The sequence below is a fragment of the Candidatus Gracilibacteria bacterium genome (assembly GCA_041660965.1).
Lineage (GTDB): Bacteria > Patescibacteriota > Gracilibacteria > BD1-5 > JAGOOR01 > JAGOOR01.
Genome location: JBAZVH010000001.1, coordinates 230685 through 288355, shown reverse-complemented (window position 1 = coordinate 288355; position 57671 = coordinate 230685). Strand labels below are relative to the sequence as shown.

At 39.6% G+C, this 57671-nt stretch carries 50 protein-coding genes and 1 pseudogene (1 of these 51 only partly in view); 32 read left to right on the top strand and 19 right to left on the bottom strand.

Annotated features, from left to right (window positions below):
- Window positions 1-226: 226 nt before the first annotated feature.
- Window positions 227-316 (bottom strand): annotated as a pseudogene (locus WC753_01465) (prepilin-type N-terminal cleavage/methylation domain-containing protein).
- A gap of 164 nt (window positions 317-480) precedes the next feature.
- Window positions 481-1359 (bottom strand): DsbA family protein, encoded by an 879-nt coding sequence (locus WC753_01460; protein ID MFA6080131.1) that lies wholly within the window; start codon window positions 1357-1359, stop codon window positions 481-483.
- A gap of 151 nt (window positions 1360-1510) precedes the next feature.
- Between WC753_01460 and WC753_01455 the strand changes: the two genes are divergently transcribed.
- The 17 genes from WC753_01455 (at window position 1511) to WC753_01375 (ending at window position 23580) form a co-directional block, all read left to right on the top strand.
- Entirely contained in the window at window positions 1511-1936 is a 426-nt protein-coding gene (locus WC753_01455; protein ID MFA6080130.1) for a MazG nucleotide pyrophosphohydrolase domain-containing protein, read from the top strand.
- 18 nt (window positions 1937-1954) lie between these two features.
- Window positions 1955-2308 carry a hypothetical protein gene (locus tag WC753_01450; protein ID MFA6080129.1) on the top strand — a complete coding sequence of 118 codons (354 nt, stop codon included), beginning with the start codon at window positions 1955-1957 and terminating at the stop codon, window positions 2306-2308.
- 94 nt (window positions 2309-2402) lie between these two features.
- Window positions 2403-2954 carry a YgjP-like metallopeptidase domain-containing protein gene (locus WC753_01445; protein MFA6080128.1) on the top strand — a complete coding sequence of 184 codons (552 nt, stop codon included), beginning with the start codon at window positions 2403-2405 and terminating at the stop codon, window positions 2952-2954.
- A gap of 452 nt (window positions 2955-3406) precedes the next feature.
- The gene (locus WC753_01440; protein ID MFA6080127.1) at window positions 3407-4321 is read left to right on the top strand and encodes a DUF5655 domain-containing protein; all 915 of its coding nucleotides are present in this window, start codon (window positions 3407-3409) and stop codon (window positions 4319-4321) included.
- Between the two features lie 44 nt (window positions 4322-4365).
- Window positions 4366-9870, top strand: a complete 5505-nt coding sequence (locus tag WC753_01435) for a class I tRNA ligase family protein (protein ID MFA6080126.1) — start codon at window positions 4366-4368, stop codon at window positions 9868-9870.
- Between the two features lie 107 nt (window positions 9871-9977).
- On the top strand, window positions 9978-10694 hold the full coding sequence (locus tag WC753_01430; GenBank protein ID MFA6080125.1) for a hypothetical protein: 717 nt from the start codon (window positions 9978-9980) through the stop codon (window positions 10692-10694).
- 18 nt (window positions 10695-10712) lie between these two features.
- A complete protein-coding gene (locus tag WC753_01425; protein ID MFA6080124.1) occupies window positions 10713-12518 on the top strand; it encodes an efflux RND transporter periplasmic adaptor subunit in 1806 nt (601 codons plus the stop codon).
- Between the two features lie 3 nt (window positions 12519-12521).
- Window positions 12522-13220: an ABC transporter ATP-binding protein gene (locus WC753_01420; GenBank protein ID MFA6080123.1), complete on the top strand. Its 699-nt coding sequence runs from the start codon at window positions 12522-12524 to the stop codon at window positions 13218-13220.
- A gap of 3 nt (window positions 13221-13223) precedes the next feature.
- A complete protein-coding gene (locus tag WC753_01415; GenBank protein ID MFA6080122.1) occupies window positions 13224-14408 on the top strand; it encodes an ABC transporter permease in 1185 nt (394 codons plus the stop codon).
- A 198-nt stretch (window positions 14409-14606) separates the two neighbouring features.
- Window positions 14607-15878: a ribonucleotide-diphosphate reductase subunit beta gene (locus WC753_01410; protein ID MFA6080121.1), complete on the top strand. Its 1272-nt coding sequence runs from the start codon at window positions 14607-14609 to the stop codon at window positions 15876-15878.
- Window positions 15879-15981: 103 nt separating this feature from the next.
- Window positions 15982-17652, top strand: a complete 1671-nt coding sequence (locus WC753_01405; GenBank protein MFA6080120.1) for a ribonucleoside-diphosphate reductase subunit alpha — start codon at window positions 15982-15984, stop codon at window positions 17650-17652.
- 58 nt (window positions 17653-17710) lie between these two features.
- Complete coding sequence (locus tag WC753_01400; protein ID MFA6080119.1) at window positions 17711-18748, top strand: hypothetical protein; 1038 nt, start codon at window positions 17711-17713, stop codon at window positions 18746-18748.
- A gap of 81 nt (window positions 18749-18829) precedes the next feature.
- Entirely contained in the window at window positions 18830-19429 is a 600-nt protein-coding gene (locus tag WC753_01395; protein ID MFA6080118.1) for a hypothetical protein, read from the top strand.
- The gene (locus WC753_01390) at window positions 19420-20328 is read left to right on the top strand and encodes a methyltransferase domain-containing protein (GenBank protein ID MFA6080117.1); all 909 of its coding nucleotides are present in this window, start codon (window positions 19420-19422) and stop codon (window positions 20326-20328) included. Before WC753_01395 ends, WC753_01390 begins: the two co-directional genes overlap by 10 nt.
- A 5-nt stretch (window positions 20329-20333) precedes the next feature.
- Entirely contained in the window at window positions 20334-20756 is a 423-nt protein-coding gene (locus WC753_01385) for an NUDIX domain-containing protein (protein ID MFA6080116.1), read from the top strand.
- 352 nt (window positions 20757-21108) lie between these two features.
- Window positions 21109-22287, top strand: a complete 1179-nt coding sequence (locus tag WC753_01380; protein ID MFA6080115.1) for a hypothetical protein — start codon at window positions 21109-21111, stop codon at window positions 22285-22287.
- A 246-nt stretch (window positions 22288-22533) separates the two neighbouring features.
- On the top strand, window positions 22534-23580 hold the full coding sequence (locus WC753_01375; GenBank protein MFA6080114.1) for a hypothetical protein: 1047 nt from the start codon (window positions 22534-22536) through the stop codon (window positions 23578-23580).
- A gap of 93 nt (window positions 23581-23673) precedes the next feature.
- Here WC753_01375 and WC753_01370 read toward each other — a convergent pair whose 3' ends face one another.
- Complete coding sequence (locus WC753_01370) at window positions 23674-24093, bottom strand: hypothetical protein (GenBank protein ID MFA6080113.1); 420 nt, start codon at window positions 24091-24093, stop codon at window positions 23674-23676.
- Window positions 24094-24340: 247 nt separating this feature from the next.
- Between WC753_01370 and WC753_01365 the strand changes: the two genes are divergently transcribed.
- Window positions 24341-24943 (top strand): hypothetical protein, encoded by a 603-nt coding sequence (locus WC753_01365; GenBank protein ID MFA6080112.1) that lies wholly within the window; start codon window positions 24341-24343, stop codon window positions 24941-24943.
- 70 nt (window positions 24944-25013) lie between these two features.
- Window positions 25014-25499 (top strand): Gmad2 immunoglobulin-like domain-containing protein, encoded by a 486-nt coding sequence (locus tag WC753_01360; GenBank protein ID MFA6080111.1) that lies wholly within the window; start codon window positions 25014-25016, stop codon window positions 25497-25499.
- 45 nt (window positions 25500-25544) lie between these two features.
- On the opposite strand, the gene WC753_01355 is transcribed toward WC753_01360, so the two are convergent.
- From WC753_01355 to WC753_01345, 3 genes are read right to left on the bottom strand one after another with little or no spacing between them, the layout of a single operon-like run.
- Complete coding sequence (locus WC753_01355; protein ID MFA6080110.1) at window positions 25545-26009, bottom strand: hypothetical protein; 465 nt, start codon at window positions 26007-26009, stop codon at window positions 25545-25547.
- Between the two features lie 4 nt (window positions 26010-26013).
- Window positions 26014-26364 carry a hypothetical protein gene (locus WC753_01350; GenBank protein ID MFA6080109.1) on the bottom strand — a complete coding sequence of 117 codons (351 nt, stop codon included), beginning with the start codon at window positions 26362-26364 and terminating at the stop codon, window positions 26014-26016.
- On the bottom strand, window positions 26355-27059 hold the full coding sequence (locus WC753_01345; GenBank protein ID MFA6080108.1) for a hypothetical protein: 705 nt from the start codon (window positions 27057-27059) through the stop codon (window positions 26355-26357). The genes WC753_01350 and WC753_01345 overlap by 10 nt, the downstream gene beginning before the upstream one ends.
- An 80-nt stretch (window positions 27060-27139) precedes the next feature.
- Between WC753_01345 and WC753_01340 the strand changes: the two genes are divergently transcribed.
- The 4 genes from WC753_01340 (at window position 27140) to WC753_01325 (ending at window position 30174) form a co-directional block, all read left to right on the top strand.
- Complete coding sequence (locus tag WC753_01340) at window positions 27140-28024, top strand: hypothetical protein (protein ID MFA6080107.1); 885 nt, start codon at window positions 27140-27142, stop codon at window positions 28022-28024.
- A gap of 132 nt (window positions 28025-28156) precedes the next feature.
- A complete protein-coding gene (gene nusA / locus WC753_01335; GenBank protein ID MFA6080106.1) occupies window positions 28157-29227 on the top strand; it encodes a transcription termination factor NusA in 1071 nt (356 codons plus the stop codon).
- 148 nt (window positions 29228-29375) lie between these two features.
- A complete protein-coding gene (locus WC753_01330) occupies window positions 29376-29873 on the top strand; it encodes a hypothetical protein (GenBank protein MFA6080105.1) in 498 nt (165 codons plus the stop codon).
- A 28-nt stretch (window positions 29874-29901) separates the two neighbouring features.
- Complete coding sequence (locus WC753_01325; GenBank protein MFA6080104.1) at window positions 29902-30174, top strand: hypothetical protein; 273 nt, start codon at window positions 29902-29904, stop codon at window positions 30172-30174.
- Between the two features lie 309 nt (window positions 30175-30483).
- On the opposite strand, the gene WC753_01320 is transcribed toward WC753_01325, so the two are convergent.
- From WC753_01320 to WC753_01300, 5 genes are all read right to left on the bottom strand, one after another.
- Window positions 30484-31155 (bottom strand): RlmE family RNA methyltransferase, encoded by a 672-nt coding sequence (locus tag WC753_01320; GenBank protein ID MFA6080103.1) that lies wholly within the window; start codon window positions 31153-31155, stop codon window positions 30484-30486.
- A 2-nt stretch (window positions 31156-31157) separates the two neighbouring features.
- Window positions 31158-31808 carry a 16S rRNA (cytidine(1402)-2'-O)-methyltransferase gene (gene rsmI / locus WC753_01315; GenBank protein MFA6080102.1) on the bottom strand — a complete coding sequence of 217 codons (651 nt, stop codon included), beginning with the start codon at window positions 31806-31808 and terminating at the stop codon, window positions 31158-31160.
- Window positions 31809-31875: 67 nt separating this feature from the next.
- Window positions 31876-32136: a DUF1653 domain-containing protein gene (locus WC753_01310; protein MFA6080101.1), complete on the bottom strand. Its 261-nt coding sequence runs from the start codon at window positions 32134-32136 to the stop codon at window positions 31876-31878.
- 185 nt (window positions 32137-32321) lie between these two features.
- Window positions 32322-35825 carry an alpha/beta fold hydrolase gene (locus WC753_01305; protein MFA6080100.1) on the bottom strand — a complete coding sequence of 1168 codons (3504 nt, stop codon included), beginning with the start codon at window positions 35823-35825 and terminating at the stop codon, window positions 32322-32324.
- A 108-nt stretch (window positions 35826-35933) separates the two neighbouring features.
- Complete coding sequence (locus WC753_01300) at window positions 35934-36278, bottom strand: hypothetical protein (GenBank protein ID MFA6080099.1); 345 nt, start codon at window positions 36276-36278, stop codon at window positions 35934-35936.
- Between the two features lie 110 nt (window positions 36279-36388).
- Here WC753_01300 and WC753_01295 point away from each other — a divergent pair, with 110 nt between their 5' ends.
- Window positions 36389-37033 (top strand): hypothetical protein, encoded by a 645-nt coding sequence (locus WC753_01295; GenBank protein MFA6080098.1) that lies wholly within the window; start codon window positions 36389-36391, stop codon window positions 37031-37033.
- Here the strand turns inward: WC753_01295 and WC753_01290 are convergent, their stop codons facing one another.
- The gene (locus tag WC753_01290; GenBank protein MFA6080097.1) at window positions 37034-37780 is read right to left on the bottom strand and encodes a ZIP family metal transporter; all 747 of its coding nucleotides are present in this window, start codon (window positions 37778-37780) and stop codon (window positions 37034-37036) included.
- Between the two features lie 92 nt (window positions 37781-37872).
- Between WC753_01290 and WC753_01285 the strand changes: the two genes are divergently transcribed.
- Window positions 37873-38241 (top strand): hypothetical protein, encoded by a 369-nt coding sequence (locus tag WC753_01285; GenBank protein MFA6080096.1) that lies wholly within the window; start codon window positions 37873-37875, stop codon window positions 38239-38241.
- A 68-nt stretch (window positions 38242-38309) separates the two neighbouring features.
- Here WC753_01285 and WC753_01280 read toward each other — a convergent pair whose 3' ends face one another.
- Window positions 38310-39506 (bottom strand): glycosyltransferase, encoded by a 1197-nt coding sequence (locus WC753_01280; GenBank protein MFA6080095.1) that lies wholly within the window; start codon window positions 39504-39506, stop codon window positions 38310-38312.
- A gap of 121 nt (window positions 39507-39627) precedes the next feature.
- On the opposite strand from WC753_01280, the gene WC753_01275 reads away from it, so the two are divergent.
- Genes WC753_01275 through WC753_01265 form a run of 3 tightly spaced genes read left to right on the top strand, consistent with a single transcriptional unit; the run spans window position 39628 to window position 41510 of the window.
- On the top strand, window positions 39628-40053 hold the full coding sequence (locus tag WC753_01275) for a PrgI family protein (protein ID MFA6080094.1): 426 nt from the start codon (window positions 39628-39630) through the stop codon (window positions 40051-40053).
- Window positions 40054-40062: 9 nt separating this feature from the next.
- Window positions 40063-40887 (top strand): hypothetical protein, encoded by an 825-nt coding sequence (locus WC753_01270; protein MFA6080093.1) that lies wholly within the window; start codon window positions 40063-40065, stop codon window positions 40885-40887.
- Between the two features lie 5 nt (window positions 40888-40892).
- Window positions 40893-41510, top strand: coding sequence for a tRNA-dependent cyclodipeptide synthase (locus WC753_01265; protein ID MFA6080092.1), 618 nt, complete (start codon window positions 40893-40895; stop codon window positions 41508-41510).
- Here the strand turns inward: WC753_01265 and WC753_01260 are convergent.
- The 4 genes from WC753_01260 to WC753_01245 all read right to left on the bottom strand — a co-directional run bounded on the left by WC753_01260 (window position 41507) and on the right by WC753_01245 (window position 47928).
- Complete coding sequence (locus tag WC753_01260; GenBank protein MFA6080091.1) at window positions 41507-43237, bottom strand: hypothetical protein; 1731 nt, start codon at window positions 43235-43237, stop codon at window positions 41507-41509. The two genes, WC753_01265 and WC753_01260, sit on opposite strands and share 4 nt — an antisense overlap.
- A 116-nt stretch (window positions 43238-43353) precedes the next feature.
- A complete protein-coding gene (locus WC753_01255) occupies window positions 43354-45072 on the bottom strand; it encodes a hypothetical protein (protein MFA6080090.1) in 1719 nt (572 codons plus the stop codon).
- Between the two features lie 86 nt (window positions 45073-45158).
- Window positions 45159-46907, bottom strand: coding sequence for a hypothetical protein (locus WC753_01250; protein MFA6080089.1), 1749 nt, complete (start codon window positions 46905-46907; stop codon window positions 45159-45161).
- 19 nt (window positions 46908-46926) lie between these two features.
- Window positions 46927-47928 (bottom strand): hypothetical protein, encoded by a 1002-nt coding sequence (locus WC753_01245; protein ID MFA6080088.1) that lies wholly within the window; start codon window positions 47926-47928, stop codon window positions 46927-46929.
- Between the two features lie 273 nt (window positions 47929-48201).
- Between WC753_01245 and WC753_01240 the strand changes: the two genes are divergently transcribed.
- Window positions 48202-48951, top strand: coding sequence for a helix-turn-helix domain-containing protein (locus WC753_01240; GenBank protein ID MFA6080087.1), 750 nt, complete (start codon window positions 48202-48204; stop codon window positions 48949-48951).
- 221 nt (window positions 48952-49172) lie between these two features.
- On the opposite strand, the gene WC753_01235 is transcribed toward WC753_01240, so the two are convergent.
- Window positions 49173-52565: a thrombospondin type-1 domain-containing protein gene (locus WC753_01235; protein MFA6080086.1), complete on the bottom strand. Its 3393-nt coding sequence runs from the start codon at window positions 52563-52565 to the stop codon at window positions 49173-49175.
- Window positions 52566-52720: 155 nt separating this feature from the next.
- On the opposite strand from WC753_01235, the gene WC753_01230 reads away from it, so the two are divergent.
- Window positions 52721-54169, top strand: coding sequence for an MgtC/SapB family protein (locus tag WC753_01230; protein ID MFA6080085.1), 1449 nt, complete (start codon window positions 52721-52723; stop codon window positions 54167-54169).
- Between the two features lie 99 nt (window positions 54170-54268).
- On the opposite strand, the gene aspS is transcribed toward WC753_01230, so the two are convergent.
- Window positions 54269-56038: an aspartate--tRNA ligase gene (aspS, locus tag WC753_01225; GenBank protein ID MFA6080084.1), complete on the bottom strand. Its 1770-nt coding sequence runs from the start codon at window positions 56036-56038 to the stop codon at window positions 54269-54271.
- A 169-nt stretch (window positions 56039-56207) separates the two neighbouring features.
- On the opposite strand from aspS, the gene WC753_01220 reads away from it, so the two are divergent.
- Both WC753_01220 and WC753_01215 read left to right on the top strand, forming a co-directional pair.
- The gene (locus WC753_01220; protein ID MFA6080083.1) at window positions 56208-57026 is read left to right on the top strand and encodes a hypothetical protein; all 819 of its coding nucleotides are present in this window, start codon (window positions 56208-56210) and stop codon (window positions 57024-57026) included.
- A gap of 3 nt (window positions 57027-57029) precedes the next feature.
- Window positions 57030-57671, top strand: partial view of a hypothetical protein gene (locus WC753_01215; GenBank protein MFA6080082.1) — the 5' portion only. 1737 nt of this gene lie beyond the right edge of the window; the window shows 642 of its 2379 coding nt (coding positions 1-642); the start codon lies at window positions 57030-57032; its stop codon lies off the right edge, out of view.

The following is a 57671-nucleotide window of genomic DNA, read 5'->3' as shown; positions in this document are numbered from 1 at the left end:
AAGCACGTGGTATTCAGAGGAGGTTACTGGCGATATTAGGCAATTGAACAAGAGCTTTTTCTGAAGGAGTGGACACATTCCATGCAAAGCCTTCTGCATTTAGAAATGCTTCCAATTGTTCTGGGGTAGGAGCGCCAGTGATCGTGGAGAGCTGTTCTACCTTGATACCAATTTGTTTTGCTATGACTATACGCGCAGAATCACGAGCATTTTTGAGATATCCAGTATACGCCGAGAGACCTGCAGTCGCGAGGATAGCGATGATAGCCATCACGACCATCAGCTCGATAAGTGTAAAACCTGATTGTTTTTTCATAGTGAAAAAAAAGAAAGTAGAGCGTCAAAAGACGCAATAGATATATACTAGGAATCTTTTTGCGAAACAAAAATATTCTCTAGTGACTTTTTGGATTTTACAGTCTTTATTTATTTTTTAAAAAACCTCCCGATTTCTCGAGAGGTTTTTTGTGAGGAAATTCCTTATTGCAAGAGCCCTTCGATAGCGGCTTGGAAATTTGCTTCTGGTTGAGCACCTGAAACGACAGTATATTTACCAGTTTTGGTATTGATGATGACATTTCCTGGAGTACCATTGACGCCAAATTTGCTCGAACCTTCTGTCTGATCAGCAGTAATCTTCGCAGCGAATTTTTTGCTGTCAGCACAGGTTTTGATCTTCGTAGCATCGAGACCGATTTCTTTGACGACACTATCGATGATATCTTGAGATGGAGTTCCTTTTGAGAAGATGCCCTCTATGAAAGCAAAATATTTCGTCCCACCACCTGCTTCGCCGACACATTCTGCAGATTCAGCAGCCGGGAGGGCTGTTGGATGAAATGGGAGGGGATAATGCTTGAACATGAGAGCGAGTTTACTTCCATATTTCTTTTCCATATTTTGGATAGCTCATGAGTCATGAAGGCGCTTACAGAATGGGCACTCAAGGTCAGAATATTCTATCCAGAGAATATCTGCAGAGGTGTTACCTTTGATATACGCATTTTTTGTGAGCGCTGTTACTTCATCTTTTGTGAGAGTACCAGATGCTTTTGCTTCTGCTGCTGGTTGAGCAGCTTTTGGAGTATCTGAAGGAGCTGTATCACCAGCAGTTCCTTCCATCTGAGCGATCTGTGCATCGAGATTCCCTTTGATATTTTCACCGTATTTAGGATTTTTTATCATTTTTTGATACAGTTTATAGTTACCACGTCCACCGACTTGTTCGATCTGTTGGTTTTGTACGATGAGGTAGGTGCCGAGGAGTGAGATGATGAGGGCTCCTACGATAGCTCCGTACACACCAATATGCCCTGGATGTGTGTGGCCAGTCTCTGGAGTGTGAGTATGTTTGTCCATAAAAAGATATTTAAGAAATAGAGGACGTCGCGTAGTATATGATATTCATATTTCGTCGCAAGGGATGATACCTTCACCATCGCATTTTTTGTCGTATACTATTTTATACTGTCCGCATTGTAAAAAAACTCTTTATCATATACTATTCTGTATGCAGTGACTCACTGGACTTCTCTGGCTCCAAGAACGCAATCGTCAGTTTAACGGATGATTTTTGCAAAGAGATGTCACCTATTATCTCGATGGAGCCCAGGATGAAATCGCGGAAATTCGTCAGAGCTTGGCAACAAAAAATCACAATGAGCTTGAACTGGAAATAGGAGATCTCCTGTGGGATGTCCTGACTTTGATACACAAATTTGATCACGAATGACTCATCGATCGTAATCGTGTGTGTCCTCGAGCAGTTGCAAAGTTTGCAGAGAGGATGCCCTATAATGTCCTTGGGTATTTTGAGTGAGAACAAGCCACGAGGGATAGAGACTGGGATTTGGCAAAAGAACTTCAGAAGATACGTGGCGTCGACGAATCACACGAGCTGGTGAAAAAAGTTTGGCAATCAGTAAAAAAATCATAGGATTATCGAAAGACCTCTATGCTCTTTAAACACCATTTTAAAAAACATATTATGCATCATGGATTTCTCCTCTTGTTGATAGCGGGTATACTCTTGACTATTGGCGACCTCATACTGAACGCTTGGGTAGATGCTGGAAATTCTTGGAAACTCTATACTGCCGGGATATTTTTTTATTTTATAGCTCTGAATTTTCTCGCTCGAAGTTATCGATTTGAAAATATTGCTGTTGCTTCTGTTATTATGGAAGTGTTTAACCTGGTAACATATCTTACAGTGAGTTATTGGAAATTTTGAGAAACTATTACTCGACTAGAAGTTTTTGGCATTATATTTGGTATTGCAGCGATTGCTTGTTTTGAACTCGCATAACTTTTTGTTTTCTCGTTCAAAAATTCGCTTCCTCAATCTGTTTGTTTTTGTGCCTTCCCTCAGCTCCGGGTCTCCTTAATTCATATAAAATACTATGCAGAAAACCAATAATTTTTCTGTGGTTGTCATCCGCGTACCTCGTCTCCGACGGATGAACATGCGTGTAAATTTGTGAAATGAAGTCGTTATCCGTGCACCAAAACGTACGACAGATTCAGCGGTTCAAAAATTTATCACCGAGAAAAATAACTGGATACAAAAGCAAATATCGACTATGAATTCTCTAGTTCCACTTTCTCGAGAGAGACTTTTGGAACTCAAAAAACTCGCACATATCTTTCTCCCTGATCGTGTCCATATGCTTGCGAAGAAGCATAATTTTGCCTACGCTTCAGTCACATGCCGACATCAGCTCACTCGATGGGGGAGCTGTAGTCATAAAAACCGTATCAATCTCAATGTCGAATTGATGCGACTCCCAGAGAAGCTACGAGATTATATCATCATCCATGAGCTGACACATACGATTCACAAGCATCACCAAAAGGCATTTTGGAATGCACTCGAACGTACACTCCCATGAGCGAAAAAGCTCGATAAAGAGATGAAGTGATGGAAGATAGGGTATGAATCTCAGGGCGGATAACTATACTCCTACTGTTACAAAACCTTCAGCGTTGTTTTTTGCACCCTCTCTTCTCACGGTAAGTATTGTATTTCTCTATTTCTGATTATACTGGATATATCAGCGTCCTAGTCCTGCTATCACAGGATTCGTCCTTCTTCGTTAAAAACTTCGCAGGACACGCTGGAAGAAGAAAATAGTCGTTAGTTGTTAGCTTTTAGTCGTTAGAAAGGGCATTTGCATCATCTAAATACTAAATACTAAATACTATCTACTCTCGTAGACCTTCCCGTACACTTCACGTCACGAAGACAAATCAAGTACCGCTTTCGGTGGTAATCTCTGGGAAATAGATGCCAGAGATAGGTGATAGAGATAGATTTTTCTAACTCTACAACCTAACTCTACAACCTACTCTTGGCCGAAGCACACAACTATTTTTTTGTGTGTTTTTATTTGTTTAATTTTACTCTATGTTGCTCTATAAAAAACTCGGTAATACTCTGAAATCTGTAAAGAATTTATGATTTAAATTCGAGAAAGATATGCAAAAAATTGCAGAAGAACATCTTCAGGAATTTTTTTGATTAGAATTTATCACAACAGAATTTTCTCTCAATAATTTACGTATTGATACGCTCGCTTTCGATGCCGATACTGAATCTTTCGTTGTTATAGAATACAAGCGAGGATCGAGTTATTCTGTGATTGATCAAGGTTTTGCATATCTTTCATTGTTACTTAATAATAAAGCTGATTTCATCCTTGAATATAATGAGAAATGCTGAAAAAAATTACGAAAAGATGATATTGATTGGTCAGCGGTAAGGGTTATTTTTGTTGCCGATGCGTTCACTCGATATCAGCAGGATGCTATCAATTTCAAGGATTTACCAATAGAACTTTGGGAAATGAAACAATTTTCTGATGATATGGTTGTGTTAAATCCTATTCGTGCAACTAATACCGCTGAGAGCGTTAAGACAATTACCAGTCTTTCTTCTGAAATGAAAGAGGTACAAAAAGAGGTGCGGACGTATACAATAGATGATCTGATAAAAACAGACTGGAATGAGTCACGAGAAATGTTTGAGGAGATTAGTAAATTTGTCCAAAATCTTGACCCAAATTTACAGGAAAAAATAAATAAGCATTATGTTTGATATAAGAATAAATTTCAAAATTTAATATGAGTAAATATTTATAAGAGTTATCTTAATCTAGCTTTTCCAAGTCTAAGAAAATCTGATTTTAATGATTTTGAAAATAAACTTGTTGATGAACCAACTCAAAGATGGTGAGTGCGATGTGATTTGAAGGTTTTATCAAAAGAAGATCTCCCTTATGCTTTTCTAATGATTCAACAAGCCTACCAAAAATATAATTAAATCCTACTTTATTATTTTTTCTTTATTATTTATTATTTTGCAGCATGTTCCCACTCCCAAAATGAAAACCCGAGTTCTCGAAACTCGAAGAGGCAATTCTTCAGAAATGGAAAGCTGAAAAAACGTTTGAACAATCAGTCGATTCTCGACCTGCGGAGAATCCGTATCGGTTTTATGATGGTCCTCCATTTATTACTGGAAATCCTCATTATGGCACGCTTCTTTCCTCGATTATCAAAGATGTCGTCCCTCGCTATCAGACGATGCTGGGAAAACGAGTTGAACGAGTCTGGGGTTGGGATGCACATGGGATGCCTATCGAACAAAAAGTGCAAGCGAAACTCGGACTGGAATCCAACAAAGCTATCGAAGAATCAGAAGGAGGTATTCAGCACTTTATCGATGAATGTTACAACTATACTCGGGAAACTTCCGCTGACTGGGTATGGTATATCGATCATATCGGTCGATGGGTGGATATGGAACATGCGTATCGTACGATGGATCAGGATTATATGGAGTCTGTGATGTGGGTCTTCAAACAAATCTGGGAGAAGGGATATGTCTATGAGGGAAAGCGTGTTTCATGGTATTCTTGGAAACTTTCAACCCCGATTTCAAATTTTGAAATTGCGATGGATGATAGCTACCAGGATGTCCAAGATCCAGCCATTACGGTGAAATTTCCGCTTCATAATGTCAAAAAGTCTACAGGTATAATCATCCAAGACGAAGAAGGAAAGCTCTTGATGATAAAAAATAAAAAGGATGGTTTATGGAGGTTACCGTGAGGAAGTAGTGAGCCAGGGGAGTCATATCATACCTGTGCTGCCCGTGAATTATTGGAAGAAACAGGTATCACCTGCGAACTCGTACCATATTGTTCTACATATATTGGGTATCGTGGGAATTTCTATGAAGTATTATCATTTCGTGGTGTGGTTCCTGTCGGGCAAAAAATACAACTGGAAGAAGACAAATTTACTGACTATGAATATTTTTCATTGGATAGTTTGCCTGTTCGAAGCGAGATTCACTATATGGAATATGATTTGATTGATTTTCTTACCGGTGTTCGCGAACCGGTGATTGTTCCAGAAATCCCAGAAGCACGAACCGTTAATATTCTCGCCTGGACGACGACACCATGGACGATACCGATGCATATGGCACTTGCTGTAAATCGTGATTTACAATATGTTTCTGTGTATCATGCAGAGGAAATCTATATTGTTGCGACTTCTCGTATTGAAACAGTCTTCAAAGGAAAAGGGGACTATCAAATTCTTGGAACAATTCCAGGGGAAGAGCTTGGGGGACTCACGTACAAAGCACCTTTTGATTTTTATCAAAAATCTCAGATTTGAGAAACCCCCCTACCCCCCTTGTCAGGGGGGAGGAAAAATACTCCCTTGATAAAGGGGAAATCAAAGGGGGGTTGAATGGGAACTGAGATAGATTCAAATACACATGAAAAAATCCCCCCCAACCCCCCTTATCAAGGAGGAATGGCAAACCTTCCCCCTGACAAGGGGGACGAAAAGTGAGGAGGAAAAATAGGGGGTTTGGAAAATAGTTTCCATATCTATCACGCTGATTTTGTGACCGATACGGATGGTACGGGTATTGCTCATGAGGCGCCAGAATTTGGTGATGTGGATTTTCAGCTTGCGAAGCAAGAGGGGATTCATATTACTTCTGCCATCGATGAAGCGGGGAAATATACGGCTGAAATTCCAGATTACCAAGGACAGCTCTACATTGATTGTATTGATCCGATTTGTGAACGACTCAAATCTGAGGGGACCCTCTTTAAAAAAGAATCTATCACACACCGTGTACCCTACTGCCCACGAAGTAATACACCATTGATGCAACGAGCACAGAAGTCTTGGTTTATCGATATCCAGAGAATCAAGGGTGAACTGATTGAGCAGAATGAGAGTATTAATTGGTTTCCTGACCATTTCAAACACGGAAGATTCCTGAAATCTCTTGAATCAGCACCTGATTGGTGTATCTCTCGTACAAGGTTTTGGTGAACACCAATGCCTATCTGGCAAAATAAAGATGGTTCAGAGCGGGTCGTGATTGGTTCTCGAGAAGAACTCTACCAAGCCAATAAGCCACTCGGGCAAATCACAAAAGTTATTACCCTTCGTCACGCTCAGAGTGAAGCAAATGACGCTGGTTTTTATGATGATATTGGCGAATCTCCACTTTCGGAGAAATGAAAGCAACAAGCTCAGGAACTGGTAGAAAAATTGGCCTCTGAGGGAATTGAAGTGATTCTTTCCTCACCATTTGTTCGCACGCTTCAAACAGCTGAACCGATTGCAAAAAAACTCTGAATCACTCTTCAGACACTTGATGAACTTCGTGAGATTAATCACGGAAAATTTGGAAATCTGACAAATTATGCAGAGAGTCGTGAGAGCCGAAATAAATACCGTGCAGATCCAGAGTATAAATTCGGAGAAACAGGGGAATCACAAAATGATATTCGGACTCGAATGCGAAAAGTAGTCGAACTCATTAAACGGGATTATGCTGGAAAGACAGTTTTGGTTGTGACACATGGATTTCCTGCTCAGGAGCTTTTGCAGGAACTCGGAAAAGAAAAAATGCCAGATAAATATAAAAATGCTTCGTATGGGGTTACCTACCTCGGTCCTGATGGGAAGGAGATCAATCTACATAGGCCGACGATAGACGAGATTTATTTACCCAAAGAGCACAAAACAAAGAGCACAAAACAGAAAAGTGTGAAGAAGGTTCTTGGAATACATGGCTGGACATCATCTGGCTTACAGAAGGGGTATGAGTGAAAATGGCTTCCATTACAGGATGAGCTCAGGAAACAATGAATTCAGCTTGATGTGCCGGATTTTGATAAAAATAAAGAAACAAGTTATGCTAAGTGGAGGAAAACTCTCGAAACCATCGATGTCACTTCGTATGACACAATAATTGCTACGAGTTTTGGTTGTCCTGTAATCATACAATATTTGTGTGAGAAAAATATTTACTTAAAACGATTGGTTCTCGTAGCACCAAGCGGACTCAAAGGAAATAAATATCTGGAAAAAGTCATCCCAGAGATGACAGAAGATGTGGCAAAATTACGAACGCTCGTAGAAGAAATTATTGTAACTCATAGCAAAGATGATGATTCAAAGAGCGCCCCATTTTCTTATGGGAAGTCCCTAGCAACTGAATTAAATACCGCTTTCTTGCCTATCGACGGGGTAGGGCATAAATTTGGTGGATGGAGTATACAATTCCTCTCTTCACTTATCGTAGATGGCACTCCGCTTCGTCGTATTCCAGAAGTCCTTGATGTCTGGATGGATAGTGCTTCTATGCCGTATGCTCAGGTGCATTATCCGTTTGAAAATCAGGAAAAAATGGAGGCGAGTTTCCCAGCTGATTTTATCGCAGAATACACAGGGCAGATTCGTGCGTGGTTTTATGTGATGCATGTCCTCGGTGTCCTCGTCAAAGGTTCCTCATCCTTCAAAAATGTCGCCGTAACGGGCGTGATAAATGGAACAGATGGTCGCAAGATGAGTAAATCATATGGCAATTACCCTGATCCAAAAAGTACTATCGAACAATATGGAGCTGATGCACTTCGTTTTTACCTGATGGGTGGTCCGATTATGCGAGGAGAAGATATGAATTTCTCGGAACTCGGTATCCAAGAGTCACTCAAAAAAGTCTTGATACCCCTCTGGAATTCCTACACCTTCTTTGCGACGTATGCAAATATTGATGGCTGGAAACCAGATGGAACGGAAATATGGTTTACACGTCATGGAAAAAGTGAATCCAATGAGGCGGGACGAATGAGTGGTTCTGAAGATGATGCGGATCTGTCGGAAGTGGGGAGAGAACAGGTAAAAAATCTCCTACAACAAGCGAGTCAACAAACACCTTTTGATGTTATTATGACTTCTCCAAGAAAAAGAACGATTGATACTATTTCGGGATTTGGAACATATATTTTGGATGAAGAATTTCATGAGCAGGATTCAGGAGAATATAGCGGTATGACTCACGAAGAGGTCTATGCAAAGATAGGAGTACGAGATGTTGATACAATGCGTAAAGCATATCGATGGAATTCAGTTGAGCCCTGGAATGTATTTTATAGGAGAATATCAGGGGCTCTTGATAGAGTCATCGCAGAAAATACTGGAAAGAAAATATTGATTGGTTCCCATGTGGGTGTCTCCCGTGCCTGTACGCAGTATTTTTATGGTCTTCAGAGTGAGGATGTTCTGTATGGTTCCGGGGCAAAAAATGCCTGTCTGTATCGATTTCCGAAAACACCAAAAACTCACGAACTAGATACCTGGATTCTCTCTCAGCTCCATCAGTTGATTCAAGATACGAGAAAACATATGGATAATTATGATACTCAGAAAGCATGTGACGGATTTGTGACTTTCCTAGACGGACTGAATAATTGGTATATCCGTCGTAATCGTCGGAGATTCTGGAGAAAAGAAGTGGATGCAGATAAATGCAGTGCGTATGAGACTTTACATGAAGTCTTAACGACGGTCTGTCAGCTTCTTGCTCCTATTTGTCCGTTTATTACGGAGTATCTTTATCAGAATCTTACACAAAGTCATAGTAAGAGTGATAGTCATAGGAAGGATTTATATGAGATTAATCCAACAGAAGCTGTATCAGATAATTCAAAAACAAATTCCGACCTATGACTATGACTGGTTCCTAATACTTGATTCCCTTCCGTTCACCTCACCTATTTCCCAGAAGCAAATCCACTGCTCCTTAATCTCACAGTCAATCAGAAAATGCGAGATTTGCACAATCTCACAAACCTTGGTCTCGCAATTCGCTGACGAGAGAAACTTCGTGTGCGACAGCCGCTTCGCAGTGCCTCCATTACTCTTGATCTGGATGAAAGTGCGCGAGCAACACTTGCCGAGGAATTGAATGTGAAGAAAATTTATACTATTTCCGATATAGCAGAATATGTGACCATCACCTACTCGCCTGATGCAAAACAGATTGGAGCGACAGAAAGGAAACAATGGATGAAAACAATTATTGCTGATGCGAAGGCGGGGAAGGGTATATTGCTCGAAGATGGGAGTCTTGAGATAACCTGCCCAGAAGCACCTGAAGGAAAAGTCCTTCTCACCTCAGAAGAATTCGAAACTGTTTACACACCAAAAGAAGGATCAACGATTGCTTTTGTTGGAAATGCCGGCTATGTCATCGGTCTCGATACGACACTCGATGAAGCGTTGACTTTCGAAGGATACGCTCGTGATTTGATCCGTGCGATTCAGGATGCTCGAAAAGAGATGGGATTCCAAGTGACTGATAGATTACAGCTTTCTCTAACGTCTGAGAATACTATACTTGCAAGTATCTTAAAAGCACATAAAACACTAATTGAAGCAGAGACGCTCTGTACTCTTACTGAAGGACTGAAGGACTGAAGGACTGAAGCACTAAAAAGCATTGAACTTGACGAAGAATTTGCAGTAAATATTTCTCTGAATAAATAAAACTTTTTTGAAATAATTTTACTCCTTTTGCGTAATACTTGGAAAGGCATATTTTTATGCGTTCTTTCGCCGCAGCGAATCTGCGATATTTTTTAATGATTTTTTTTATGCAACGGAAATATAGTGTTTCCCTTTATTTGATGTGTTTTTCATTGTTTCTCCTCTCAGCATGTGGAACAACGCAGAATCTGGCAAGCTGAGAAACAGTAGTGAAGAGTCAAGAAGTTGGTAGTGATTTAAAAAATACACAACCACAAACTCAAGCTACTCTACAGTGAACAGTAAAATCAGTTACAGGGAATGAGTTTACCATCGAGACGATCGACATGAGTTCTGACCCCATCTTTCAAGAGATGCAGGGCGAGGAGTTTCGTACCAAGATGCAATCAATGACTGATACTGAGCGACAAGCCCTGATGACCAAGATGCAGGAAGCTCGCGCAAAAGCGAAACGAGTTTTAGTAGATGTCACTATACCAGTTGGTATTCCTATTATGATTCGTTCTGGAGGGGCAGGCGGGGGTGGTTTCGGAGGCGGTATGATGCGAGGTTGACAGCCGGGAGCAAGTAATTCTGGCATCGGTTCCTCACTCTCAGCTACAAAAACTTCCGCTACACCGACTCCACCGACAAGTAAAGAAGGTACTATTGCCGACATAAAAGTAGGATCTACTCTCAGTATCTGGTTGACTGAAAATACTGGTGAGAGAAAAATTGCCTCTTGGGTATCTGTTTCTTCTGCAAGTAGTTCTTCTATGGGATGAACTGGTAGCAGAGGTGGAGAAGGTGCTGGGCAGCCACCAGCAGGACTACCACCAATGTAATATTTCTTTGCTTTTTTTATGTCTCTCACACAAGAACTCAAGAAGAAAACTTCTTCTCGATCCAGACTTTTTTGGATTATTGGTACAACTGCTGTAGTGGCTCTGGGTGCTGGATGGTATTATTGGTGATCATCTGATGCTGAAGAGGTAGTCGTCGCAGTTCCCACAGAATATACTCTCAAAAAAGGGGATATCACACTCTGACTCACAGCTGAGGGTACTATTCAAGGAGATAATATTCTCTCACTTGGTTTCGAAAGCAGTGGTAAAATAACTGCTATCAAAAAAAATGTGGGGGATACAGTAAAAGCGGGCGAAGTGATTGCTACGGTGGATGATGCCCAGGCACGTGTCGATGTACAGAAAGCGAGAAATTCTCTCTCACAGGCGATGATGAATTATTCTATCAAAGTACAACCACTTTCTGATCTCGAAAAACAGCAGATAGAAGGAACGCTCGCTATGAATGAGATTGATTATGAGAGTAAAATACTTGGTTTTGAAAAAGATATTACTGCCTCTGAAAAAACTATCACTGATCTGGAGAAAAAACTCTCTGACTATCAGGATGATATGATCGCTCTTATTGGTACAGAATCAACTAGTGCCGGATCAACAAATGAAAAAGATTTTGTTATCCAGGTCACGGATGCATATCAGGCCATCAAGCAAAATCTGATAACGATTGATGAATTTCTCTGAGTGAGCTCAGAACAACAAAATACCAATGATAACTATGAATACCTCATTGCTGCCAAAGACTCGCAACTCAAAAGCACGGCAGAGGCTCTCTGGCGTACTCTCAATGATGCGCCAATGCCTACTACGACGAGTATTGCCCTGACACAAGGAATGATAGATTCAACCCTCGCAGATATCAGTAAAATGCGAACCCTCGCATCGACCATGGTGGATGTGATGAATGCAACAGTTGCAGATAGTATTCTTCTTCCTGCTACCACTATTACGACTAATAAAAATGCATTTTCTAGCATGTATACTGCTATGTCATCAAAGTATTCTACCATCGCCAATTCTCTTGAAGCGGATACGGATAAGCGAAGAAGTCTGGAGCAACAGATTGCTCAAGTAAAAACCGATATAGAATATCAAAAGAAAGATATTGTCCTAAAACAAAAAGAGATAGAACAGTCTAGGGTTAGCAACGAGCAACAACTCGCCAATAATAAGATAGATTATATTCTCAAGCTCGATCCACTTTCTAGTGATGAAAAGCAACTTGCTCAGCTCCAACTCGAGTCAGCTCGGATTGCCCTGCAAGAAAAGCAGCTTGATCTCGCTAAATCCCAGCTCAAGAGTCCTGTGGATGGAGTCATATTGACCCTTGTTGGGCATGTGGGTGAGACGGCCGCGAGTACTTTCGCCACCATAGCTACCCAAGGATATACGTATGTGACATCCTCTATTAGTGAAGACGAGATAGAGCTCGTGAAAGTCTGACAAAAAGCTCTTGTGACACCAGAGTCAGTTCCTGATGCGGCATTTGAGTGAGATGTATACTATGTTTCGACCATTGGAGATACCGATAATAATGGTATTGTGACTTACAAAGTGTTGGTGAGATATTCATCCGATGATACTCGCCTGCGCACGGCCATGAATGTAGAGATATCATTTATTAGTAAACAAGTAAAAAGCGTCATGGTGGCACCCATCAAAGCAGTGTTTGCCTACGATAACTCTCCGCATGTTCGTCTCAAGGATGGCACACTTCGTAAGGTCGTGACGGGGCTCTCGGATGGTAAAGAAACAGAAATCATCAGTGGTGTCGAGGTTGGAGAAACAATTCTGATTACCAACTAAGTTATGTCTGTCCCAATAATCGCACTTTCTGGAATTACCAAATCGTATTATCTCTCAAACAATATAGAAATACCAGTTTTAAAGGGTATAGATCTTACGATTCAGAGAGGAGAATTTGTCGCTCTGATGGGGCATAGTGGGTCATGAAAATCGACTCTACTCAATGTGATGGGGCTACTTCATCCTGCCGATGATTGAGTATATGAATTTGATGGTGAAGATATTAGCTTGTACCGTGACGATTTCTCAGCGTCCTATATTCGCAATCGCAAACTCTGATTTATTTTTCAGCTCTACTATCTGATTCCTCGTCTGACAGCTCTCGAAAATGTGATGTTACCAGCTATCTACGCTGAACAAGATTTTCAAACTCGGAAAGAAAAGGCGATGTATTATCTGCATGAAGTAGGTCTGGATGACAAAATGCACAATAAACCCTCAGAGCTTTCATGAGGCCAACAACAAAGAGTTTCGATAGCTCGTGCCCTTATCAATGAGCCAGATATTATTTTCGCTGATGAACCAACAGGCGCCCTCGATTCGACGACGACACATGAGGTAATGGAGCTTATCTCCAGACTCAACCAAGAAGGAAAGACCATTATTATGGTCACTCATGAGCGTGATGTGGCTGCCTATGCAAAACGAATCATCGTCCTCAAAGATGGCAAAGTAGCCGACACTCTCTCCATCCATAAATAATGTATGAAAAAAACAGACCTCTTTATTATCGCATTTTCTTCGATTGTTTCAAATAAAACACGCACGGCTCTTTCTATGCTCGGGGTGATTATCGGTGTTATCACGATTATTCTCGTCGTCGCTATCGGTACTGGTGCACAAAAACAAGTCCAAGATCAATTCAAGAGCTTGAATGTGAATACTATTATGGTCATGGGAATGCGAGGCATCGATATCACACAAAAAGATATTGATCTTATCTGAGAATCTCCATACATCAGTACCGTGGCTGGTTTTTATCGGAGCAATGTTTCTGTCAACAGTAGTGATGCTTCAGTCGGTACGGTCTCCCTCTCTGGTCTGGGCATTACCGCCGATCTCTTCAAGATTATCAGTCTCAAGTTTGATACCGGTGCTATGTTTGATGCGACAGTAGAAAAAGAGAAATATGTCATCTTGTGATATGGGGCATTGACTCAATTGTTCCCCAATCAGACAGCAGCCAGCGTGATGAATACCACTGTGACGATTGCCAAAAAAGACTATACTATTGTTGGAGTACTCCAAAAATCTGGTGCAGGTTTTGGTCCTGTGACCTTTGATGATGCCGTATATTTTCCGACCAAAACATATGAAAAATATATCGTCAAACAGAAACCATTGTTACAGGTGATAGCCCTCGCAAAAGATACCAAATATGTCGCACAAGCTGTGGAGGATATGACGCAAAAACTCACTGAACTTCATGAACTAGAGAGCGGTTCAAATAATCTCCGAGTTATTGATGCCTGAAGTAGTGTCTCAACGGCGATAGAAAATGCGAAGACGCTCACCTATCTTCTTATTGGCGTAGCCAGTATTGTCTTTATCGTTTCGGGTATTGGTATTATGAATGTGATGTTTGCTTCCGTGGCAGAGCGAACAAAGGAAATCGGGATTCTGAAATCCATCTGAGCCAATCAAAGCTCGGTACTATGGCAATTTTTGCTCGAAAGTTTTATTCTGACACTTCTCGGATCACTTCTCGGAGTGATAGTGGGTGAAGTGGTAATCTTCTTTGATCCTTTTGGTGACACGCTTCCGCTTCTTCGCTCGGTGTATGGTGATATTATGGCGGTCATATTTGCGATGATGACGGGAATATTTTTTGGTTGGTACCCAGCATGGCGAGCATCCAAACTGGATCCAGTGGATGCACTAAGACTATAAGGAAATTATCATCATCACAATTTCTTCTCCAGAATGCAAGTACTTTTTCGTAAAATCACTTGCACAAAAAAAGTATTCACTCTTATGGCGTAAAATGCCACTTTTTGAAAAATTCACGCAAAATCATTTGACTAGATATGGTATATCAATATAAAGGGACGACACCATATATTGTGTTTCATCTCTTTTTTTCTTCCTATGCCTATCGATAAAGTACGCAAACGCAACCAAGAACTCGTCCCATTTGACAGGTCGCGTATAGAAAAAGCGCTGGAAAAAGCGTGTGAAGCTGTTGGCCAAAAAGAGCTCGGTTTTATCTCCGATCTTACCAATAAAATCGTTGAAGATTTGAAACACAAATTTGCTGCTCGGGATATGATCCCTGGCGTCGAAGATATCCAAGATTACGTTGAGCTTCACCTGATGCGTTCCGGTCATTATGAAATCGCGAAAGAATATATCACCTATCGCCAAAAACGTATCGATGAGCGTAGGCGAAATATTTTTAAAAAACGTGTCAATCTCAAGCCATACGAGTATCCGGAATTGATCGAATATGTGGATGCTGTGCGTCATTCCTACTGGATTCATACGGAGTTTAGCTATACATCCGATGTGCAGGATTTTCACGTCAATCTCTCAGACAAAGAACGAAATGCTATCCGCAATGCCATGCTCGCTATTGCTCAGATCGAAGTTTCAGTCAAAACATTTTGGGGTGATGTGTATAAGAAAATTCCAAAACCAGAAATTGGTAATGTCGGAGCGACATTTGCGGAAAGTGAAGTCCGACATCAGGATGCCTATTCGTTTCTTCTCGAACTTCTCGGGATGAATCATGAGTTTGAAAAAATTAAAGAAATTCCAGTTATCATGAATCGTATTCATTATCTCGATAAAGCGATGCTGAATGCTCGAAGTGAGGACAACCAAGAATATGCACAAGCAGTACTTCTCTTTTCGCTCTTTATCGAGCACGTATCACTCTTTTCACAGTTTTTGATCATCATGTCATTTAATAAACACAAGAATTTATTGAAATGAATCTCAAATGCCGTAGAAGCGACATCAAAAGAAGAACAGATTCACGGACTCTTTGGCATTGACCTTATTCGTATCATCCAAGAAGAAAACCCAACCTGGTTCAACGATGAATATAGAGAACAAATATATGCTCTCTGCCGAGAAGCAAATGATGCAGAATCTGCTATTATTGATTGGATATTTGAAGCAGGGGAATTGGATTTCTTGCCAAAGGAAACGGTAAAACAATTTGTGATGAACCGATTCAATAACAGTCTTTCATCCATCGGTCTCGACAAAATATTTGAAGTCAATGTGGCTGAACTCGAAAAGACTGACTGGTTCGATGATGAAGTCATCGCGACAAAACAAATCGATTTCTTCAACAAACGTTCTATTAACTACAACAAACGGAGCACGAGTATTACGTCAGGAGACCTCTTTTAGAAATACAAAATACAGAATACAAAATACATGAATATTTTCCTTAATTTTGTCTTTTGCACTTTGTCCTTTGTATTAAAAAATATCTATCTTTAACTTTCTATTTATGCGCTGGCTCAACGACTACTCAAAACAATTCCTCCAAAATGGTTATCTCCTCCCAGGGGAGACTACCGAAGAGCGAGTGACTCTTATCGCTAAAACTGCTGAGAAAATTCTCGGAAAAGCATGATGGGCTGATAAATTCTATGATTATATGTCAAAAGGATACTATTCTCTCTCGACACCGGTTTTTGCAAACTTTGGTCTTGAGCGAGGGCTCCCTATTAGTTGTTTCGGTTCGTATATTGAGGACAATATGGCGAGCATCCTCTATACACAAGGTGAAGTCGGCATGATGAGTAAATACGGAGGAGGGTGTAGTGGGTATTTCGGAGCACTTCGTGCTCGGGGGACTGAGATCAAAAATAATGGAGCATCATCAGGGGCTGTGCATTTTATGAATCTCTTTGAATCACTGATTAATGTTGTAAGCCAGGGGTCTGTTCGTCGAGGACATTTCGCACCCTACCTCCCAGTAGAGCATCCAGATATCGAGGAATTCCTCAATATCGGTATGGAAGGCAATGAAATCCAAAAACTCACCCATGGTGTCACGGTCACCAATGCGTGGCTTGAAGAAATGGTGGCAGGAGATGAGAAAAAACGAGATATCTGGGCAAAGATTATTCAACGCCGTACGATGATGGGCTACCCATATATCTTTTTCACAGATAACGTCAACAACAATACCGTCGACGTCTACAAGGACAAAGGCCTCAAGATCTACGCGAGTAATATGTGCACAGAGATTATGCTTCCTTCTAAGAAGGACTGGTCATTTGTGTGCAATCTCTCGAGTATGAATCTCCTCTACTACGATGAGTGGAAAGAGACAGATGCTGTCGAGACGATGGTCCAATTCCTCGATGCAGTGATGACAGAATTTATCCAAAAACTTGAGAAACTTCGTGACAGTGCCGACGAAAGCGAGCGACAAGGGTTTTACTTTATGCAGAGAGCGTACAACTTCGCAGTCGAAAATCGCGCTCTCGGACTCGGAGCTCTCGGATGGCATTCATACCTTCAGAGCAAGATGATTGCCTTCGAATCACAAGAAGCACGCGGACTCAATCGAGAAATATTTCAAACCATTCATGACCGAGCATACGCTGCTTCAGCCGAGCTCGCACAAGAATATGGTGAGCCAGAAATTCTCAAAGGATACGGACGACGCAATACGACACTCCTCGCTGTCGCACCAAATACTTCATCTGCCTTTATTATTGGGCAAGTATCTCAGAGTATCGAACCGTGGCTCTCAAATGCGTATGTCAAAGACCTCGCAAAAATCAAAACGACTATCAAGAATACAGCGCTTGAGAAAGTCCTCGAAGCACATGGACAAAATACTCGTGAGACATGGCAATTTATCCGTGACCACGATGGATCAGTCCAGCACCTCGAATTCCTCTCACAAGAAGAAAAAGATGTCTTCAAGACCTTCTCAGAAATCGACCAATATGCTATCATAGACCAAGCGGCTGATCGTCAGAAGTTTATCGACCAAGGTCAATCACTCAATCTGATGATCAATCCAAAAACTCCAGCAAAAGATATCAACGCTATCTATCTCGATGCATGGAGACAAGGCATCAAGACCCTCTACTACCAGCACTCAAAGAGCGCTGCTCAAGAACTCTCTCGAAAGATCGTGTGTGTAGGATGTGAGTCGTAGGAAAAATAATAAATAATCTAGAAAAAATGAAGAAATCTATAGAATAATTACATGAAATATGGCAAACAATAGAAATACTATTCAGAATTATGTGGAAAAAATAAAAACACACTGGTTATTTTGGGTTATTGTGACAATAGTGTCTGTGATTATTTTACCATATCTTTCTGTTAGAGGCAACGCTCTACAAATGGAATCGAATATAATCTCTCAGCATGATGAGGGTAATATGGTTAACCTTAAAGGTAACATTAGTGATCCGAACAATAACTCAGGTGAGATAGTTATTCGTAATAATCTCTTTAAAGAGACAATTAAAATTGAAAATACTTCCGATAAAGAAATTTTATCGTCAGACGATAAAAATCCGAGAATATCTTCAAAAATACATATTTTTTGTACACAAGATTGAGAACTAAGAGAGTTATGAATGGAGAATCTGCCAGAAGAAGGTATTCTGCCGACGGGTTATAAAATGTATTTGTTGAAAAGTAGTTTTGAAAAATGTGATTCGGTATGAATATTACGTATAGACTTAGTCTGTAAAGATACAGAATTCAACATATGTAATCCACTTTTTACATGATATGAGAATAAGTTCAAAAAGCAGATTGACCCAAGTTTATGGCAGATTATAGGTGTAGATGCTACTTGGATAGACGATGATATTTCTTTTGAGACATTCCGGAACAACCTTGAAAATGCATACGATCAGAGTTCTGTTAAATTCTTTAAGACCATCCCATGACTTCAAGCATTTTGAAGGAAAGGCCCTAAGAGCAAGAATGGGTGGGAAGGTATAATAATACTGTTTAATACAAAGTATTCTGAAGAATCAGACATTATTAAAGAGGTGAAACAGAGAATTATATCCACTTATGGTGGATATGAGGTCTTTCTATATCCTAATACAGAGGGCAACTTTAAAAAATACAGTGCACATATTTCTCAAGAGTGTTGAAATTATTGCAATACCCACACATTACAGTTTTGAGACTTAAAATCCGGTATGAAATGAGATGAAAATGTTCCATTACCTAAAGAACTTTTTGATGCTAATTCAGATTTGGATGCAATAATTTTCTTACCTTACTAAGTTATAGTATTTATCCCCATCCACCTCTTCGCCGCTACAAAAGCGTTTGTTGTGGGAGGGGGGGGTGAGTAAACAATTTATTTGACAAATATAAATATAGATTATAATCATCTTATGAATTTAGTATGAATATACTGACCAAGTGGTTCATGAAAAACAACTTTGCAAACAAGATTGTTGAATTGTAGACCTGAGAAATTTGTAAGAGTTATTTTGGATACAGATCGGCCGATTAGGAGAGATACACATTGAAAAGAGATAGAATTTGAGGGGCAAGACTATCATTTTGTAACACCAAAAGAATTTGCATCAAAAAGATATCTATTTGTAACAACTCATTGAGATAGAAACTACGGTGTTCCCAGGGAATCAGAGGCAGTACAGGAGATTGCTCAACCAACATCTCAAAAAATAGGCATCATAGTTTGATGAAGAAAGCTCATGGAGAAGATGCAAAAGGAATGATGATATAATTTATTTTTTATACAAATTCTCCTCGGAATCGATAGTATTAGGTCAGGGATGTTTAAGAGATGAGATCAGTTTCACGATGTATTAGAACGCATAAGGGATATCTACAATCAAGAAGTTTGAGTTGGTCCGAGTATGAGGGTCACCCAAGGATATAGTATTGCAGAAATAAATGAAGCCATTTTATCACACTATTCTTTATGCCAATAACTAAAGCATACCCGGACTACGATGCCTATAGGGGGTGAATGTCTGCAGGACTACAAAAAAAGATGGATTTTTTTGTACCCCGAATATGAGCTATATTGGGTAAAGAATCATCAAGAATACTTGATATAGGTTGTTGTAGTGGTGATTTGGTTCTTGGACTCAAGCGAGCTTTTCCTTCCCATCAATTTTTATGAATTGATCTGGATGATTCTTTTATCGCTGAGGCTCGAGAAAGAGCGCAAGCTGAATGAATTGATGCAGAATTTATGTGTTGAGATGCTTCACAGCTACATCAGATAGAAAATGGTAGTATTGATACTATTATACTTTCTTCAGTTATTCATGAGCTATACAGCTATTGATGAGATAAATTTGATAAACAGTTTTTGAAAAAAGTATTTTTAGAATTTCAAAGAATTATGAGATCACGATGAACCATCGTGGGGAGGGACCCCGCAATGCCACATAATCCACATCAGAAATTCAAACTTGAATTTCCTGAGCAGGATACTGACAATTGAGGAGAAATTCAGACATTGAGCTTGTTAGGTAAGTGGAAAAGGTTTTTATGAGATTTTGCTCCTGCACAGGGTCAAAATGCAGATATAGGCGCCTCACCTCTGTGGTTAATAAATGAGTTTTTGAGACATATAAAATTTGCTCGGTCAGAGGAGAGGTGGGCTTTTGAGCTCAGGGAGCAATATGGCGTTATGACAGAAGCTCAGTGGAGAGAATTTATATGAGAGTTAGGTTTCAGAGTAAAAAATATTCAGACCTCTCCTCTTACAGAATCTCGTATCCCCGCATGAGAATTGCAATTGTATAATCCAAGAGGTAAGCCAGTAAAGGATGTAGAGGTGTTGCCAAGGAATATTATTTTAGAACTTATTAACCCATAGTTACTATGAAACCAATAAAAGAATGAAGTATGACCTTTGTCATAAATGACAAAAAACAATTATTACTTGGTCAGAGAAAGTCAGTTTTTGGGGACTGAATGTGGGGGCTTCCAGGATGACACAGAGAACCTGATGAAGATATAATCGTGTCTGCAGTAAGAGAAGCGCATGAAGAAATAGGAATTGAGCTAGACCCAGATACGATGTTTTTCTTAGGCACTACAAATTATGAGTGACCGCGTTTTCACTCTATTCATCATAATTTCACATTCTCCTACGAAAATGAAGAAATAAAGCTCATGGAACCAGAAAAATGTTATCAATGGAGGTTCTTTTCAGTAGCTGATATCCCAGAGGATATTTTTCCACCTGATAAAGAAGCTATCACTTTATATTTCATTCAAAAATATGGACAATCAACCAAGTAGCCCAGAGAAGACAAGTGTTCTCTTGCTCTCGACACCTCGCTCATGATCCACTTTTATATCGCGTGAATTGCACAATTGATACGAATTGGATATATATGATGAACCACTGAGAACTACATTTGGTAACCCTAGTCACCCCCTCTATCATTCCAGGATAATTTGAGCGGACGAGACTGAGCAAATTATGCAAGATCGTGATGTGGGGGAATTCTTTGATCATATGGGAGCCAAAAAGCATGCTTTACTGAAAGAAACAAATGGAGTTTTTCAGTCCTCATTTCTTAGGAAAATGCTTCCTGAATACAGAGTATACTTTTTGAGGAGACATATATTTTGAGTTGTCCATTCTATCATGAAAATACCATACTGGTATAAAAAATGGTCAATATGAGAAAGAATTTGAATCTTTGAGGATGAACTGGAAAGAAAAATACAAGCTGAAGGGGATTCTGATAGTCAAGATAATAGATTTTCGAGGTATAAGAAAATGTATGAAGATGCCAAAGGAGTAGCAGTAAGAGACTCTGTTAAACTTACGCGAACTATCATTCACTTTGCTGTTCAATCTATAGAATGACAGAGGATTGCTGATGAAACGATTGATTATCAACTCTGCGTAAAAGAGGGTATAGATCCAAGATTATTCGAATTTTGGAAAAAGAAAAATTATAAGAGTGATGATTGCTGTCGACAAGAGGGTGAATATAGAACTCATAGTACCAAAAATCCAAGCAGTCCTTATGCTTGGTTGGAACATTTTTCAGATGAGGACAGACAAATAATTCGTCAAATTGTATGAACTGACGCAGATCTGGTAGTACCAATAGTGAGTCCTGAGGAAAAATTTAGTCAAATCCCAGCTTTAGGATGGGTGAATATACCAGGAAGTTCTTTTGGAATGAGTAACAGAGTTATTTCTCAGTCAGATTTTATAAAATTTTATAACTGACTACTTGATGCAAACATCTCATCAGATGATATCGAACGGAAGCTACAATTTAGGCCATCAGAAACGCATAATTTTATACAATCTAATTGATCTGGGCAGCAAGAAAAATATCCAGATAGGCCTATGACTCTTGTTTCACCAATAATTGCTATGGCATATTGTCTCTGTAACGGATGAGTACTACCCCATCCTGATGCTTATAAAAGACAGAGTTTTAGCATACAAGAGTATGAACGCCTTCTCAAAACAGCAAACTATTGAGATAGGTTCTGAATAAAAAAAATATGACAAACAGAGCCTGAACGATGACTGTATGATTTTTATGGAAACATTTCAGAACTAACGCTGAATGGTTTGGAGACAGGATTTTTTGGATGATCATATCAAGACAGCGTTCATCATCTTGACCAACAGGTAGAAATACCCTATATGTATAGAACAACTGAAATTTGATTTCGTATGCAAAAATCTGCAAATAATGAGGTGTTTAGTATACAATGGTTAAAATCCATACTTGATAGATCGCAGAGCGCTTACGATGTTTTTGTTGCTTTGGTAAAAATGAATAGAAACAGTTTGTAATATCATCCTCAAAAGACGATCCTTCTTGCTAAGCGTTAAAAAATATACATGTGAGAATCTGCATTTTCAAACAAGTATATAATTTTATACTTTATGCCAATATGAATATCCACCTCTTCGCCACTACAAAAGCGTTTGTTGAGGGAAGATTCCGGTCTTTGGGTTGCCTCAAGACGGGACTCGGAAAATCAGAGAATTGCCAAGATTTCTATTTGACAAATAAGATAAAAAAGGTATAAATTCTTAATGAGAAAAATATGACCAAATGCAGATAGGGAACGAATAGATCATTTACTTCGTATGTATGGGAGTCTAAATCAGAGTACTGGTCGAAAGATACAATCGGCCTGTGGTCATACCGAAAAACCATTTGCCCCTGTTCAAGAGAGAGTGTTTGCAGCTCTCTACGGCATTCATAACGGGGAACCATCTCATGAGGCACTGAATCATCTCTTCCGATGGATGTTGGCCCATGCTGGTACAGCAAGGGTTGATTTTAATCCTCGTAAAACACATAATCAATGGGAACGTATCATGAGTCGCTATTTTTCGGATCCTGGTTTTTTTACTGAGTTAGCTCTTGCGGAAAAGCTGCTCCTTACTGTCCTTCGGAGCCGAAAAGATACTCCAATCACTGATATCTTGCTTGCAGACAGGATGGCAGATACACATCTTGCAACTGATTTGATAGTACATCAGCAGATGCCTAAATGAAGATTACAGCTTGGGCTCCAGATAGAAATGGGTAATCATGTTCAAAGTAAAGTGAATACCTTGTTAGAGAGACACCGAAATGATCGAAAATTCTTTGATAGCAAGGATTTACCCGACGAAATACGAGAGCTTCTCCGACATGATACCTTTGTTCTCTGTCTCTCAAAATTTCGACCCCCTGTGGGGAAGCTTCCGGCCTGGAAAGAAGAGCTTTTCGCCGGAAAAAGAACGTATCAATCTCGTCACCTCAAAGAACATATTTCAGATTTTTCTGCTTACTGACGATGGGTAATGGATATCTTAGAATATCTTCACAAAAAGATTATTTCTCGCGAATTAGATGGGCATGTTCGTGCCAATCGTTATTTGGAGATTTTAGAGGAAGTAGGAGATGGAGTTTTTATTCGATATCGAATCTGTAGAGGAAATAAACAGGGCAAAAAACCACCAATACTTACTATTGATTTTATTCAACATGCTCGTACCCCAAAATCAAAAGTCATAATAAGCTTAGGGATACCAATCGATAGAGACTTCCTCGATTTATACCGAGATATGGCGGGAGTGCGTGCGCAGTAGTTTTTTGATAGATAAGATGCATAAAATCCCCTGCTTTTGTATCAGGGGATTCTCTTCGGATCCTTTTTGAGATGAGTGTATCTCTGGCCTCCGTTATTCCTTGAATTCCTTGAGTTCTTTTTCGATTTTCTCGAGATCCTTTTTGGCATCGGTATCATCAGGATTTTCTAGGATATAGCCATCGAGATACGATTTGGCACGCTCGAGAGAAGATTGTTTTTGTGACTTTTCTTCGAGAGCGATTTGTTTTTCAAATCGTTTCTGCTCATATTTATCGAGATTGACTCCTTCTGGGAGATATCTCGTATCAGCCATAAGAAGAGGAGTTTCTGGGGTGAGAAAAGGATCCCACGACTTCCACGAATTCCAGAAAGTATCGAGAAAATTCTGTGTGTCGAACTCCGGATGACCGATGAGAAATTCTTGATAATCATCGTAGTCATCGAAATCCTTCTGAAAGGAATGTACTTTCCCGTTTACATTTGAACGGGAGACGATGCGTCATTTGAACATAATGAAAGGGGTAAGAAAATAGAAGTCCCAAAAAATTGGGAAACCTCATTGTATATCGGGTAAGCCATAAATCAAGTGCCTGTCTTATTGACTCCCTGGAAAGTATTTCTTCGAAGAATAAAGCATGCATACTTACTTAGTAAGAGTCAATATGATAGAGTGTTGTTTCAAAGATATTTCACAGTTCAAAAATGGAAATGAATTATTGCTTTCTTGAAATAGTATGTATAATGCATTCTAATATTTTATGAGTTTGAGAGAATCATTACCGCCTGATGTGGAGCTTATATGGGACCCAACACCTGATGATGATGGGGTAAAGAGAGGTGATTCTTTTTGTTTTTTAAGAACAGGACCAGATGGCGAGAAAACCTTTTGGAAGGAATATCCATACCATCCAATTATTATTACAAGGTATCATGTATTACAAAATAGGTTAGCACAAAAAGTGAATAGCCAAAATCTCTGTCTTGAAACAGGTAAGAGAGTACAGGTACTATTATTGCCCGAGGAAATATCGTCTTTCTGACAACGGGGGTATTTTTTGTCCCCACATGACTGATGCCAGGTCGATGTCCCATATGTTGCAGGAGAAAATGTTCCTCATGATATGGATATAACAGGAATATTGCAGAACATCTTTCCTGGCATGAATCTGCAAAGGATTCATCCTGCGAATTGTAGAGAAACATCAGAAGCCACTGTTGTTACAGATATTGCTTGGGATATACCTGGATTTCTGTGGGACAATCCTAGTGAAAATACTGCTCTTAATAATCTTGTAGCACAAACATACGCCACATGGAGCCAGAATATGTATCAAATTTATCCATTTCTTGGAAGATGGTAAAAAATGTATTATTCATATTTGCAATCATACCATCCAGCATATACTGTATTGGTATCTTTTAAAACTATTTATGAAACGCACTTTCTCCTGGTTTGGCATTCTTGCCATCATTATCATCATAGTAGCATTTTGCTGGACGCAGCGTACGCATGCACCTGTAGTAGATGATGTTGCCCCATCAAATACTCTTGTTCCGCCTTCGTCACAACTCTCTCCTGAGACTACTGAGACGGCTTCATCGATGATAGAGGTTACCGCACCACTCCCAAATTCGACCCTTACAAGCCCAATGACCCTGATGGGTAGAGCTCGAGGTCCGTGGTATTTCGAAGCATCATTTCCGATTGAGCTCCGCGATGCCAATAATGTCCTTATCACAACAGTTGTTGCCCAAGCTCAATGAGAGTGGATGACAGAAGATTTCGTACCCTTTACGGCGACACTCACATTTCCAGCTCAGCCAGCTGGTAGCCAGGGCATGCTCGTATTCAAAAATGATAACCCATCAGGTGAACCACAAAACAGTATGATGTTTGATGTGCCTGTGCAGTTTTAGGAGGAGGGCAACTAGGATAGTGTATTGAGTTTTTGCAACACTTTTTTAAATACGTAAACTCAAAAGCACTCTATCAATAATGGAAAAATGAATTTGAGCGTTATCGGGTATATATTGAGAGAGATAGAGACGAATGGTTTCTGTATCAATGCTCGGGTCGATAAAAACATCCACGCTATTTATCAGATGGTTTTTTGTCATAAGACGTAGAATGGTTGGTCATTCAGTGATACGGATGATGCCGAATTCACGAAGAGTATTATAATTATAGAGCTGATCATTGATATATACACCAGATATGTCGATGCTGACTTGTGTCAAATCAGGGATATTTATCTCATAGAGGAGATAGACGCCGGCGAAGAGAATAGCGACGATACCGAGTGCATAGGCACCCAATATAAAACTCATCACAATCAACGTCAAAATAAGGGTGATAGCAATCATATACCACTGTTTTCCTCGTGGAAAATGAGTGGCAAATGCCCATGAAAATATCGGAGTGTTCATACGATTAGATATTATCGATCAAAAAGTTGATAATGAGCCATGCGGACCAAGATAGCATAGCTCCGAGGATCGCGGCCATGAAAGCTTCTTTTCCTTTGCTTTTGTATTCTTCATTGATGCCACCAAAGACATACATCAGAGCTCAGATAAGGATAACTCCGAGACTGATATATCCTACGAGAGCGAGGATGTTATTTGTGATACTGATGATGATGCAGGGGATTTGAGTAAAGGAAATATTTCACGTACGGAGCTGATCTGTACCAACTCCACAATTTCCTCATTCAAAAATCGACTTCGGAGCCGCGAGACTTATTTTGGTAATCAAGAGAAAAAAGATGGCAACTATTCGCATAGGAGAGAGATAAGGAGCTTATCGATGAGATATTTGGCGATGGTATTCGTTGTCTCGAGGAGGAGACGGGTTTCTCGTATATTTTTCGCATGTCTCGTAGAGAGTGTACCATTCAGTACCGCATTTTGCAATCAGGTGATGACCCAAAGGGCTTGCTCTTTTTTGAAATCTTTGCCTAATGTGAGAGCAAAAAGTGCTTCTGGCTGTCAGGAAAGAAAATTCTCTATAGCTGATTCAAGCGGATTATGTTCACGGTTGATGCCTTCTGTATCGAGCGTGACGATACGAGACTGGAGTGTTGGGAGGATTTTATCAGGAGAAGAACTCGTCACTAAGATTAAGACTTGATTTGGTACTTCCTCAAAGATATTGAGAAGCGAACTATAGGCAGTATCAGCGAGCGCATCAATATTGAGAAAAATCGCTACGAAGATATCTCCAGCGGGTTTTTGATAGAGCTTTTCGACAAATTTTCGTACAAATTCTACTTTATGCCCCTTGGCGTCTTTGTCACTGCAATCATGCCAGACACAATCAGCGATACCTTTTTCTTCGAGATCATCGAGCGTATATATCTCTACACGAAAAAGCTCACTGATGATATCGCATACCGTCTGTTCGGAGACAAGGAGCGGAGCAGACTGGCCACCAGCTTTGAGGGTTTCAATAATAGAGGAAATTCTTTCCGAGAGCATAGAGTGATTATAGAGATTTTAGGAGATACCGCAAAACTCTTTAGAAATTGTAAAAATAAAGATGTGAATATACTGTTGCTATGTTTATGCGTTTTTTTATTTTTCTGCGAGATACAGTGCTCCCCTATATGCTCCTTATCATCATCGTATGAGGCGGACTCAGTGGTATAGCATGGATGGTCGCGACGACATATTTTTGGAAAACTTCGCAATTAACCGTCCTCGTCGATGATACCGTGACATCTGCAGAAATCCATATTTCTTCTCGGCTTGTATATCATGATTTTCAGTTTTTCGGTGTGTCATATCCATTTCATATTATATTTCCATGGAATAAATCAATCGTTTGCAGTAATAAAGAATGTATTTTTTCTGGTCTTCCTCGGGGTGATGCTGAGATACTTTTTATAGGAGACAATAGGACTTTTGAACCAGAACATATCGTAATAGAGCCCGCTACACAAGGAACGCTCAATCTCCGTTCTGTCATTCTTGTAAAGGAAGTTATTGATCGTGTGTGAATCGGGCTTATCGCACAAAAAACTCACACATTGCCAGGAGATATTTCTCCAGGATCTATTTTTTATGAAAATACACTACAAGGGCTTTTTTTATTTTGGAATAATGGTATAGTTTTTTTCTATGATACGAGTGGAAAACAGAGCATTATGCTCCCACAAAATCTCATGGTACAATCTATCGTTCGAGGTGTGCAGGAGGGTACGTATTATCTCACAACTGCTCAAAATGAAATCTGGCTCTACGATAGGTATGGACGAGAAAAAACTCAAAAAGTACTTCATTCTACCATACCAAATGCTGATCTTATCTGGGAAGATATGCAGACGAGACTAAAAATAGGAAAGAACGAACAGGTGTTGCCAGGAAGAGTATTCTGGTTTGTGTATAACACAAAAAACTATCTTTTTGACGGAGAGAAAGTATTTGAAATCATAAATACGTAATCTGTCAATATTCCTGTTTTTTCTTTTTTCCGCTTTTTTCGTATACTGATTTGGCATTTTTGAACGTATGAAAGAATTTGGTTACCAGATTCTTTTTTTTACTAAAAATGTGTCTATTCTTAATATGTATATATGTTAGACCTCAAAGCAATCGATGTAGCAATTAATCATATAGCCGCTGAACGATGACTTCATCGTGATGATCTCGTCGAAATCATAGAAGCTGCTATTCGTACTGCTTACAAAAAAGACTATGGTGATAAAGATGAATCAGTCAATGTAAAACTCGATTTTGAATCTGGAGATATCACGATCACAGTCGAAAAAGAAGTGGTTGAAACAGTAGAAAATCCTCACACACAGATCGCACGTGCTGATCTCGGTGAGGATGCTGACGCATTTGAAATCGGTGATATTATCGAAATCGATGCGAGTGATGTCCTCCGTGATAATCCTCAAGTCTTCGGACGTATCGCTTCTCAGGCGGCTCGCCAGGTTATTATCCAAAAAATCGGTGATTCAGAAAAAGCAAAAGTCTTTGAACTCTTCAAAGACAAGCAAGGTGATATCGTGAATGTCCGTGTGGATATGGTCGAAAATGATCGTGTCTTCGTAGAATTCAATGGTTCACAAGTTCTCCTCCCACGAAGCGAACAAGTGAGTCGAGATAAATACACACCAGGAATGCGTATGTATGTTTACGTCAAAAAAGTAGAAGATGAAGGGAAGGGTGATCCAAAAGTTATTCTCTCACGCAAGGATCCTCAGCTTGTGGCAAAACTTTTTGAACTGAGTACGCCAGAGCTCGAAGATAATACGATTGAAATCGTTCGTATTGTCCGTGAAGCAGGATTTAAAACAAAAATTATTGTTGCTTCAGAATTTGAAGAAGTGGATCCAGCTGGTGCCCTCATCGGTCCAAAGGGTATTCGTGTTAAAGCAGTGGTGGAAGAGCTCTTCGGAGAAAAGGTGGATGTGATCAATTATACTGATAATGCTCGTGAGCTCGTCGCACAAGCCCTGAATCCTGCGAAGATTCTCGATGTACAATTTGATGAAAATGATGTAGCAGTGGTGACTGTTCCAAAAGAAGATGAAGTACGAGCTATCGGTCGAAGCGGAGGCAATGTCCGTCTTGCTGAACAGCTGACTGGGTACCGCATTCGATTGGTTGGAGTGGAAGTGGAGGCACCACAGGCATAAAAAAAGATAGAGCCAAAGCAGAAAAGATAGAGAAAGGAATTTATTATCGTCATCTAACGAGAGAAATCTATTCCGATTCCGTCATTCTCGGGCTTGACCCGAGAATCCATATCATCTATAACAAATTTATTTTTTACAAATTATTTTTATGCATACACCATGAGATGCTCCTGAAAAAAATACTTTCGAATTAGAGACCATTTCTGCTATTACACAAGGTCATCAAAGTATTAATAGGAGAGAAGATAGAGTAGCAATCACCCTCTCTTTTTGACTCTTTGGTCGTCAAAGACTTTCTCCACGGCTATTTTCTTTTGCCAGTGATTTACCATCTGATCAATTACCTCCTTTTTCTTATAATAAACCTACTCGTGATTCAGAATTTGTTGCTTCAGTTGATGAAGTTGAAAGAAATAAAGATGAGAGATCCGGCTATAAAGCATTAGCAGTTCTTGTTGCACCAGAGGATAGGTGAATTATGCGACCAGGTCATTTTTATTGAACATGAGCTAGTCACGCCCTTGTAGCAACTGGTGATGAGGGGAAATCTTTTAGATATTTTCCTTTTGATTGCTTAGATAAAGAATTTATTGAGAATGAATTAAGAGATGTTCCAAAGTTCGAAGTTCCAAGACATATTTTATAATTATATTTTATTTTTAACTTTTTATTTTATGGCCGACAAGAAATACATCGGAGGTTCTGCAAAAGCAGTTTCCACACAGTATGGTGAGATCATGAATCTCTCACTCAAGCTCGAGGATATGCAAGCAATTGCAAATGAGAAAGGATATGTGAATATGACCGTCCTCAAGCGAAAGGAGCCAGGACAATATGGCGATACCCACTACGTAGTAGAAAATGATTACAATAAAAATCGTGAGAATGCAGGAGGAGATACTGGTCCTGTCACGACTCCTGCTGCTGAAATGGATGTTCCGTTTTAGTATTTGTGTCCGTCATTCCAGCCAAGTCCTGAGTTAATCGAAGGACGCGAGGTGGAATCCATCACAGTAACAGGGGATATATTTGGTATTGTTTGGTGCATTTTTGGTCCTAGATTTCTCTTTGTACTTTTGCTGACAAAAGTACCAAAATCATTCAGGGGACATAAACTCGCTATAAACTGATTTCAGCAACTTACTGAATTCATCCCGCTCAAACAGTACGTCCCCTAAAAACCCTTTTCTGTTTTTCAGGAACTATATATGAACAATCTTTAATTATTCATTATTCATTTTTCATTTGATTAGGTTTTACCCTCGATACCCCTTACAGACGACATACTCTTCAAAGCTTCTATCACGGCACGCCTCTGGCTTGATACATTTTACGATTTTAAATTTCTTCTTTGCCTGATCGAGGACGCGATTCAGATCTCGACCGACGAATATTTTCATCACGAGGTTCCCTCATGGGACGAGGAATTTATCAGCTATTTTGATGACTTCGAGACAGAGCATAGAACTATTATATTGATCATCATCATTGCGTCCTGTGGTATTTGGGGCAACATCTGAAGTGATGAGGTCACATCGTCGGAGTCCCATATTAGAGAAATATTTTTTGATTGCAGTATGTGTCTCGAGATGCGTCATATCACCGACGAGTGTGGTGATATTTTTTTGTGCAAATTTTTTCACTTCTTGCAGATCTATGCCGAGGACTTGTCCATTTTCCCCAACGGCGTGAACGAGCACCTGTATCCAGCTCCCCGGTGCACAACCGAGATCGATAACTGCCATACCTGGATTGATAATATGCATGGTCTCATCGAGCTGTATGAGCTTAAAGGCACTTCTCGCACGATAGCCCGCCGCTTTTGCTTTGTGAAACCAGACATCCTGTACTTGATACCCCCCACGATTGGCTATTCGAGGAGCTTGTATTTTTTTCTTTTTCGCTGGAATTATCTTTTTTTGAAACATACTTAGATGATAATAACGATTTCCCCTCGAAAGACACCTTTTTCTGCCAGTTCGTAGAGTTCATCGAGCGTGCCCCGGTGGTAGGTTTCGTGTATTTTCGTGAGTTCACGAGCGACACAAGCCGTTTTGTCTCCTCCAAAAGTTTTTTTCAGGTCATCAAGTGTCTTACTAATTCGATGGGGAGATTCATAGATAATGGCGGTATAATCTTTTTCCGCGAGCTCTTTCAGGAGTGTTTGTTTACCTTTCTTGAGTGGGAGGAATCCGAGAAAACGAAAGTCATGCATATGTAATCCAGACCCAATCAATGCGGTGAGTACTGCGGAAGCGCCAGGAATTGATTCGATTATTACACCTTGTGCGACAGCTTCTTGTATGAGGAGATAAGCAGGGTCAGAGATACCTGGAGTGCCCGCATCAGAGATGTAGGCGATATGTTTTTCCTTTGCGAGTTCAATAATCTTGGCTGCTTGTTCACGGGTGCTATGACTATGAAAGCTCTGGAGGGGCTTGGATATCTCAAAGTGTTTCAACATAGATCCACTATGTCGTGTATCTTCACAGACGATAACATCACATTCTCGGAGTGTTCGGAGTGCTCGGAGGGTGATATCTTCGAGGTTTCAGATAGGTGTGGAGACGAGGGAGAGCATAAAAAAGATAGAGATAGAGCAGAAGATAGAGAAAGAAGTAAAAGTAGAGACAAGGAGTCGATGATATTTAGTCGTTAGACGCAGATTGTTGAGTTATGAGAGTAAACCTTGGAACCATCTTCCCATTCCACTCAACCATTTCCTCCCACATAGAGAGAGGACGAGCAGTAAAATCACATCATGCTTGCCAAGGAGATTTGTAGAGAGGTTTATAAATGATGAGAATCTCATCAGTTTCAGAATGTTTTGCAGTTCAGATAACCTCATAGACGTGATCATTTCATCCAGTAGATTTGTAGTGGCGGTAAATAGCACCAATCATTTCCATAAGAAGAACGTTATTTTTTAGAATTTTTCTCCAGTATTTTGCGTATTCGTAACCTGCGTCTTTCTAGAAAATCGCCGAAAAACCTTACAGGATCAAAACCTCCCGTTATACAAACGACGAAAGTTCGTAGGTATCCAGCATTATCATCTGGGTATTCAGATTTATGAGCATCAATGTGTTTCATATTATTTGATTACGATATTTAGAATCTTATTGGGAATAAAGATTTCTTTCAAGATAGTTGCTCCTTCGAGCCATTTGGCAATTTCTGGTTTTGATTCTATGGTTGTGCGGACTTCATCCACAGCCACGCCTCGCATAAATGGATAGGTTCCTCGAAGTTTTCCATTGATTTGCACCGCAATCATCACTTCATCATCGATAGTGAGCGCTTCGATATATTCAGGCCATTCGGTTTCATAGATACTTTCTTCATTGCCCATCAGCGACCAGCATTCTTCTGCTATATGGGGAGCAAATGGATGGAGCAGTCGAACAAGAACTGATTTCCATTCTTGTCGATTATCCACATCAGCCGGAGCTCATTCATTCATCATCACATTGAGCATCGAGATAGCGGTATTAAATTTCATATTCTCGATATCTTCCCCGACTTTCTTGATAGTTTTATGCATCGTCTTGATAGCTTTCATATCATCAGCTGCCAAAAATGCTTTGAATTCCTCACTCGCCTCATCCGTCGTAAAGAGCCGATAGATTCTTTCAAGCAATCGATAATTCCCAATAATCGCCTTCGTATTCCAAGGAGAGACATCACTGAAATCCGCCATACTCATCTCATACATTCGGAGTGTATCGGCACCGTATTCCTCGATGACATCATCAGGATTGACGACATTTCCACGTGATTTACTCATCTTTTCACCATCTGGTCCGAGAATCAGCCCGACATTTCTGAGCTTAAAAAATGGTTCATCACTTGGCACGACACCGATATCAAACAGGAATTTATGCCAAAAACGAGCGTAGAGAAGATGAAGAACAGCATGCTCTGCACCACCGATATAGCTATCGACTTCTCACCAATATTTCACGATTGAGGGATCCACGATTGCTTCACTATTTGTCGGATCCATATAACGGAGATAGTACCAGCAAGAACCAGCCCACTGAGGCATCGTATTGGTTTCTCTTTTCCCTATGAGATTATTTCCAAGCCGTACATTGACCCAATCAGGTATCGTCGCAAGAGGGGACTGTCCATCGCCAGAGGGTTCGTATTTTTCCACCTCAGGAAGCTTCAGCGGAAGAGTATAATCTGGGAGAATCCAAGAGTCGATTCATTGGTAGAGTTTTCCGAGAACTGTATCTCATTTCTTCAATACTTCTCCATCTACCCAGCATTCAGTATTGTGAGCTGTTGGAAGAGATTTCTTGTCTTCTTCTGAAATATGTATCAGCGGAATTGGCTCGCCCCAATATCGCTGACGAGAAAAAATCCAGTCTCGGAGTTTGTAGTTTGTGACCTTCTTTCCAAAACCTTCTTGTTCTGCTTTTTCGGTGAGGACTTTGCGAGCTTCTTCTGAGGTTAGTCAATCAAACTCTCCAGAATTAACCAGGATACCATCACCAGTGAAGGCAGTAGGGTTTGTGAATTGACCCCATTGGTATGTATGTTGTTCAAATGAGAGGAGTTTTGGGACCTCATTTCTTTCAATCCACTCCAGACTATGCCACTCCAATTCTGAAGGGTTTACTTCTTTTTGATCCAAGCTTTTGAGCACAACATGAAAACATGGAGTATCATGAGATTCATTATTGTGGAGTTTTTTATGATGAAATCCACGAGCAAATATTTGAGAAAATGAGACTTCTTGTATTTCAGAAAAATCAAAATATCCAGTTTCCTCAACAACTTCTCTCTTTATTGCTTCAAGAGGTATCTCTCAATCCTCGATACCACCTCATAGCAGACGGTAATTTTTGGGCTCTTTTAGAACTAAAAACTTATTATTATATTCAATAATTGCATTGACAGTTTTTCTTTTGGTTTCTTTTGATTCATTCCGAGGGGCGTTTTCTCCACTCATAGTGACATAGGGGGCAATACTTTGCTTTAATGGTATTCCATATTTTCTAGCAAAGATAAAGTCACGATCATCATGTGCATCACCAAAGACCGCTCCTGTTCCATAGTTTCATAGGACAAAATCACCAATCCAAACAGGTAATTTTTCCTTATTAAAAGGATTTATGACGTATGATCCTGTAAAAACACCTGTTTTTTCTTTATCAAGTTTTGTTCTTTCTATATCAGACTCTTCCTGAGTTTTTTTGATATATTTTCCACATTCTTTTTTTTCTTCAGGCAAAATATATTCATTTACTCGAGGATGATCAGGCGCAATAACGACAAATGCCGCACTAAAAACTGTATCAATTCTTGTAGTAAATACTTCTATATCTGGACAATCAATTCATGTAAAACTAAACTGGCACCCCTCACTCCGTCCAATCCAGTTTCTCTGCATTTCCTTGATACCCTCTGGCCAATCGAGACGGTCAATATCAGAGAGAAGTCGGTCTGCATATTTTGTAATAGCGAGTACCCATTGGCGAATGGGTTTTTTCTCGACCGGCGTTCCACATCGTTCACATTTTCCATCGACGACTTCTTCATTGGCCAATCCAGTTTTACAGCTGGGGCAAAAATTGATGGGCTTATCGCTCTCGTAGGCAAGACCTGCTTCAAAGAGTTTGAGAAATATCCATTGTGACCATTTAAAATAAGCAGGATCAGTCGTATCGACCTCACGATTCCAGTCAAAAGAAAAGCCAAACTTTTTGAGTTGCTCACGAAAATGTGTGATATTATTGGCTGTCGTAACTGCTGGATGTGTACCAGTTTTTATCGCGTAGTTTTCTGCCGGCAAGCCAAAAGCATCCCAACCCATCGGATGAAGAACGTGGTACCCCTTCGCGTGCTTGTATCGAGCAATAATATCGGTCGCTGTATATCACTTTGGATGACCAACATGGAGACCTGCACCACTCGGATAGGGGAACATATCGAGAGCGTAGAATTTTTTCTTTTCAAGAGCTACGATATCATCGAAGAGTCGTTGAAATTCCGTGAAACCAGATGCCTCATTGAAGTGTCCTTTCCCAGAAAATTCATGAAATACTACATCGGATATATCCGAATAATATTTTTTTGCAGAGGCAAGGTTAATATAGGGGTCATTATCTGACAAATAGACGGTTGTCTGAAGTTTTATATGGTCGAGCTGACATGGTATTTCGTTATATTTTTCTAATGCTTCGCATATCTCATCACTGGTATATTTCTGTCATTCGTATGTTGGTGCTACGAGCATAATATGTCCACGAGAGAGATGGTGCTTTGCAGCAAAATGACATGCGAGTTTTCCACCGAGACTATGCCCGATAATGATGCTGTTCGGTTCGAGAAGATGTGTATATTTATTTAGAAATAAGAGTTGTTCTTCCAGGACTGGCTTTTCTGTATGGGGAAGATCAGGAACATAGACAGTATATCATGCATCTTGGAGTTTTCCTTGAAGCCATGGAAGCCAATTTTCCCTACTGTCTCAGCCCCAACCATGAAGGATAAGAACAGTGGGTTTCTGCGGATTTTCACATTCAAAAGTGTCGTGCTCTGCCCAGTATTTTTGCCACTTTGGTTCGATGGATTGATGAGGATACATAAAATAAATACAAAATACAAAGTACAGAATGAATAATTATAAAAAAATACCCACTCTTTGTATGGGTAAATTATAGAGAAAAATCAGCTTTTACAACCAAATTGACATTTATTGACATCCCATAGGATCACCGATAAAACACCGGCCAATAACAAAACCATCCTTGAGGTAGGGTGGAACTATGTACATAGCTAGAGCAACAGTTATGAAGGTCACAATTCCATAGATAATCCACTTGTATTTTTTCGGAAGTTTTTTCATTTTGTGGAATGCAAAAAGCATCAAAATTTGCAATCCTATTGTTCCGAGGAGCGTTGATCAGACGATAAGCTGGATTTTCCCACAAGGGAGATGACACCATGGAGCATTGGCAAATGGTGTAGTTTTTTTGGAGACTTCTTCGGCAAAAGCTACCACAGAAGTCGAGAGGAGGAGAGAGGCAAATTGTTTCATACGAGAAAGTTTTTAGTGAGTGCAGTATAAGAATTTTTTTCTTTTTTCTGAAAAAGATATTTGACAAATCTATATATTATTTAATATATTATAAATTTAAGATTTTTGTTATGTCTCATTTATGTGGTTCATTTGATCCGAGTACTATGGCTCCAGCTCGACGTCCTAGTACGTTGTATGTTGCGCATACCCCACCTTCGAGTATACCTACCCCTCCTAGATTTCTAGGATATGACCTCTTTGAAATGTGACGTATGCAGCTTTCTTGAGCGCGTAGTTTGGTTCGTGAAAATCTACCTGGTGCTTCGGATATTGTGAGGAGAATGATAGGTAGGCGTTGCGAAGGCGTACTCAAATATCGTCTTCGGCGGTTGAATCAGGATCATAATATTGATACATTGCAGACAGAAGTTTCCTGACTTATCAACGATATTATTCTATTTCAATTATTTCTTACTCCCAATGTTTTACAAAAATGTGTAGACTGTATGTCTCGTAGTGGTTTCCAGTGTGAATCAATAAGACATCAGTCACATTTACATAGTGATATTCAAATTTTTTGAGACCAGTCTTATGCTCCATCTTCATCAGAACGCCAAGGAGCTTATGAAAGATTAGTTCAAGCAATGGAAAATAAACAGAATTGGAGGAAAATTAGAACAAATCTAGAGGACGGGGGAGATGAAGCGGAATTTATCCGACAACGTATCTGAGACGTTTTCATTGCCTATAAAAATCGCAAAAAAGGAAAGTAATTACTCCAGAACCTTTACCAAACTCATCCCAACAACTCCAACGATAAAGAGTGCCATAGTGATATACTTCATTTTTCGAGAGGATTGAGCATGTATCATAGGGAGGAATTCTACATTTGAGACATAGAGCAGTGATCCGCCTGCAAAGGCAGTAAGAAGGCCTACAAAGAAAATATTTTTACTTGGGATAAAAATATCAGAGAGGAGATATCCGAGCGGTGCCGCAAAAGCAAATATAAGGAGCAATATAATCTGGGTTTTTATCTGAAAATGGGATTGTCGCAAAAGGGAAGCCAGCGAGAGAGAAACGGGTATCTGATGAATAGCTACACCAGTTAGGATGCTTACACCGAGCACAGGACTTAAACTCATACCAGCTCGTATGCCCACCCCGTCAAAGATAGTGTGGAGCAAGATAGCAATCCATGAGACGATGATGACATGATGTAAGTGTTCATGAGGGTCTTCATGTGTATGATCACCATGTGTATGGTCATGATGATGTGGCGTAAGGAGCTCTTCTATGAGATAGATAGCGATAAACCCACCGATAAAAGCATAGATAGCAACAGGATTTGTTTCGAGTGACTCTGGAAGAATATGGACCAGTGCGACTGAGAGCATTGTACCCCCTCAGAGAGCGACGAGGAGATGCAGAAGTCGTTCTGGAATCTCTCGCCAGAGATGGATGACAAGTCCTGTGCTGGAGATAATAAAGAGCCCTGTAATAAGGAGAATAGAATCCATAGGAAAACGTTACCAAGCAGTATAAAAATCTTTTGACAAACGGGAAGGAGTTCTTAGAGTGGATTTGTATTTTTATCGTTTAATATATTTTTATGTCAGATTATTTTAGAGATTATCTTGGTTGAGTCCCTAGTCCTCGCCCTCAAGCTACCGCTCCAAGCTGGTTAAAAGAGACACCCAGTAGAGAAGATAGGGACATAGATAGAGACTATGTAATAAAGACCGTTGGTGGAAGGAGTGAAAGGATCCTTGATTTGACGCATAAGCCCATGCAAAGTAGACAGTCTCTCCTCCCAGAAAGTGATCGGGACAAAAAGAAAAGAACTTTAGAAGGAGAAAAAAGGCGCTTATCGGGAGGATATAGATGAGGATTGGATAAAGAATGAGTCGCAAGTGCAATGAAAGATGTAAAAAGGAAACTTGATGAACTACAGAGGAGATGAAATCCCCAGTTGAGATAGGATGTAGATTCCTTGCTAAAAATAGTAAAAAACCATGATTTTCATGGTTTTTTCTTGAAAATAGAATATTACGAACAGATTTTTCTGAGCTCTTCCTCAAAATGCTTGAGCCCAAATTCTTCTGCCCGTTTTTGACAGTTATCGCTGAGGTCTCAGAGGGTTTGTATCTTCTTTACAGCTTTGACGATATCACTTGGTTTGCACTCGGGATGAATCAAGATGCCTGTTTCCCCATCCAGAATAGTCTCTTTGAGTCCGCCATCATTGACTCCGATAACTGGTGTTCCACAAGCCATAGATTCGACGGGGCTCATACCAAAGTCCTCATCCACAGGGACATAGATCGTTGCGGTTGCTTCCTGTATGAGTTTCCGAAGTTCTTCATCATCGGGTGAACATATTGCAGAGATATTTTTGTATCATTCAATCATCGTAAATATTTTCTCTTTTTCAGGATCATTTTTCCCATAGGTCAGGATAAGTTTTTCCTCTGGCATTTTCTGAAATGCAGTGACGATTCTATCCACACGTTTGATAGAAGAAAGTCGAGCGAAGGAGAGAAAGTAGTTCCGAGTTGAGAGTTCCGAGTTGAGAGTTTTTTGCTGTCTGTTTTTCTCGTCACTCGTCACTCGTCACTCGTCACTCAATAGGGGAGTGAAAAAAGTCGTGTCCACTGGAGGGTAGAGTATTTGTGCATCTCTTTTTGTAAAAACCTTGATACGTTTCTGGGTGTTTTTTGAGTTAGTTACGAGGGTATGTATTTTTTTGAGGTCCTTCAGATATGCTTTGCGAAATCTTTTTGTCATACGCTGATAAGCAAAGAGCATACTCTTTGGGACCTTTTTTTCGTAGGTTTCTTTTTGGTCAAAGAGATACCGAGGGATAGTGTGGCAGTAGTAGATGATTTTTTTTCGTTTAAAATGTTTCACTGCAGAGAGACAGTCACCACTCATTATGATGATATCATAGTCTTTTTTGAGTTTCTTTGCATTCCGAGAAAATGCCCATTTGAGGCCAAAATGTCGAAGACCGTTTTTGAGCACAAAAGCTATCCTAGTAGGTAACCAAGAGAAATCATGGAGAAATCATGGAGACATCAATGATATCATTTTTCCCGTAAATCACTGCTTTCTCAGGTCATAACTTCCTGTACTAAAAAAACCAGAAGCAATATCCGCCTTGAGAGCATTTGCCATCATAATTATCAGTCTTTCACCTCCTCATCGATAGAGAAATGTATCATGGATTATCAGGGTTTTTTTCATGAGAGAGATTATAGTGTATAATCCTAAAAAACTAGTGATATTTTTTAGAGAGATTATTATGATTTAATATATTCTTTGTCAATATATTGGGTTTGTATTTGCAGGAAAAGTGTGGCAGAATATGGACATGCAGTATAAAATCCCTATACAGGTAGAAAATGAAGATACTATTATTCTCGGTCTCAGCTTGAGACAGATGGGCATTATTATCGTAGGATTGATACTGGCATTTGGCCTCTTTAACAAATTTGACTGACAAGTACCCAAAACACCTCTAGCCATTGTCTGTGTGCTGATTGTCGGAGTTTTCTTTCTAGTAGCAAAATTTCGTACTCACGATATGACATTTCTTCCTTTCCTCCTAAACCTTGCACGATATAAGATAAATGGAAATGGTGCAAACGGTACAGGGCGTATCTGGACCCGAGGTGTGGATAGTTATTCTCCTCTTGAAATGGGGTACGTACGTCCAGACCAATATGAAGAAAAAAATAAAAAACATACAAAAGAGACCTCAAAACTTGCAGAACACGTAAAAACACTGTAAAATACTTCTATGAAAAATCCTCTCGATCTCTTATTCCCGAAAAAGACTTCCACAAAATCGACGGCTACTACTTCTGTTACAAAGAAAATCGAGGAAATAAAGCCATGAAAAGATATGACAGACGCTGCCGTGAAGCCAAAGAAAAACAATCATCCTGATGATTCTACACAGCGATATCTCCCATTTTCAGAAGTGCGGGATAATATCGTGATTATGAAAGATGGTTCTGCACGTATGGTATTGAAAGTTGAAGCTGTGAACTTCGCCCTCAAGAGTGAACCAGAGCAAGATGCGATTATTTATTCATTTCAGCACTTTCTCAATGCGCTCCAGTTTCCTATTCAGATACTTATTCGATCGCTTAAAGTCGATATCGAAGGATATATCACGCGTCTCAAAAATCTCACTGCCGGCCAGTCAAACACACTTCTCAAAGAGCAATCAGAGCGATATATTGAGTTTCTCACGAATCTCGTCAATGTAGCGCAGATTATGAAAAAAGAGTTTTACATTATCATTCCCCATGATGAAACAGATAATCAGAGTGTCTCTCCAAAAGGAATGTTTCAGATCGTAAAAAGCTTCTTCGCAGGAGTGAGCCAGACGGTTACTTATGAACAAATACGTCACAATATGGCACGAGTCGGCTATATGCAGAAAAAGTGTCAGGAAAAAGCGACCACGATTCAATCCAGTCTACAATATGTAGGATTACAGTCTCATATTCTCACAAAAGATCAACTTATAGAGCTGATGATTAGCTACTACGATCCAAAAGTAAATTCTGTGACAAAAGTGCTTGATTCTGAGGTCCACTACGATCTCGTAGGATAATATTTATGTTTCGTAAAAAACCTTCTATAGCTATTCTCGGGATGAGTCCTGGGAATAGTTATTTTAAGGAGAACGTTATTCGCTGATTGATAGACCAGGCAAGACAACGATTCGAATGATTCAGAATAATGATTCCAGATTACCCAGCTCAATATACTTATAGGGCAAAGTGAGAAAGTCGTCCAGAAAGTAAAGCAAGACTAAAATGAAATGCCATCCGAAACAAAGTATCAAGTATTCTATGACCAGATGAGCAAAGACGCCTTACAATCGATTGGAAAGAGCATATAAATACTAGTGTTACTTATAGAAGAAGTATCAGGAACATACTTGTGCTTTTTAGAAACAATGAAGCATTCAGAGATGCGGTTCGATGAACCACAAAGGAAGTATTACTCTGATGAAGGATGTGAGAAGTGGCGGAAGAAAAAGTCAAAATAGGGGTTAAATTTCTTTTGTGTGAGCTTGCTTTTCTCGAATCTGCGAAAGAAATATTATGATCAGAAGTTACTTATGTATATCATCGTTCTTGGCCAATTTTTTCCGATTTCATAGCATGAAAATTCGATGGTAAAAAACGAGAAATAGATTTTGAAGTAATAGAAGTTGAGACGGAAACCTAATAAACCAATTTTCTATAACAATCCTCACAAACAATTTTTTCGGGTCTCCCCGGAGCATAGGTAGTGATAATATTTTTGTGACATTCTAGGCATATCCTCTCATGAAGTGTTCTTGGATTTCTGAGATCCATCCTTTCTTTGTGCCTCTGATCAGGATGCTTCGTTGGAATTGGGAGCCCATTTTGGATATAGAAGAGAAGCTCTTGTTTAATAATTTTAAATGGTTTTCCTGTGATTTCACACTGGATGATTCAATTTAAACACTCATTGATATTTTTGGTAGCCGTATCAAATCATACAATTTTTTCATTATATTGTGTAATTAAGAGAGGGGTGTAATGAGTTCCGGTATAAGTATTTTTATTTTCTCCATCATACCATTTCCATCATTTTGTTTTCACCTCTTTTTCGGTCATCGGAAAGTATTCGTTTGCGGCTGTTTCATTGTAACCAAAGGTGGAAAGTTCTGTTGGGAAAAATTCGCCCCATTCTCCCGCTGACTTCATATGGTCAATGATTTTACCGCAGAGAGTTTCATATTCTTGGACAGAATAGGGGGTATTGAGGATAATATGTTTTCATTTTTTGACACTCGCCGATCAAAAAACATAATCACAGTTTTGGCACAGCATAGAGTAAAACACCTGAGACTCATGAGCAGACTGAAAGACTGCAAAATTATTACTGGCGAGTGTCGAGCAACATTCACCACAGTATTCTACTCCGAGAGGTGCGGTATATGTCACGTCGAGACAGGTATTATTTTTTGGGCTAAAATACGCATAACGAGCATCTTCGATATTTTTTGAATCAAAACACATAAAACCATTTTTTCCATTTTCGATCTGGTCTCCATAGCAATTCTCACAGTTTATTGTATGTATATTTCGCACATACTGTGTCTCTCTGAGAGATTTAAGATCAGCAAACACCTTGAGCGATCATCCATGAAGAAATGCATTTTTCCATACATCATTAAATACCTCTTTTGAAACCGGCTTATTGAATACGTGAAATTCTTTATTTTTGAGACCATAGCAGCCGATACAGTGGTGACAGTCACTGCACTCCTCGACACCAAAGCAATCACGACAATTTACAGAATTTTTTGCATAAAAACAGTTGTAGCATCGAGTCAGGTCTATACCATAATAAATAAGCTCAGATTCATAACAAAAGGTAGAATCAATCGTATTTTTTACATCTCGTACAAAGTTGGAATAGAGAACTTCCTCACTTCGAGTGGTTCATATAGACATATAGCAATCCTTCGAACCAAGTGCAAAATTTGTGTAATCAGAGTTGATACATTGGACACTATAGAGAGATAACTTCGGTGTAACCGCCAGGAGGTCTGCAAACTGACCAAAGAAAGTTCTCTCAAAATCAAATGCTCTTCCATAGGTTGTTGGATCCCAATCATCACCCCACCAGACCTTTTGATCATAGACGGGATAGGTTTTATCGGGAGAATACACTGAAATAATTTCTTTCCCGGATAGATCACATTTTCGCTTGTACATCTTTCGTTCATTTCGGAAAGAGAGCCGTCTTTTCTGTCTTTCATCAGGACAAAGAGTCGGAGTTGGTAAACTATATTTCTGACCACCAAAAGAAGGCGATATTTTATCCAATAAGTCGATATCTTTGTCAGTGACGATAAACTCTTCGCCTGATAAGCGACAGATTTTCTTTTCGATGATTTTTTCTCACGGAGGAATGAACATAATGCACAGTTTACTAAGTTTTTAAGTTTCCTAGGTTTATTATGTTCAGGAATGGGGTAATTGCAACAATTTTCAATGAAACTTCAACAACTTGATAGCTTAGGAAACTTAAAAACTTAGTAAACCAGCTTCCTGTAACACTCTTCACAAACCACTTTTTCAGGTCTCTCTGGAGCATAGGTGGTAATTATATTCTTTTTACACTCAGAACAAGTCCTCTCATACAGTTTCCTTGGATTCCTCAGATCCATTCTTTCTATATGTCTCTGATCTGGATGCTTGGTAGGGATAGGTATTCAGTTCTCAATATAGAATGCCAACTCTTGTTTAATAATCTTAAATGGTTTTCCTGTCACCTCACACTGGATAATACCAGCGAGTACCTCATCGATATTTTTTTGCGCCACAGCATTTCCTACAATTCTTTCATCGTACTCTCGAATCGGAAGAGGTGCGTAGTGATTTCAAATATAGGTATTTTTATTTTCTCAATCATACCATTTCCATCCTTTTGTTTTTATCTCTTCTTCAGTCATCGGGAAGTATTCATTGGCAACTGTTTCATTGTATCAGAAAGGTGATAATTCATGAGGGAAAAATTCTCACCATTCATCAGTAGAGCGCATATGGTCTACTATTTGTCAGCAAAGTTTTTCATACTCGGCGACTGAATATGATGTATTGAGGATACAGTGATGCGAATTTTTAAGAGAGGAGCACCCAAATAAGTTTTTGGAATGAAAGCAGAGCGATGAATATGAGACGAGAGTATTAAACCAGCTAATATCCGAGAAAGTTTCTTGGTAGTTTGATTCTCATCCGACCACTTCATAGCTGAGCTCTGAATGATCATCATTGTTGATATCATAGGAGTCTTTTAATTCTGTTGCATTGTAGATATATTTGCAGTTTTCTAGCTTCTCTGATTCAAATCAAAAATACACATTTTTTACATCCTGAAGTGCATCTCCAGTACTATTTTCCGCATTGGTGATATTTGCATACTTTCGTGTGCAGCTTTGCAGGTGTTTCTGGAATTTTTTTTGAGAAAGAGAGGCAAGTATCTCAGGTGCTTTTTTGCGAAATGACTCTTTATCAAATTGTTTATTGCCAATACAGAATTGTTTATTTGAGAGGCCATAACATCCTATACAATTCGAGCATCCAGTGAGGGCATATCAGTAGAAACAATCTGAGCAATGATGAGAGCTTTGCACCCATTTGCAATTATAGCACTCACTCGAATCAATCACTTCATAGCAGAGCTCGGAATGAGTGATATTAGCGCTATCACATACATTTTTTATATAGAGAGCTCGGTTGGAGAAATAGGAATTTTCACATCATAATGATGCAAAGAGCAAATAAGAATTCCTATTTTGATTTGCGAAGTTACAAAATTCACTATTTTCATGTCCTTTGTTGATGAGGTTGATCCGAGGAGTTGCATGTAAAAGTGTATCAAACTGTTTAAAAAATCCTTTTTCAAAATCAAATTTCATTCCATATTCAAAGGCATTCCAATCATCGCTCCACCATACTTTCTGATCATATACAGTATATAGCTTGTCAGGAGAGTAAATAGAGATAATCTCCTGTCCTGTCTTGTCACATTTTCTTTTGTAGAGTTTCCTCTCATTTCGAAAAGCGAGCCGTCTCTTTTGTCTCTCGTCAGGACACAGTGTCGGACTGGGTATTAAATATTTTTTTCATCAGAACACTGGAGAGACCTTATCGTAAAATTCCAGGTCTTTATTTGTCACAAAAAACTCTTGTCCGCTCAAGCGACATTTCTTAGTTTCAATGATTTTTTCTTCTGATGGAATAAATGTCATACACAAATAGTTACGAAAAGGTAATAGTCATAGTAACAGTCATAGGAAGGAATTATTTGTTCGGAAACCAATTAAACCAATTAAACTTAGTAAACCAGTTTCCTATAACACTCCTCACACAATACTTTCTCTGGTCGATTCGGAGCATACGTGGTGATAATCTCTTTCTGACACTCTGTACAACTTCTTTCATAGAGTTTCCTTGGATTTCTCAAATCCATTCTCTCTTGGTGTCTTTGGTCAGGATGTTTGGTAGGAATTGGGAGAGAGTTCTCAATATAGAATGCAAGTTCCTGTTTGATTATCTTAAACGGCTTTTCTGTGACTTCACACTGGATGATTCAATTTAGACACTCATTGATATGCTGTGTTGCTGTATCAAATCAGACGACCCGTTCATCGTATTGAGATATGGGAAGTGATGAATAATACGCTCAAATATACGTATTTTTATTTTCACCCTCATACCAGTTCCAACCTTTCGATTTTACTTCTTCTTCAGTCATAGGAAAATATTCTTGTGCCACTGTTTCGTTGTATCAAAAAGGTGATACTTCATGAGGAAAGAACTCTCCCCATTCACCCGTTGACTGCATATGGTTTATGATTCTTCAGCAAAGTGTTTCGTATTCTTGAGCAGAATAGGCCTTGTTGAGTATCATATTTTCTGCTTTTTGCTTGAGACTGATACATCAGAAACAGTTTTGAGAACTATACGCGATCGAACAGTAGAGGAGATTTCTAGAATTGAGAACATTGGTAAATCCAAAAGAACAATTCTGACTATTGATCCCACCAGTACAGATTTCGTACATCCAGGCAATAGTATCACCAAAAGAAGAGACATCCATACAGTTTTTGGCTTGGATGAGGAGATCCGAGTAGGCACAGTCCTCTGATTCCATCATGGCAAAGCTTGATTTTACATTCTTTACATTATAGAGATCGTCTCCAGTGGAATTTTCGATGTGTGTCCCATGGATAAATTTCTTTGGATTTTTTCTCAGAAAATTCTGAAATACATCTCTTCGGCTCGCGAGCTTTTGGTCTTGCACCATGAGTTGCAGCTTTTCTTGATATGTGGCTTTCGTGAGCTGTTCATTCATAAAGCAATACTGTTTATTCACGAGGTTACAACAATAGATACAGTCATGACAACCGATACAACTATCGATAAACCATGAATCATTACAATTTATGCAATAGTTACTGAAACGAAGTCCATGAGATTTTTCACACTGAAAACACTCAAAGCACTGTTCCGAATTGGTGAGAAAGCTGCATTCAATACAATCTTTAGAATGCTGAATTTTGTTACAGTAATAACATTTTTCGTTATAATCTGAGTCAAACGTGAGGTAGCATGATCGGCAATTACTGACACAGTTGGAATACTCTGAATTTTCTATAGGGTCCTGTTGCTGGATATGGAATCGTGGAGTGATATTTGAGAGAGATCGGAATTGTTCAAAAAAACTTTTATTAAAGTCAAAATCCATACCGTAGTCTGACGGATTGTATGCATCAGAGAGCCAGTATTCACGACTAAAAACAGGGAAGAGAACATCGGGATGATAGTTGGATATGAGCTCTTTCCCAGTTGCACTACATTTTCTCTTGTAGAGCTTCCTTTCGTTTCGAAAAGCGAGCCGTCGCTTTTGTCGCTCATCAGGACACAATGTCGGACTGGGTATTGAATATTTTTTTCATCAGAACACTGGAGAGATCTTATCGTAGAATTCGAGGTCTTTGTCAGTTATGACAAATTCTTTGCCTGAAATCAGACATTTCTTTGTTTCAATGATTTTTTCGGTAGGGAGTATAAGGGTGGACATAAAAAAAGTTGATAAAGAATTATGAAACTGGAATTAAATTTGAAACAGTGAAGCCATATTTTCTCTTCAAATCTTCTGCCGTTTCATCATCGATAGTATAGCTGATAATTCCTCATTCGCAATCCTGTTTGGCACAAGTCATGATATGTTGTCCGCGACTCATGAAGAATTCTTGAATTTGAAGAATTGTTTCTCGCCCCCCTCATGTCCATACGACGAGACTCTGTTGATGTGCATGAGCAATATTTTGAGCTGTTTCAAAAACACTTTCTTGAAAAACTCCATCTTTCATAAGCGTACCATCCCAGTCCACGCAAGTCATATTGAGTTGAAGAGAAGGAGCATGAAAGATTTCTACATTTGTATCATCTCTGATTGTCACAGTGAGGATTTGTTCCATCACAGCACGATCATCTCATGTGATGCCTATTAATCTTGCCTGAGAAATTTGCGGCTGACAATCAGTGAGCATTGTTTTATCGATATTTTCAATTGGCTGTTTCCTGTAGCGACCGATGCCATGCTCTATATAGCTCAGTTGTCCGCCCTTATTTGTCTTTGTTCTACTTCGAGGTATTGATGAGAAATCAAATGGATTTCACTCCCCCCCACTTGATATCATATATGATATGGAGAAGAGACGAATATTTGGATATTGGAGAATATTTCAGAGACTTGCGAGAGTTTTGAGTGATTTCCTATCCTGTGAATAGCAAAATATTATAGGAGTTGCAGGAAAGAGCTTTAGGTATTCTTCGAGAGCATTTTTGAGATCAAGAGGTATATCTTTTTCTTGCCAACCATCCAATCATATAATAATGGCATCATGTCAGCGTGTATCAGGAGAAGTGATTTTAAATGCTTGGGTCTCCTCTCTGAGTGTATCAGCAGTGACATCGGGTCTACTGTGCAGAGCTATTTTGGCCAACAATGCTTCTTTTTTCTGCAGAAATCATAGTGAAGGTACTGATGACTGATGTATTTCTGATGATTCGGAGAGAGTGGAATAGGGGGTAGTCATAAAAAATTTTATTGTATGCGTATGCTGTGCTGTATTTTTTTTGCCATGCAATTTATTTATATTTCAAATTAAATACTCATAAAGGCAAGTATACTGAAAGTTACAAAAAATGAATAATAAATTCTATTTTCTTGATTAAATAAACATCTGTGATATACTATTTCTGTAGAAAAAATTCTACAACAGCTATACTCAGCGGAGCTGAGTAATACAAAATTCAAAATACAAAGTACAAAATATAGAATGCATTTCCCTTAATTCTTAATTTGCAAGATGGATACTCACAACACACTCAAACAGCTTGGATTCTCAGAAATAGAGTCCATAGTCTATCTCTCACTCCTTCAGTCATGAGGGGACTATGTATCGACGCTTGCAAAGCGGACAAAGCAGGGGAGAGTTTGACTGTACTATACCTTGGATATCTTGGTTCAGAAGAAGCTCGTAACTGTCGTAAAACGTCACGGAGCAAAATTTTTTATCCCAGAAAAGCCAGAGAGAATTGTGAATATCGAGCGAGAGCGACTCAATCTCTCCGAGATGATTCTTCCATCCCTCAAAACACTGGTTCATGCAGAGGCGTTTCGTCCTGCTTTTACGCTACTGGATGAAAAAGATGATATTGATACATTTCTCGATGAACTAACACATTCTGAAGAGGTCCTCTCCTATGCCAATATGACGGTTTGGTATAAGGCAGACAAGGATCGTCTTCTAAAATTCCTGGAGAGGATTCTCAAAAAAACCAAGAAAACCCAACTTATCCTGCCATATCATGAAGAAACACAGACACTGTTTCGTCATCTTGCAAAAAAATATTCCCACCTCTCACTGGTGACGATAGAAGAAGGACAATTCCCATTTCGCTATGATATTTTTATTACCGAAAATGTTGTCGGACTTTTCTTCTTCGAAGATGGAGAATTTCGTGCGATTCGTATTGCTAGTCGTGAATATGCTGATTCTCAAAGGGCTATATTTTATCTTGCTTGGCTGGGTGCTACAGGGTTTGTGACGAGCTAAAGAAACGTGGAAAAACGTCGCATTACTTCGTCACTGCACTATTTCTCCTCAGTCATTTACTCACAGCAAACTCCTTCGTCGAAATATTTAGTTCCTTGTCCTGTTCGTTTTTGCACGTTTCTGTTTTTTTATTCACCCCTCACTACCGGAAATCTTCTACACAATCTTTGCACTTTCTTGTGAAGTGCTTTTTTTAAAAACAAACATTTAAGAAATCCTAATTACTGACAGAGACATGATACTACTTTTCCTGTTGCGAGGTAGGTAGGTGTCTCATTTTTTCCATAACAATAGAATCGATTATTCCTCTCATAAATCCAGTACCCTCCGAGATTGATAGGATTGGAAGCGGACCCAAAAAGATAGTTAAATGTTCCCCACGTAGGATGTCTTTCGCCAGATGCACACGCTTGTTCTTGCTCATCTTCCACCCAACAGCTATTCGCTTGGTTACAGACCGTATTACATGATTTTGTGCTGTCTGTCGCGACCCATACAAGAGCTTTTGAGCAGATATGTGATGGCTTAGACGTGGTGCAGTATGTATCAGCAACTGTTTGGCCGAGGTTATTTTGGCATAACACAGTTCTGGTAGTGCCGCATGTCGTACCACAAGTGTTCGGATTTCCTCTATACCAGCTATATGCAGTACAGCTCTGCACCGTCGTTGGCTGAGTACCACTATTACAATATGAATTTAAAACCATCGCTCCATCGCTTCTCTGACATGATACACTACGAGTCTGTTGGCCACCACTACACGTACCCCAGTTACCAGTTGTCCATGAATAGGTATAGCTAGTACAGCTCTGCACCGTTGCTGGCTTTGTGATAGCACAGTACCCATCTGATACAGTTTGTCCTAAGTTATTTTGGCATACGACACTACGAGTTTGTTGATTACTATTGCATGTTCCCCAATTGCCGATACTCCAAGAGTAGGTCATGCTGACACAGCTTTCCGAACTAGCAGGTCTCGTACCACTATCACAGTAAAAACTGGATACAAGTACTCCATCATCTCTTTCACAGAGAACAGTACGATCTCGTGTATTGTTGAAACAAGTTCCCCAGTTTCCAGTTTTCCATGAATAGGTCGTACATGCTTGCATATTACATGATTGGCTGGTAGGAGGCATACCACCGCTACACATCCAGTTATTTGTGACACTACCATAGTCATCTTCACACTGTACTATACGAGTTTGAGTTCCGCCTCCACAGGTAGCACTACACGTACCCCAGTTATATGTCTGCCATGAGTAGGTCGTACTCGTACAGCTCTGCACCGTTGATGGTTTAGACGTCGTACAATAACTGTCTGATACATTCTGATTATTGCTATTTCTACATACGACACTACGAGTTTGTTGATTACTATTGCATGTTCCCCAATTGCCGATACTCCAAGAGTAGGTCGTACATGTCTGAGTATTACATGACTGACTAGTAGGTGGCATAGTACCGCTACAGAGGTAATTGCTGACAGCTGCTCAGAACTGATTTCGGCATTCCACAGTACGAAACTGTGTTCCTCCTCCACAGCTTGCACTACATGTGTTCCAGCTACTATTATACCATGCATATGTTTGGCTTTGGATACATGAGCTTCCATCACGTGTAAACCCGTAGTCACATGTCCAATCACACGTTCCAGTTTGAGAATAAAATGAATTAGTTGGTTTTGTAGTACAGTTTGCACACACATTACCAGAGAGATATTGCCCTACACCACAGTTTTGAGTATACGATACACATTGGCTTCCTGTCGAATAGTAGTTTGTATTACATGCCCAACTACAAGATCCAGCAGTTGTATAATAACTATGTATCGGAGCAGATACACAGTTTTGACAAGAGCTTCCATTGGCATACTGACCGATTCCACATATTTGAGTATTGCTTACACAAGTATTTCCATCTCTGTAATATCCACTATTACAGCTCCAATCACAAGTTCCGTAGCTGGTATAATAAGCACTTGATGGCTTGGTAGTACAGTTGTAACAAGAATTTCCTGAAAAATACTGTCCGATGCTACAGTTCTGAGATTCGTATTCACAGTATCCATTTCTTTCGACATACCCAGAGTCACACTCCCAGTCACAGCTTCATTGTTCGAGATAGTAGGCGTTAGAAGGGCGATTACCACACGTATAACAATTATTTCCAGATTCATACTCACCATAGTCACAGGTATCATTATTTGAACTCCCCACCGTAAATACCTTGTACCCCTCGATACTATCATCATCTTCATCAGAGACGACTACTTTGTAGGAATAATTATTTTTCTTAAATCGAATAAAATTATTCAAAGTCTTCTGTCCATTATTGGAAGAAGTAAATGTGTAGCTATCATCATAATCACTGTCTATTTCATAGTACGAAGATGAGGTTGTTTTAATCCAAGAAGAAGAGCTCCCAGATCGATAGTACACGTCAAAATTAACAGTTCCTCGGTAGCCAGTATCTGTAGAGGTTCCATCACGAGCACGAACAGTCATATCTACCCATTGATTGGTCGTAGGAGTTACATCATCAGAGGTGATGTAAAAATTATCAGTATCATCATTATTGTTGTTACTTGAACTCCCCACCGTAAATACCTTGTACCCCTCGATACTATCATCATCTTCATCAGAGACGACTACTTTGTAGGAATAATTATTTTTCTTAAATCGAATAAAATTATTCAAAGTCTTCTGTCCATTATTGGAAGAAGTAAATGTGTAGCTATCATCATAATCACTGTCTATTTCATAGTACGAAGATGAGGTTGTTTTAATCCAAGAAGAAGAGCTCCCAGATCGATAGTACACGTCAAAATTAACAGTTCCTCTGTATCCAGTATCTGTAGAGGTTCCATCACGAGCACGAACAGTCATATCTACCCATTGATTGGTTGTAGGAGTTACATCATCAGAGGTGATGTAAAAATTATCAGTATCATCATTATTGTTGTTACTTGAATCTCCGTCGAGACAGCTCTCGATGGATTGCTGTACATAATAAAACACTTCTCTACGATAGGCGACTTTGTTAGGACCAAAAGTATTTATGGAAGAGATGATATCATTATCATTTGCATATTGCATGACTGGTTTTTGCCAAGAGACCGCACCACTATTTGAAAATCTCCAATCATCATAGATCGTGTCTCGGAAATCAAGACCTGCACTATCCATAATAATAGAAAGAGCTTCGGCACGTGTGATGTCTTGTAATGGCTGGAATACGCTTCTACCATTCATATAACGAGATGTCGTGACAATACCATTTTCTGCGAGAATCTCTATAGAACGACATGCCCAAGAATTGGGACGGTACACCCCTACGTCAACGAATATATTTTGGCAGCTATAATCACTGAGATCAGGTATATTGTCTATCCTTCAGCATTTTTCAGCGACACGAAGTGCCAAAGCGGCTACTTCTTGACGATAAATAGTACGATCGAGACTGTACTTGGAACAGTTATTTTGTTGGTATACAAGACCAGTTCTGGCGAGATCTTCAGCCATAGCACAGTCGCTGGTGCTATATCCCATTGCAGTAGAACAAAAACCAAGAGAAAGTAGGATGACGACATATTGAACAAAATATTTATTCATAAATGTGTAGTTAAAGAAGAAAAAGTCCTCACATAGAGTATATCATATATATATTTTTTTAAAAGCAAGTCTTTTTATATATTTCACTATAAGAATATGTTTTAGCAAATTCTTTTAGTTTGATTTTTCCAGTAAAGTAGAGTAAGATAGGTTATATGACAATTCTTGATATTATTATTCGTTTTCTAGAGGCAGCGGCACTTTGAGCACTTGTCGGTATTGAGAGAGAGGTGATAGCGGCACATAGGTATGCGGATGTTACCAAGAGTCATTCTGTTTTTTGAGGACTTCGATCCTATACATTAATGGCTATTTTATGAGCCATATCTGTGTATCTCGGTGAGATATTATGATCACCACAAAATATGGTGATTTTTATTGGTACTATAGTATTTTTATTTATCCTTCTTTCTTATATTTATTCTGCATTTCATCATGATCTATTTGGTGTGACGAGTGAATTAGCTGCTTTAGTGACATTTTTGCTGGGTACTATTGTGATGCTCTGAGAAATGCAGGTTGCTATTTTTATTGGAGTTCTTTTGACGATTATGCTCGCATATAAGTCACGTATTGCCCCTCTGATCGATAAGATGGGGAGTGTGGAAGTCACCAATACTCTTAAGTTTGCTGTTATTGCTCTGATTATTCTCCCACTTCTTCCTGACCAAAAATACACACTTCAGGAACTGTTTGTATTTCTTCCACAAGGGCATTTTACTACGGCTCCATTTTTCAATCCTTATAGTATATGGCAGTTCGTGGTGGTTATGTCAGGCGTGAGCTATATCGGATATGTATTGAGTAAGATCTATGGAGCGAGTAAGGGGATTATTTTTTCTGGTGCTATCGGGGGCATGGTGTCATCCACTGCCGTGACTTCCTCTATGGCTGAGACGAGCACTCATGCTGCTCAGCATCTCTATCCCACAGTGATTGCGACTATTACGGCCTGTACGATTATGCTCTTCCGTATTGTTATCATCGTTACAGCGTTTAATCCCTACCTACTCGGGACACTCCTTATCCCGATTTCTGCCATGATTATCACTTCAGGAGTTATCCTCATATGGCTCTGGAGAAAAGCAAAAAATCATGATGTACAATCTATTTCCAGTACCTATGAGAGCCCTTTTCAGATCATCCCTGCTCTCAAATTCGCAGGATTCATCGTACTCATTAAATTCTTTTCGACACTCGCTCTATCTTACCAAGATTTTTTTACCCATATTGAATGGCTCAAAAATTTTAAAGATTTTCCTATTTATATTATATCCGTTCTCTCAGGACTTGCAGATGTCGACGCTATCACGCAGGATATGGCAGAAAAATCTGCTCTCGTATGACAGGGGCTTTCCTCTCTTGCTGCGACGGTGGCCATTATTATTGCATTAGTTACAAATACAGCTGTTAAAATCGCTCTGGCAAAAAAGTTTTGAAGTCCCAAATTTGGATCCTACGTTTTTCGAATTCTCTGAAGCATTTTAGGCGTGGGAGTTATTGTCCTCGGTAGTATGATATTTATATCCTATAAAAACACGGGGCTTATCTCGACAAATATTATTCCGCAAAGTCCGGCAATACTCTTCTCTCTCGGAGAATAATGGAGGAAGAAATAGGATAAAAGAAGAGAAGAGGACCAAAGGAATTATTGGCGTGAAGAACCTAATCACGTAAGTACCCACCGCACCAAAGCACTTTATTTATTTTCCCACCTTGAGCTGTATGTGGAGTTCTTTGAGACTTTCTTCGTCGACTTCACTGGGTGCATTCATCATCATATCCTGTGCTTTTCCGGACTTTGGAAATGCATAAATATCTCGGATATTATCTTCACCCATCAGGATCATAATGAGTCGATCCACCCCAAAGGCAAAACCACCATGAGGAGGTACGCCATATTGAAATGCTTCATACATACCACCAAATTTTGTTTTTACTTCTTCTTCAGATCTTCCTACCATGCGAAATGCTTCTGTGAGAAGTTCAAGATCATGATTACGCACGGATCCAGAGAGAATTTCATAGCCATTTAAAGAAAGATCGTACTGGAATCCGTAGACATCAAGAGGGTCCATGGTTCTGAGGTCTTCCACGGAGGCATTGATACTACTAAAAGGATTATGGTCAAAATCCAGTTTTCCTGTCTTTTCATCTCGTGTAAACATTGGGAAATCTGTAATCCAAGCAAAAGAGAGAGTGTTGGTATCGACGAGATTGTATTTATTTCGGAGAGCAATACGGACCGATCCAAGCACTTTATTGACGAGCTCTCTCTCATCGGCTCCAAAGAATATCATATCACCGACCTGTGGTTGGAGTTTTTCTTCGAGATGCTTGAGTTCTTTTTGGCTCATAAATTTGAGAATAGGACTTTTTGGTCCTTCTGTTTCGTAGATGATATATGCCAAACCCTTTGCACCTTGAGAGATAGCCAGTTCGGTCACTTCATCGATATCTTTTCGTGACATAGCGACGCCAGGAAGCTTAAAGGCTTTTACAACGCCTCACTTTTTGATAGCCCCTGTAAAGACAGAAAAGTCTGATGTTGCAAATACCTCACTAAAATCTTCAAAATGACAGTCAAAACGGAGGTCTGGTTTATCGGAACCATATTTTTCTATTGCTTCTCGATGTGTGAGGCGAGAAAAAATAGGGGTAAGGAGTTTTCTCTCAGGGCAAAGATCAGTAACAAGTTCTTTGGCAAAATTTTCAGCGACTTCGAGGACATCTTCTTGATGGACAAAGCTCATTTCACAATCTATCTGATAAAATTCACAGCTATGACGGTCGGCTCGAGGGTCCTCATCACGAAAACATGGTGCAATCTGAAAATATTTATCCACACCAGCGACCATCAGGAGCTGCTTATACTGTTGTGGCGCCTGTGGTAGAGCATAAAATTTTCCTGGATGAAGACGAGAGGGGATGAGATAATCGCGCGCTCCTTCTGGTGAGCTGACCGTAAAAATCGGTGTCTGTACCTCGAGAAATCCCTTTTCGCTAAACCATTTTCTCGTGTATTCATTTACTTTTGCACGAAATTCTATCTTTTTTCTCTGGACTTCCCGACGGAGATCGAGATAACGGTATTTGAGACGGATATCTTCATTGATATTGCCATGATCATTGATCTCAAATGGAGGCGTTTTTGCTTTGCTGATAATGGTACATTCGTGCACCAGTATCTCTATTTCTCCCGTTGGAAGATGGGTATTTGTTTGTCCTTGGGGGCGAGACCGTACTTCACCCTCGACTTTTATCACCCATTCAGATCGAGCAGACTCGATGATTTTTGTGACATTTTCATATGCTTGAGGGTCGAATACGAGCTGGGTAATACCATAGCGGTCACGGAGATCGATAAAGATGATTCCCCCGTGGTCGCGACGGTTGGCTATCCAACCAGCGAGAGTTACTTTTTCAGTAAGATGGTGTGCATTGAGCTGTCCACAGGTATGAGTTCGGTGCATAGAATATGATTAATTAATACGTTCATTCTAGAGAAAAAAGAAAAAAGAAAAGAGAAAAAAGAAGGAATGTATTTTTCTATTACTTTTTTTATTTATTTGTCAATCTTATTCGTACTCTTATTTCCTGCTTTTGCTTGAACCAGAGCAAAAAATGAGGTATTGTATCTGTATGTGAAAGCACAAAAAATCACAATCTAAACTCCGGGGCATATCTCTCAAGGATTGGTCTTGATTTGTCGTATCCGCTTGTGTCATAGTGAGTATTACAGCGTATGGATTTTCTCTTTCTCTTGAGTCTTCGCTCGTACTCGAGAGTGCACCAGAGGAGCCACTTGCTCTTGTGGGGGTCGCAGTCGTCAATAATGTTGGTACAGGTGCATCTCGTGTCACTGAAGTGCCAATCAAATTACCAGAAGATGTCTCTACTGCAGAAACAGCCATTATTCGAGATGCTCTGGATGGAGAAGTATTCTTTTCTGATCATTTTCGAGAGCTTTCGGAGTATGAAGAGATTGCTGGAATCGATGTCCCTGCCTATCTCAATGTCAAGAAAGATCGGCAAGCCGCTCTGGAGTATTATATCGGGCAACTCTCTGAACATACTCAAAAGGCGATCACTACACTGCGAGCTATCAATGCCCAGGCCCTTATCCACAAAAACGCACTTGTCGGTACACAAACAGATATCAAAAATACACAAGCAAAGATCGAACAGGCATATCGCGATCGTAGCAGTAGCGGTATTATGGATGGTATCGCGCAGCTCGATGAGCTCCTCCTCGTACAACAAGATCATAAATATGGGCAGATTTTTGGTCAACAAATCGCAGGCGAATACCAAAATCTCATACAATTTTCTGACGAAAAGCTCACCGTCATCAAAGCCAATACGCCAGCATTGGTTCAGTGAGTCACTGTTAATCTCCCAAAATGATCCAATGTCTCAGCCCTTGAGGATCTCAAGATATTTTCTCGCACAACACTCTAATATATGCTCAAAATTTTCTCTTCTATTCTGAATTTTCTTCGTCAAAAACGTCTGATATCACTTCTTGTCATATTCGGCATTATGGTGACGTGAGCGTGTTTTGGAGCAACTACAGACAATGCCCAGTATACTGATAGTGATATTACAAAAAATATCATAGAAATTCTCAATCTTCTCTTTGGGTTGATAGCTATGATTCTCTGACCGATGGTCGTGCTCGCAGGATGGCTCCTCTCTCCTGACTGGACCATGGGTGACTTTTTTGGTTTGAGACCATATTTTCTAGATGTTTGGATATTGGTGGCAAATATTGTTTATATTGTGTTTGCAATAATGCTCCTCTATATGGCGATTATGCAGATCTTTGGAGGTCCTGAAAACGAATATGCTTTCAAGAAAAAGCTCTGATCCTTCCTCGTTGGTATTTTGATAGTTCCCTTTACTTGGCTGATTGTGAGTTGGACACTTTCTTTTGCAAATCAAGCCGTGGCAGCAGTCCTCTCTATCCCTATGGGATCTATCAGTAAGCTCGATACGGGCGCTGGACTCGGTAAACAAGATACATCTCTATGGCACCAAAAAGTCCTACCAAAAGAATTTGATTTTTCTGCGAATACAGATGATGGGTATGGTCCGAGCACAGTA